Origin of the sequence: Agrobacterium sp. NPDC090283, assembly GCF_044769685.1 — a bacterium.
In the GTDB taxonomy this organism is placed as follows: Bacteria; Pseudomonadota; Alphaproteobacteria; order Rhizobiales; family Rhizobiaceae; genus Agrobacterium.
Genome location: NZ_JBIVYG010000020.1, coordinates 1 through 54927, shown reverse-complemented (window position 1 = coordinate 54927; position 54927 = coordinate 1). Strand labels below are relative to the sequence as shown.

Genomic DNA, 54927 nt, shown 5'->3' with positions numbered 1-54927 from the left:
CCGTACTGTTCGCAAAGACGCAGCAGCAGGTAACGGGCGATCCAGATCTGGTCGGCGGCGCGCTTGGAGCCCTTGCCGAATACCTGGAATTCCCACTGGCCCTTGGCCACTTCGGCATTGATGCCTTCGTGGTTGATGCCGGCTTCGAGGCAGAGGTCGAGGTGCTCTTCAACGATTTCGCGGGCAACCGAACCGACATTCTTGAAGCCGACGCCGGTGTAATAAGGACCCTGCGGAGCCGGGTAACCCTGTTCCGGGAAGCCGAGCGGGCGGCCGTCCTGGTAGAAGAAATATTCCTGTTCGAAGCCGAACCATGCATCTTCGTCGTCGAGGATGGTCGCGCGGCTGTTCGAAGCATGCGGGGTGACGCCATCGGGCATCATGACTTCGCACATGACCAGTGCACCGTTGGAGCGGGCCGGATCAGGATAGATCGCGACGGGCTTCAGCACGCAATCCGACGAGTGGCCTTCGGCCTGCTGCGTGGAGGAGCCATCAAAGCCCCAGAGGGGCAGCTGCTCGAGTGTCGGGAATTCGTCGAATTCCTTGATCTGGGTCTTGCCGCGCAGGTTGGGGACCGGCTTGTATCCGTCCAGCCAGATGTACTCGAGTTTGAACTTAGTCATTACGAACCTCTCATAGGTAACAATGCGAAGCCTTGAGGCCTCCCGTGGCTTTGGCCACCGAAGCGCATTCGCGTTCAAGGGCTGACCCCTTAGATGCATGCCGCGTGCCAGATTGGCGATATCCGACGATTTTTTCGAAAAATCTTTCAGGCCCCCTGTCGCGCAGGAGCCTGGATATCGCTTGCGGCTGGTTCTGCTGCGCTGCGGCAGGCAAATTCACCCCTCATGTTTCATCATTGAATCCTGATAGATAGCCGGCGTCTTCCGGGGAAATGCCCTGCTGCGGTGCAATGATTTCGATTGCGCGCGAGGGATCGGCATTTGCCCCAAAAACCGGCGCTTTCGGAATGGTTTTTCTTGTAGATGAGACGATTAATGCCTATATTTTTCGCAACGTGATTTTTTTTTAATCAAACGGAGCGAATCCGGCCTTTGCTGGTTTGTTCCAGAGACAAGTGCTTCGATGCAAACAGAGTGAGATGACCGATATGGCAACTGGCTTTCATCGCGAGACGGCAACGATCTATCAATTCCCGGTCGGCGGGCGCGCGGGCGTTTCCAAGTTCCGCGACAGCGGGCTGAGCAAGCTTGAACGTGAGGCGCGGGAGCCGCATGTGGATTTCGGCTCCTGGTATCATGACGATGCGATCCGCGACGAAGATCGGGACGGCAAGCCGCATTCGTGACCTCTCTTCGCCGCGTTTTCGGGGAGCGTGAGTCCACCGGCCCGTCCGGTTCCAACGCCGTCACTCGCTCCAACGCTCCCTCTCGCTCCACGTCATCCTCGGGCTTGACCCGAGGATCCAACACTCCGGGCGGCCATGGATCCTCGCCTCAAGGGCGAGGATGACGTCGAATGTGTAGGCGGTTCCGCTCCAAATCGTGGCCTCGCGCAGCTTCGCACTGCCAGACACCCGATTGCAGCTTTCGCCACCCCGCCTACGTCAATTGACGTATACGGTTTCGTCTCCGCGAGATCGATAGTCCCTCCCAGCAGCGGCCGCTGATGCCGCTGAGCCTCGACGAGAGGCCAACAAGGAGAGGGGTTCTTCCGATGATGTTCCGCAAGACGCTTAGTGCCGCGCTGCTTGGCGCGATCCTGTCCACCACCGCCTTCCACGGCGCCTTTGCCGCAGACGACACGATCAAGGTCGGTGTGCTGCATTCGCTGTCCGGCACCATGGCGATTTCAGAAACGACACTGAAGGACGCCATGCTGATGCTCATCGACGAGCAGAACAAAAAGGGCGGCGTTCTCGGCAAGAAACTCGAAGCCGTGGTGGTCGATCCGGCCTCCGACTGGCCGCTATTTGCTGAAAAGGCCCGCCAGCTGATTTCGCAGGACAAGGTCGCCGCCGTGTTCGGCTGCTGGACGTCTTCCTCGCGCAAGTCGGTGCTGCCGGTCTTCGAAGAGCTGAATTCGATCCTGTTCTACCCGGTTCAGTACGAGGGCGAAGAATCCTCGCGCAACATCTTCTATACCGGCGCGGCTCCGAACCAGCAGGCCATTCCGGCCGTCGATTATCTCGCCAGCACCGAAGGTGTGGAGCGCTGGGTTCTGGCCGGCACGGACTATGTCTATCCGCAGACCACCAACAAGATCCTGAAGGCCTACCTGATGTCGAAGGGCGTCAAGGAAGAGGACATCATGATCAACTATACGCCGTTCGGCCATTCCGACTGGCAGACGATCGTGTCCGACATCAAGAAATTCGGCTCGGCCGGCAAGAAGACCGCCGTGGTCTCCACCATCAACGGCGACGCGAACGTGCCTTTCTACAAGGAACTGGCGAACCAGGGCATCAAGGCCGAGGATATCCCGGTCGTCGCCTTCTCGGTGGGTGAAGAGGAACTGGCCGGTCTCGATACCGCACCGCTGGTCGGCCACCTTGCCGCCTGGAACTACTTCCAGTCCGTCGATGCGCCGGTCAATGCCGAGTTCATCAAGACCTGGCACGCCTTTACCAAGAACGACAAGCGCGTGACCAACGACCCGATGGAAGCCGCCTATATCGGCTTCAATGCCTGGGTGAAGGCCGTGGAATCCGCCGGCACTACAGATACGGATAAGGTTCTCGACTCGATCATCGGCGTTTCGGTGCCGAACCTTTCGGGCGGTTATTCCACCGTCATGCCGAACCACCACATCACCAAGCCGGTGCTGATCGGGGAAATCCAGGCCGATGGGCAGTTTGAGATCGTACAGCAGACACCGCAGGTGGTGGGGGATGAATGGTCGGATTATCTGCCGGATTCGAAGGACCTGATTTCGGACTGGCGGAAGCCGATGTCTTGCGGCAACTTCAATGTGGCCAGTGGCAAGTGCGGCGGCAAGGGTAGCTGATTGGCTTAGCACCGCCCCTCGCGGGAGGGGCGGACTTATTTGGGTTTCTCTCATTAGAAACTGAACAAGCATGCCCCCCTCTGCCCTGCCGGGCATCTCCCCCACAGGTGGGGAGATCGGCAAGATGCGCCGACGCCGTGCAATCTCGACCGACGAGAAGGGCGAGACCTAGCAACGGATCGATCTCCCCCCTTGTGGGGGAGATGCCCGGCAGGGCAGAGGGGGGTGAGCGGCATACTCAAGTGGCATTACCCACAAACGCCCCGCCGTAAAACGCCCAAGGACCCCGACATGACGATCCGATCTTTTCTCGGAGCCATCTTCCTCTGGCTCACCATGGGGATCGCCGCCCAATCCTTCGCGCAAAGCGATCCGAAGGCGCTGATCGACCAGCTCGGCACGGCTGACTTCAAACAAGCCGAAACGCTGATCGGCCAGATCGCCGCGACCGGCGATGCGCGCGTCGTTCCGGCGCTAGAGGCTTTTGCGTCAGGCGATCTTTACGTGCGCAAGGCCGACAATCTGGTGTTCATGACGAAGCCGGCAGGCTCCAACTTTACCTTGATAGATCCGCTGACCGGCGAAAGCGCCGGCGAAGCGCCGAAGGCGGCCGTTACCAAGATCAAGGTCAACAATAATCTGCGCCGCATCATCCGCGCAGCCCTCGGCGGGCTGACCCTGCTCAGCCCGGAAAAATCCGTGCGGCTTTCCGCCGCCGATGCCGTTCTGAAAGCGCCGAGCGCTGAAAATCTCGAATTGCTGGAAGCGGCCATATCAAGGGAAACCGATCAAGAGGTGAGGACCCGGATGGAGGAGGCGCGGGCTGTCTCGCTGCTCTCCTCCGACCGTCCGCTGGAGGCCAAGAGGCAAGCGATCGCCACCATCAAGAACCTGGGCGGCCGCGATGCCATCGGCATTCTCATGGCGGCGTCGCCTTCCGTGGATCAGAGCCTGAAACCGGATATCGACAGCGCCATATCGAGTATCGAAAGCTCCCTTGCCTTCTGGGATTACGCGCAGAATGTCTGGTACGGCCTGTCGCTCGGTTCCGTGCTTTTGCTCGCCGCCATCGGCCTTGCCATCACCTTTGGCGTGATGGGCATCATCAACATGGCGCATGGCGAGATGGTGATGATCGGCGCTTACTCCACCTTCATGGTGCAGGAGGTGATCCGCTCCAATTTCCCCGGCCTGTTCGGCTGGTCGCTCGCCATCGCCTTGCCCGCCGCCTTTCTGGTCACGGCCTGCGTCGGACTGGTCATGGAGCGCGGTATCATCCGTTTCCTCTACGGGCGGCCTTTGGAAACGCTGCTTGCCACCTGGGGCATCTCGCTCATCCTGCAACAGGGCGTGCGCTCCATCTTCGGCCCCACCAACCGGGAAGTCGGCAGCCCGAGCTGGATGTCCGGCTCCTTCAGCGTCGGTTATCTCAATTTCACCTGGAACCGGGTGTGGATCGTCTGCTTTTCGCTTTCGGTGTTTTTCGCGCTGCTGGTTCTCCTGAAGCGCTCCGCTTTCGGCCTGCAGATGCGCGCCGTCACCCAGAACCGCCGCATGGCCTCTTCCATGGGCATCCGCACCCCCTGGGTGGATGCCTTCACCTTCGCGCTCGGTTCCGGCGTTGCCGGTCTTGCCGGTGTGGCGCTCTCGCAGATCGACAATGTCTCGCCCAATCTCGGCCAGAGCTACATCATCGACAGTTTCATGGTGGTGGTGTTCGGCGGTGTCGGCAATCTCTGGGGAACGCTGGTCGGCGCGCTGTCGCTCGGCGTGCTCAACAAGTTTCTCGAGCCGACGGTGGGCGCCGTGCTCGGCAAGATCCTCGTGCTCGTTCTCATCATCCTGTTCATCCAGAAGCGGCCGCGCGGTCTCTTCGCACTCAAGGGAAGGGCGATCGAAGCATGATTACCGGCTTCCTCCTGCGCGCGCTCGATCGCCGCATTTCCATCGCCATCGGCATCATTCTGGCCATCGCCGTGCTGGTGCCCGCCTCCAATCTGCTATTGCCTGAGGGTAGCGCGTTTCGCATCCCGACCTACATCATGTCGATGCTCGGCAAATATCTGGCCTATGCGCTCTTGGCGCTGGCGCTCGATCTCGTCTGGGGGTATTGCGGCATTCTCTCGCTCGGCCACGCGGCTTTCTTCGCACTCGGCGGTTATGCCATGGGCATGTATCTGATGCGGCAGATCGGCACGCGCGGGGTCTATGGCCATCCGGTGCTGCCTGATTTCATGGTGTTCCTCAACTGGAAGGAACTGCCGTGGTTCTGGCAGGGCTTCGACATGTTCTGGTTTGCGGCACTTATGGTGCTTGTCGTTCCGGGGCTGCTCGCCTTCGTGTTCGGCTGGTTCGCCTTTCGCTCGCGCGTCAACGGCGTTTATCTGTCGATCATCACCCAGGCTATGACCTACGCCCTGCTGCTTGCCTTCTTCCGCAACGATATGGGTTTCGGTGGCAATAATGGCCTCACCGATTTCAAGGATATCCTTGGCTTTTCCGTGCAGGCGGATGGCACGCGCGCCGTGCTGTTTGCCGTGACGGCCGTGATCCTGGCGCTTTCGTTGCTGATTGCGTCGCGCATCGTCAATTCCAAATTCGGCAAGGTGCTGGTGGGCGTGCGCGATGCCGAAAGCCGGGTGCGTTTCCTCGGTTTCCGGGTGGAAAACATCAAGCTCTTCACCTTCGTCGTGTCTGCCATGATGGCGGGTATTGCCGGTGCGCTGTTCGTGCCGCAGGTGGGCATTATCAATCCCGGCGAATTTTCGCCCGCCAACTCCATTGAAGTGGTGGTGTGGACGGCGGTGGGAGGGCGCGGCACGCTGATCGGGCCGATTATCGGCGCGCTGCTGGTCAATGGCGGCAAGAGCTACTTCACCGGCGCTTTTCCGGAATTCTGGCTGTTTGCGCTCGGTGGGCTCTTCATTGCGGTGACGCTGTTCTTCCCCAAGGGCATCGTCGGCACCCTGCAGCATTATCTGGCAGGGCGGCGTGAAAAGCGGGTCGCGCTTGCGGCAGGTGGGGCACAGCCGGGCAATGACAGCGGCTCGACAGTGGCGCAACAGGCGGCGGAGTGAGGCGGATATGAACACGGTTTCCGAAAACAGAACAAAGAGCCTGCTTTATCTCGATGGCGTCTCGGTGTCTTTCGATGGCTTCAAGGCGCTGAATTCCCTCTCCTTCGTGGTGGAGCCGGGCGAACTGCGCGCCATCATCGGCCCGAATGGGGCGGGCAAGACGACGATGATGGACATCATCACCGGCAAGACAAGGCCGGATGCGGGCACGGTGCTGTTTGAAGACAGCATCGACCTCACGAAAAAGGACGAGGCGGATATTGCCCAGCTCGGCATAGGGCGGAAATTCCAGAAGCCGACGGTGTTCGAGAGCCATACCGTCTGGGACAATCTGGAACTGGCGCTGAACCGCAAGCGCGGCGTTTTCGCGACGCTGTTTTACCGGCTGAGCGAGGAAGACAAGGCGCGCATCGAGGAAATCCTCGCCACCGTGCGCCTTGGCCACCGTCGCGGCGATCTTGCCGCCAACCTCTCACACGGCCAGAAACAGTGGCTGGAGATCGGCATGCTCTTGGCGCAGGAGCCGAAGCTCTTGCTGGTGGACGAGCCGGTGGCGGGCATGACGGATGCGGAAACGGCCGAAACCGCCGTGCTTTTGAAGGAAATCGCCAAGACCCGTTCGGTGGTGGTGGTGGAGCATGACATGGGTTTCATCCGCGAACTGGGGGTGAAGGTGACGTGTCTTGCCGAAGGCTCGGTGCTGGCGGAAGGGTCGATCGATTTCGTGTCCAGCGATCCGAAGGTGATCGAGAATTATCTGGGGCGGTGATGGTGCGGCGTATCACAACGACATTTGGGCGTTTGTCGCGGTGGATCCTCGGGTCAAGCCCGAGGATGACGGTGGAGGACTGGTCGATAGGGGTACCACACTGTCCTTCACCGCTCTGGGAAACATGGAGTGGTGGTCAACCCCCAACATTGAGAAACCCGCTGCCGTCATCCTCGGGCTTGACCCGAGGATCCATCGCCACCCACTCAGCCAAATTCCTCGTAAAGATCACGCCACTCCGGATTAAAATCCTCAATCAGCTTGATCTTCCAGTCGCGATACCAGCGTTTCAAGGATTTTTCCCGCTGGATCGCGGTGCCGATGCTCATATGCTCTTCGTACCAGACGAGCTTCGTGCACCCATAAAGGCTGGTAAAACCTTTGGTCAGTCCTTCGCGGTGCTCGTAAACTCGCTGCTCAAGGTTCGACGTCACGCCGATATAAAGCGTTCCGTGTCTGCCGCTCGCGACGATATAGACGAAGCCGGCCACGGTGTGTTCCTGGGAGTGGATCCTCGGGTCAAGCCTGAGGATGACGGCTGGGTGGGGGTAATGCCTGGAGGTTACTCCGGGAATATTACAAAAAATTTTCGCTCTGTCGTGACCCGTCAGCACGGCGAAATTGCGCGCCGAAATCGGTATTTGACAGCGCTGCTGTGCGTTCCGCTTGCCCCTACGTCATCCTCGGGCTTGACCCGAGGATCCATGCCCCGCTCTCCCACTACGCTTTTTTCAGACAAGGTAGCACCATGCTGACAGTCGAAAACATCAACCTCCACTACGGCGCGGCGCAAGCCCTGCGCGGTGTGTCGCTCAAGGCGGAGATGGGCAAGATCACCTGTGTCCTCGGCCGCAACGGCGTCGGCAAAAGCTCTCTTCTGCGGGCCGTCACCGGCCAGCAGGCCACCAGTGCCGGCACCATCCGTTTCGGCGATGCGACGTTAGACGGGCTGGCGCCCTATCAGCGGGCCAAGCGCGGTGTCGGCTATGTGCCGCAGGGGCGGGAAATCTTTCCGCTGCTCAGCGTTCAGGAGAATCTGGAGAGCGGTTATGCGCCGCTGCCGCGCAGGGAACGGTTCATCCCGGACGATATTTTCAGCCTGTTTCCGGTGCTGCAATCCATGCTGTCACGGCGCGGCGGCGATCTCTCCGGCGGACAGCAGCAGCAGCTTGCCATCGGCCGGGCGCTGGTAACGCGGCCGAAGATCCTCGTGCTCGATGAGCCGACCGAGGGCATCCAGCCGTCGATCATCAAGGATATCGGCCGGGCGATCAAATATCTGCGCGATTCCACCGGCATGGCGATCCTGCTGGTCGAGCAATATCTGGATTTCTGCCGCGAACTTGCCGATTACGTCTACATCATGGACCGCGGTGAAATCGTGCATGAGGGGCTGGCTGAGACGCTGGATACGCCCGAGGCGCGGCGGCATCTGACAGTATAAATCGAGACTAAAAGTACCGCACGCCGATCACGGCGTGCAAACGGCCGATTAATATTTTGAAAGCCTATGCGCCTCTGCATGGCTTTTATGCGCAATTTTAGCATTTCGTTGAATAAAAGCCTGTGATATTGGCAGCGCAAATGCTGCATGCGAGACACAGGAAAAGTCTATTCGCACGCCGCGACAGTTGATCCCTTACATTTCCTGCACGCTCGACGTATCGTCGGGACACTGTGCCAATAAAGGCGTGTCAATGATTCAAGACTTTGCAGTGGGCCGGGCTTCCCGGTTGGTTCGTTCCGCACGCAGCCTGTTCCTCGGGCTGGTGATCAGCGCAAGCGCAGGCGCCGCAGCGTCGGCATCGACCTGCGGTCAGGGCATCGGCCCGGGCATGGAGCCGGGCCGGCATGATTTTTCCATTCTCTCCAATGGCGAGAAACGCGACGGCGTCTATTTTGTTCCCTCCGCCTATGACGGGAAAAAGCCGCTGCCCGTCATATTCGACTTTCATGGCTCCAACAGCAATCCGCATGGCCAGCTGAACCGCAGCGGCTGGGACAAGCTGGCCGAGCGTGACGGCCTTGTGGTGGTGGCGCTGGCCGGCAGCCTGAACGGCGAATTGCCCGGCACCCATGCCTGGAACGTTCCCGGTGTCACCAAGCGCCCGGGCGGGCTGGATGAAGTCGGTTTTATCCGCGATGCCATCACCATGGTGAAGGGCAGGTTCTGCGTGGATGAGGAGCGCTTTTACGGTTCCGGTTATTCCGGCGGCGGGCGCATGCTGTCGCAATTCATCTGCAGCGGCAACGCGGATTTTAATGCTGCCGGTTTCGTCGCCTCGCTGCGCGCCGGTTATCCGCTGGAGACCGAAGGCAAATGGGGGCCGGATGCGGCAAGCTGCACGCCTGCGCGGCCGATGTCGATCATCGCCTTTGCCGGGCTGAAGGATCCTGCCAATCCCTATCAGGGCGGCGGCAAGTCCTATTGGCAATATGGCGGTGAGACTGCCTTGAAGCGCTGGGCCGAGATGGACGGCTGCAAGGGCGCGGCCAAAAGCAGGGTGGGCGAGAGCTTCACCGTCAATTCCTACGATGTCTGCAAGGCTGGCGCGCGTATTCAGTCCTATCTCATCGAGAACTGGGACCATGCCTGGCCGCGCGCCACCATGAAGGCGGAAGTGCTGGCCGCGAGCGCCGTCGTCACCCGCAAGCCGGGCGGCGCGCAGACGCCGAAGGCCGAACCCGCCGTGGAGCGCAAGATGCCCACAGGCGAAGTGACGCGCACGGTTGATGCGGCCGAAAGAATGTGGGATTTCTTCCGCAACACGGAAGGGCAGATGGTGGTGGACGCCGTCGTCAAGAAGGATTGTGGCGCCAAGGCCGGATCCGCTTCCGCAAGTGCTTCGGAGACCGCGTGCAGCAGCAACAGCAAGCCATCGGCCCTTCCGGTTGTGAAGACGCTCAACAGCCTGTCCGGCAGCAGCGCGCCCGTGGCAGAGGACGCATTGTAACCAAGGCGGTTGAAGGGCGCAGCCGGCTGGACGAGTTGTTCCAGGAAGGCTGTGCGAAAATCCGCCTGCCGGACACTTTTTCGAACGAAGCCGAAGCCATTCTCATCAATTCCTCCGGCGGGTTGACCGGCGGAGATGAGATCGAATGGCAGGCCACGGCCGGTGCCGGCACTTCGCTTGTCGTGACCACCCAAGCCTGCGAAAAGGTCTACAAGGCATCATCAGGTACGGCCACTGTCACCGCCCGCGTTTCCGCCGGGCCGGGCGCGAAACTGCATTGGCTGCCGCAGGAAACCATCCTCTTCGAGCGGGCATCGCTCACCCGCCGGCTGGAAGCCGATCTCGACCAATCCTCCGAATTCATTGCCGTCGAAGCCGTGCTGCTCGGCCGTCAGGCCATGGGCGAGGCGATGACGCATGGCCTTTTTCGCGACCGCTGGCGCATTCGCCATGGCGGCAGGCTGGTGCATGCCGAAGAGCTTCTGCTTGAGGGCGAGGTGGCGGAGCTGACCGCGAAGGCGGCGGTTCTGGCCGGGCAGGTCGCCTTTGCGACGCTTCTCTATATCGGGCCTCTTTCCGAGGCGCTTCTGCCTAAAATCCGGGCGATTGCCGGGGAAAGCGGCGGTGCCAGCGAATGGCGGGGCAAGCTTGTCGTGCGCGTGGCCGCCGCCGATGGTTTCTCCTTGAGAAAATTGCTTTTTCCGATCATTTCGCTCTTGCGAAACGGCGCGCCAGTGCCGAAAGTCTGGAATCTGTAATCCCTTCGGATCGCCGCGTGACGGGCATCCTTCGGGGTCTGTCAAATGTCGGATCTGATCTCCCGCAAACCTGCTTTGCGGGGCAGGTGCCAAGCTGCGGGACGACGATGAACCTTAGCCCAAGAGAAAAAGACAAGCTTTTGATTTCCATGGCCGCCATGGTGGCGCGTCGTCGGCTGGAGCGCGGCGTGAAGCTGAATTATCCCGAAGCGATTGCGCTGATTACCGATTTCGTGGTCGAGGGCGCCCGTGACGGCCGCGCCGTTTCCGATCTGATGGAAGCCGGCGCCCATGTCATTTCCCGCGATCAGGTGATGGATGGCATTGCCGAGATGATCCATGATGTGCAGGTGGAAGCGACCTTTCCCGATGGCACCAAGCTGGTGACCGTTCACGAACCGATCCGGTGAGGAGGGTGGTATGGCGTTGGAACTGAGGCCCAATTGCGAATGTTGCGACCGTGATCTTGCGCCCGACAGCCGCGACGCGATGATCTGCTCGTTCGAATGCACCTTCTGCGCCGACTGTGTGACGAATGTGCTCAAAGGCGCCTGCCCGAATTGCGGCGGCGAACTGGTGCGAAGACCCGTCCGCTCGGCGGAAAAACTCGTCAACAATCCCGCGTCGACACGGCGCGTCCTGAAGGCCGAAGGCTGCGTGGCCGCAACCGCCGCCTGAGACAGAAACAAGGGGAGCACCATGAAGCCAGGCGAAATCATTGCCGCAGAAGGCACAATCGAACTGAATGCCGGCCAGCCGACGGTGACGATCGAGGTGGCCAATTCGGGCGACCGGCCGGTGCAGGTGGGCAGCCATTATCATTTCTTCGAGACCAATGCGGGTCTCCTCTTCGATCGCGACAAGGCGCGCGGCATGCGTCTCGATATTCCGGCCGGCACGGCGGTGCGTTTCGAACCCGGCCAGAAGCGGGAAGTGACGCTGGTGCCGCTTTCCGGCAAGCGTGAGGTTTATGGTTTCCGTCAACAGGTCATGGGGAGGTTATGAAATGGCGACGGCGCATTATCATGGAAGCTGCCAGTGCGGCAGCGTCAGCTTCGAGGTCGATGCCGATCTCGACCATACCGTCATCTGCAATTGTTCGCGCTGCAAGCGGCTCGGCTCCACGCTCGCCTTTGCGCCGCGGGAGAAATTCACCCTGCTTTCCGGCGAGGACAAGCTGAGCGAGTATCTGTTCAACAAACACAAGATCCACCATTTTTTCTGCTCCAACTGCGGCATTGAAAGCTTTGCCTATGCCGATGGGCCTGACGGTACGCCGATGGTGGCGGTCAATGCCAATTGTCTCGACGGTGTCGATCCAAGGGCGCTGAAGTCGCAGGCTTTTGATGGCGCGGCGGCCTGAGCGATGGTGATGAACCCGCAAAATTTCCGTTTGGCCGTCGCGGCGCTGCTGTTTCTGACGGGCAGCGCGGCAGGCCCGGCGCTTGCCGATGACGCGCCCGATTGCAAGGCGCCGCAGACGCAGGCGGATATGACCATCTGCGCCGGCAAGGACCATGAAAAGGCCGACAAGGATCTGAACGCCGCCTATCAGAAGCTTCGCAAGCAGCTTGCCGAGCGCGACAAGACCGCTGACGCAAGCAGCAAGGGTGCGACCGACGCTCTGGTGACGGCCCAGCGCGCATGGGTGGCGTTTCGCGACGCCAATTGCGCGCTATCAGGTTTTCAGGCGCGTGGCGGCACGATGGAGCCGATGCTGATCGCTTCCTGCCTCGCCGATATGAGCAGCAAGCGCGCCGATGAATTGCGCCAGTTGTCGGAAGGCTTCTGAACGGCATGGGGCGTCGGATCATGATTGTCGGAAACGGGGAGCTGCCGCCGGGTGTGGCTGGTTTCATCGATCTTTCCGATATCGTCATCCGCTTTAATGATTGCCGGTCGCTCGGCGCCGGCGGCAGCCGCACGGATGTGGTGGCCGTCTGCAACACCGGGCGGCCGGGCCAGGAGATGACGGAAGGCAGCGGCTGGCGCGAAAGCGACGGCGTGCGGCAGGCCTCCGCCCTATGGTCGGTGCGCGATCCCGCGAAGTTTTCAGAGATGGAGCCGGGCATTCGCGCGCGCTGGCCGGAGCTGACCGATTTCTGCGCCGATTATACCCCCGGTTTTGCGGCAATCGCCGCGGAAACCGGCAAGAGCCATATCGTCATTCCACGCGACGTGCATGAGCGGCTCGATGCGGCGCTCGCGGCCTATGCGCCGGCACCCTATGTCTGCCCCAGCACCGGCCTTTTTGCCATTGCCCATGTTCTAGAGAGCGTGAGCGGCGATGGTGACGAGGTGGCGATTGCCGGTTTCGGCCATCAGGGCTGGAGCGGTCATCCCTTTGCCGCCGAACAACAACTGGTCGAAGCCCTCTCAAATGAGGGCCGGCTGACACGAATTTCTCCCACATCGATTTTCTCCGCGTCCCAAGGAGCCTGAGCCCATGCCCTACAAGATTTCCCGCGCCGCCTATGCCGGCATGTTCGGCCCGACCGTTGGCGACAAGGTGCGTCTTGCCGATACCGAACTCTTCATCGAGATCGAAAAGGATCACACGACCTATGGCGAGGAAGTGAAATTCGGCGGTGGCAAGGTCATTCGCGACGGCATGGGCCAGAGCCAGGCGACACGGGCCGAAGGGGCTGTCGATACCGTCATCACCAATGCCGTCATCGTCGACCATAGCGGCATCTACAAGGCTGATGTGGGCCTGAAGAACGGCCGCATCCACGCTATCGGCAAGGCGGGCAATCCGGATACGCAGCCGGGTGTGACGATCATCGTCGGCCCGTCGACGGAAGCGATTGCCGGAGAAGGCAAGATCCTCACTGCCGGCGGCATGGATGCACATATTCATTACATCTGCCCGCAGCAGATCGAGGAAGCGCTGATGAGCGGCGTGACCTGCATGCTGGGCGGCGGTTCCGGCCCCGCCCATGGCACGCTCGCCACCACCTGCACCGGCGCGTGGCACATCGAGCGCATGATCGAAAGTTTCGATGCCTTTCCGATGAACCTCGCACTGGCCGGCAAGGGCAATGCCTCGCTGCCGGCGCCGCTCGAAGAAATGATCCTTGCCGGCGCCTCCTCGCTGAAGCTGCATGAGGACTGGGGCACCACACCCGCCGCCATCGACAATTGCCTGACGGTCGCCGACGAATATGACGTGCAGGTGATGATCCACACCGATACGCTGAATGAAAGCGGTTTCGTGGAAGACACGGTCGCCGCCATCAGGGGCCGCACCATCCATGCTTTCCACACCGAAGGGGCGGGCGGCGGGCATGCGCCTGATATCATCAAGGTCTGCGGCAACCCGAATGTCATTCCGTCTTCCACCAATCCGACGCGGCCCTATACCGTTAATACGCTCGCCGAACATCTTGATATGCTGATGGTGTGCCACCACCTGTCGCCGTCCATTCCTGAGGATATCGCCTTCGCCGAAAGCCGTATCCGCAAGGAAACCATTGCGGCGGAGGATATCCTCCACGATATCGGCGCGTTTTCGATCATTTCTTCCGACAGCCAGGCCATGGGCCGTGTCGGCGAAGTGGCGATCCGTACCTGGCAGACCGCCGACAAGATGAAACGCCAGCGCGGCCGCCTGAAGGAAGAGACCGGCGAAAACGACAATTTCCGGGTGCGCCGTTATATCGCCAAATATACCATCAACCCGGCCATCGCCCAGGGTGTCAGCCACGAGATCGGCTCCGTGGAAGTCGGCAAGCGTGCCGATCTGGTGTTGTGGAACCCGGCCTTTTTCGGCGTGAAGCCGGAAATGGTGCTGTTAGGCGGTTCGATCGCCGCAGCCCCGATGGGTGATCCGAACGCCTCCATTCCCACCCCGCAGCCGATGCATTACCGGCCGATGTTTGCCGCTTACGGCAAGCTGCGCACCAATTCTTCGGTCACGTTTGTGTCGCAGGCGTCGCTGGATGCCGGCCTTGCCCAGCGCCTCGGCGTCGCCAAGAAGCTGCTGCCGGTGAAGAATGTGCGCGGCGGCATTTCCAAGGCGTCGATGATCCACAATTCGCTCACCCCGCATATCGAGGTCGATCCCGAGACTTACGAGGTGCGGGCGGATGGCGAGTTGCTGACCTGCGAACCGGCAACCGTGCTGCCGATGACGCAGCGTTATTTCCTGTTTTAACGGGGCGTAGTGTTGAGAACTGTCCTCAGATGGATTAGCGGCGGCGTGCTGCTGATCGCAGCACTTCTTGTGCTCGGCACCGTCGTGCCGCGCCCCTTTTTTGCCGATGATGCAAACGGTGCGAAAGATCGCGAAATCCTGCTGTTGTCTAATCCAATCCATACGGACATCGCCCTGCCGGTCGATGACGATCTGCGGCGGGTCTTTGCCGAATTGCAGGAGGACGGGATAGCGGTCAATCATCCGGCGGCTGCCTATCTGGTGTTCGGCTGGGGCGGCCGGTCGTTTTATATTCAGACGCCCACCTGGGCCGATCTGAAGCCGATGCCGGTGCTGCGCTCGTTTACGCTGGACAGTTCCGTCATGCATGTGGATGTGACCGGGGATTTTCCGGCCGATCTGGCCGGCGTAAAACGTCTTCGCATTTCCGAAGCGGGGTATCAGCGCCTTGTCGCGGGTATCACGGCAAGTTTTGCCAGGAAAGACGGCAAGGTCCAACTGGTCCCCGGGGTCGCCTATGGTCTGACGGATGCGTTTTTCGAGGCGAGTGGCTGGTTTAATGCGCTGGCCGGTTGCAACACATGGTCGGCCGCCATGTTGCATGAAGCCGGCATTCGAACGGGTTGGTGGACGCCCTTGCCGCCGCTGTTGCGCTGGTCGGTAGACCTGCACAATTGATCTCTCGCTGCTGCGGCATTTCGTGCATTTGACGGTCGATAATCCGATTTTTATGCTGCACCGCAGCGCATCTTGGGCTATGGAAACGGCAAAAGAATTCCGCGTGGATCGATCCCAAGCGATCCGCGTAAAACGCCAGAACAGGAGACAAGACATGCTCGGCAAAAAAGTGCCCGCCGTTACCTTCCGCACGCGCGTTCGTGACGAGGCCGTTGGTGGCCCCAACCCGTTCCGTTGGCAGGACATGACCTCCGACGATTATTTCAAGGGCAAAAAGGTCGTGCTGTTTTCGCTGCCCGGCGCTTTCACGCCGACCTGCTCGACCTATCAGCTGCCTGATTTCGAAAAGCTGGCGGGCGAATTTCGCGCGCTCGGCGTCGATGAGATCTATTGCCTGTCGGTCAACGATGCCTTCGTCATGAATGCCTGGGCCAAGGGCCAGAACCTCGAAAACGTCAAGGTCATTCCTGACGGTTCGGGTGAGTTCACCCGCAAGATGGGCATGCTGGTCGCCAAGGACAATCTCGGTTTCGGCATGCGCTCCTGGCGTTACGCCGCCGTCATCAATGACGGTCTGGTGGAGCAGTGGTTCGAGGAAGAGGGTTATTCCGACAATTGCGAGTCCGACCCCTACGGCGTTTCCTCGCCGCAGAACATTCTCGAAAACCTCAAGGCACGCGCTGCGGCGTAAGTGTTGCCCACCAGAATCCCGGCGCAAGCCCGGTACCTGATGGGACGGGGATATTTCCCTCCGTCATCCTCGCCCTTGAGGCGAGGATCCATAGGCGCCTGTGGCTTGGATCCTCGGGTCGAGCCCGAGGATGACGTTGAGAGTTAGGATGGTTTGTTATTATGGTCAGCCCGGCAGTGATGCCGGGCTTTGTCGTTTAGGCACGCACATGCCTAGAAATCGCGCCTTGAAATCATCCCCGCTATCCGTCAAAAATCACCTTCCCAAGACTGTTTCTGAAACGGATCATCCCATGCTGCGCGTCACCTCCTATCACCCGGCCGGAACCCCCGGCGACGAGCCCTCCGGTTACGTCACGCTGGCGCATGACCAGCGGCATCTGCGCCGCAAGCTGTTGCATCTGCAGAATGACGAGATGGTGATGCTGGACCTGAAGGAAGCCGTGCTGTTTGCCCATGGCGATCTGCTGGTGGTGGAAAACGGCGATCTGATCGAGGTGCGTGCGGCGGATGAAAAGCTGTTCGAAATCAAGGCCAAGGATCGGCTTCACCTGATCGAGCTTGCCTGGCATCTGGGCAATCGGCATCTTTCGGCGCAGATCGAGGAAGAGCGCATTCTCATCCTGCGCGACCACGTCATTCGCGCCATGCTGGAAGGCCTTGGCGCCACGGTGCGGGATGTGGAAGAACCTTTCCAGCCGGCACGCGGCGCCTATCACGCCCATGGCGGCCATTCCCATGGTCACGATCACGGGCATGGCCACCACCATCATGACCATGGCTGAGGCGTGAGCGCGGAAAGCGGCGTTGCCGCGCTGCTGCGGCTGATGGCCTGGCTGTCGCCTGCCTTTCCGGTCGGCGGCTTTTCCTATTCCGGCGGGCTGGAAAAGGCGGTGGAGGACAGGCGCGTGCGCGATGCCGCGGGGCTTCACGGCTGGGTGGAAACGCTTCTGCGCCATGGCAGCCTGTGGAACGATGCGGTGTTTCTGGCGCATGCCTGGCGAAACGCGAAAGATGCCGTTGCGCTGAGCGAAACGGCCGATCTCGGCCGCGCGCTGGCCGGTTCGGCGGAACGTTATCGCGAGACCGTGCTTCTGGGAGATGCCTTCGTTTCCGCCGCCGGGGTATGGCCGCATACGGTTCTCGAGCTATTGCCGAAGGAGGCTCCCTATCCCGTCGCCATAGGCGCTGTGGCTGCCGGACATGGAGTGCCGCTGCGCGAGACGCTTGCGGCCTTTCTGCATGCCGGTGTTTCGCAGATCGTTTCGGCCGGCATCCGTCTTGGCGTCGCCGGGCAAAAGGATGGTGTTGCCATTCTGGCCGCAAGCGAGGCGGTGGTCGCGGAGATTGCTGCACGGGCGGCATTATCCACGCTCGATGACCTCGGCAGCGCCACGATCATCGCCGATACGGCGGCGATGCGTCACGAAACACAGGGCACGCGGCTTTTCCGCTCCTGACGGCGGCCCAATAAAGATCGATGAAGCGAGCGGGCGCTCCGTGTTTCTTCTCCCCGCCGGGGAGAAGTCCGCGGCAGCGGGATGAAGGGGGCGAGGGTGCGGTCTATCGCTGGCGTTGCCCCCTCATCCGACCCTTCGGGCCACCTTCTCCCCCGGCGGGGAGAAGAAACTGGCGGCACGGTTCTTGCTTCTTCTTGAAGCGTTGGTCCAAGGCTTTACGGTAGGAAATACCAAAGCATGATGAAGGGAACAGAGTGATGAAATCGGGTAATGGTCCGCTGCGCGTCGGCATTGGCGGGCCGGTGGGTTCCGGCAAGACGGCGCTGACGGAAAAGCTCTGCAAGGCGATGAGCGCCGATTATTCCGTCGCGGTCGTCACCAATGATATCTATACCAAGGAAGATGCCGAGGCGCTGGTGCGCATGCAGGCGCTGCCATCAGAGCGCATCGTCGGTGTCGAGACGGGCGGTTGCCCGCATACCGCCATCCGCGAGGATGCGACGATCAATCTGCAGGCGATTGCCGGGCTTAATGCGCGGTTTCCCGATCTCGACGTGGTCTTCATCGAATCCGGTGGCGATAATCTCGCCGCGACCTTTTCGCCCGATCTTGCCGATATCACCATCTATGTGATTTCCGTCTGCCAGGGCGAGGAAATTCCGCGCAAGGGCGGGCCGGGCATCACCCGCTCCGACCTGCTGGTCATCAACAAGAAGGACCTCGCCCCGTATGTCGGCGCGGATCTGACCGTGATGGACAGCGATGCGACGCGGATGCGCAATGCCATGCCGTTCGTTTTCACCGATATGAAACGCGGCGATGGCGTGGATCGTATCGTCGGTTTCCTGAAAGAGCAGGGCGGTCTCTGAGCCATGAATGCACCGCTGCGTTTTGGCCGTTATGCCGTGTCCCGGTTCATCGATGGTGTCTACAAGGCGCCGGTCGGCCATCTCATTCACCGGCAGGGCGCGGATGTGCTGGCTACGGTTCTTGCCGGGCTCGAGGGCGAGACGGTCGACATGGATGTCAATTGTTTTGCGCTTTCCGGGCCCGATGGCGTGTGGCTGATCGATGCCGGTTGCGGCACGGCCTGGGGTGCTGCCTATGGCCATGCCCGCCCGGCGATGATTGCCGCCGGTATTCAGCCTGAGGGTGTCAGCCGTGTCATCCTCACCCATATTCACGGCGACCATGCGCTGGGTCTCATCGATGGCGACCGGCCTTATTTTCCCAATGCGGAGATATGGGTGCCCGAGGCCGATCTTGCCTTCTTCTCCAGCGCGGAGGCGCGAAAGACATTGCCGCCCGCCCGGCAGGGCGGTTTCGATCTTGCGGCGCGGCTGCTCGATATTTGCGGTGCCATGTTGCGGCCGATCCCCATGGGAACGGTTGCCGAGGATATCGAGGCGATCGCCATGCCCGGCCATACGCCGGGGCATGCCGGTTATCTCATCGGCAACGGCGATAAGCGGCTGTTATTGTGGGGTGATGTGCTGCATGTGAGTGCATTGCAGGCGGCCGATCCCGACATCGCTTTCGTTTACGATATCGATTCCGAACTTGCTTATGCCACCCGTCTTGCGGCGCTGGCAGAGGCGGCCGATCATGGCTGGCTGGTGTCCGGCGGCCATCTTGGCGGATTTTTCCATATCGAGCGGCAGGGCGATAGCTTCCGTTTCGTGCCGCAGCCGGGCTGATTTTCCGTTTTCGGGCATGCAGAAGGGCGGGCTGCCGGCTGGCATCCCGCCCTTCGTCCTCTCCCGGTGTTTTCAGATCTGCTTCAATGCCGCGACGTCATTGACCTGCACGATACGGCCGCGCACCGTCACACCCGACTTCTTCAGTGCCGAGAAGGCGCGTGATAAAGCTTCCGGCGCAAGGCCGAGCTTGCCGGCCAGCAGGCTTTTCTGGAACGGCAGCCGCAACGAAAAGGATGTCGCATCCCGCGGGCCCTGATTGATGAGGTAATGGGCGACGCGCTGCGGTGCCGTCTGCAGCCGGTCGTTGGCGATGCAGTCCATGGTCGCCAGCAGGCTGTTGGAAAGGCAGCGCATGACGGCCTTGGCGATTGCCGGCTCCTGATCGATCAGGGTTCGGATTCTTGCGAGTTCGAAACGCGCCACGGTGCAGCTTTCCGCCGCCTGTGCGCTGTAACGATAGGTATCGCTGCCGAAGATCAGGCATTCGTTGAAGGTATCGCCGGGGCCGCTGACGCGTACATCCGCCTCGCGCCCATGCCTGTCCAGCCGGTAAAGGCGGACATAACCCGACAGAACGCAATAAAAATGCTGCGCCGCTTCGCCTTCCTTGAAGAGCACATGGCGGGCGTTGACAGTGGTGATGGTCGCCGCCTCCATCAGCTTCAGCGCTGCCGCGTCGTCGGCAACCCCGATCAGGGGTGCGCGCAGCAGAATGTTCCTGTCCCTGTTGCTCAGCTTCACGGTCTTGTTCACGTCCATTCGGCTCCCGCTCAAACCTTTTGCCGGGCTGTCCGAAGCGACACGAAACCGGGGAAGTTCCTTCTCCCTCACGCCTATCTGCAAAGAACTCATCGCATTTTTCCTCGACCGGCAATTCCCGATGCGAGGGAGACTAGCAGTTCACCTGAAAAGCGAATTGATTTCGATCAAACAGGATTTGACGTTGTCATTTGGGGAAGCGAGCGAGTGCGGCGAGGCTATGCATGCTCCAGAGCGCGAGCATGAGGGGATGTGGAGCGAGCGAGGGCGGCATTGTTCTTCTCCCCGCCGGGGAGAAGGTCGCGGCAGCGGGATGAGGGGGCGAGGGTAGAAATATGCGGAGAGGGCGCCCCCTCATCCGACCCTTCGGGCCACCTTCTCCCCGGCGGGGAGAAGAAATCAGCCGCGACGCTTTGCTCTAAAGCATCCGCGCAAAAGAAACGCCGGGTACAAGTCCCGGCGTTTCAATCTTAATATCTGGAATTCTCACTCCGCAGCGAGCGGCGGCAGTCGTAATATATTGCTGCCCTTGTCGCTGGCCTTGTCGCCGGTGCCCTTTTCCATGCTGGCGACGCGCGCCTCCAGCGAGGAGAGCGCCAGGCTGTTTTCGCGGGCGATTTCCGAGAGCTTCTCGTTGGAGAGAGCCTCTTCCTCCTCTTCCTTCTTGCCGACGAAGCGGCCGAAGAGGTGGGCGAGCAGGCGCGACAGGTCGTCCATGATCAGGAAGAAGGCCGGCACCACGATGAGCGACAGCACCGTCGAGACGATGATACCGCCGATCACCGCAATCGCCATCGGCGCGCGGAACGAACCGCCTTCGCCGACGCCGAGTGCGGAGGGCAACATGCCCGCCGACATGGCAATCGAGGTCATGATGATCGGGCGGGCGCGCTTGCGGCCGGCCTCCACCATGGCATGCACCCGTTCCATGCCGTGACGGCGCATTTCGATGGCGAAATCCACCAAGAGGATGGCGTTCTTCGTCACGATGCCCATCAACATCAGGATGCCGATGAGAACGGGCATGGAGAGCGCGTTCTGCGTGATGATGAGCGCGACCGCCACGCCGCCGATGGCGAGCGGCAGCGAGAACAGGATGGTGAAGGGCTGGATGACATCCTTGAACAGCAGGATGAGCACGACCAGCACCAGCATCAGGCCGAGCAGCATGGCGTTGACGAAGCCCTGCTGCATTTCGCCCTGCACCTTGGCGTCACCGCTTTCGGCAAGGCGGACGCTTGCCGGCAGTTCGGTTTCCGACACGATGCGCTTGAACTCGGCCGTCGAGGTATCGAGCGCCGTGCCGAAGGGCACGTCGGAGCCGATGGAGACGACGCGGTTGCGGTCGTTGCGCTTGATCGAGCTTGGACCTTCCGAATAGTCGATATCGGCGACGCTGTAGAGCGGCACCAGCGACCCGGAGGCGGTCTTGATCTTCAGCGCGCGGATGGTGGCGAGATCGCGGCGGGTATCGAGCGATGCCTGCACGCGGATCGGGATCTGCCGGTCGTCCAGCGAGATCTTCGTCAGCTGCGCGTCGATATCGCCGATGGTGGCGACACGCACGGTCTGCGAAATCTGCTGCGGCGTGATGCCGAGGCGGGCGATTTCATCCTTGCGCGGGCGGATTTGCAGTTCGGGACGCGGCAGAGCGCCTTCCGAGCTGACATTGGCGAGGATGGGCGAGGCGCGCAGGCGGCTTTCGAGAATGCCGACGGCGTCGTTCAGATCCTTCTCGTTGGTCGAGAGGAAGTTGAAGGAGAGCTCGCGTTCCGCGCGGTCGTTGAGCTTGATGATGCGGACATCGGGGATGCCGCGCACCTGCGCGAAAATATCCCGTTCCACATCCCATTGCGGACGTATGCGGCCCTTCTCCTCCACCTTCGGCAGATATTGGCCGATGAGCGGAATGGAACCGAGACCCTTGTTGACCACCAGCTTGAGCAGCGAATGGTCGATGTGCTGCAGGATGACGTTGACGGTGGCGCGGCGAAGCTCCAGGTCGCCCTTCGGCGAAGCGCCGCCGAGGATGAAGACGCTTTCCACGCCGTTGATGTCACGCAGCGCATGATAAATCTGGGTCGTCGTGCGGTCGGTTTCGTCGAGCGTCGCATTGGGCGGCAGTTCCACCGAAAGCGTGACGCGCGAGGCATCATCCGGCGGCAGGAAGCTGCCCGGAACGCCGGCGAGCAGAATGACGGAAGCGACGAGAAAGCCGATGGCGCCGAGCAGCGTCAGATACCGCGCCCACCACTTGCGGGTGGTGGCGGTGACCATGCGCGTATAGGCCTTCATCAACCGGCTGTCATTGTCGTGGTGATCGTCCATCGCATCTTCGGCGCGCATCAGATAGGCCGCCATCAACGGCGTGATGAGGCGGGCCACCGCCAGCGAGAAGAACACCGAGAAGGCGACGGTGAGGCCGAACTGGATGAAGTACTGGCCGGGAATGCCGGGCATGAACGAGACGGGCACGAAGACCGCGATGATGGTGAAGCTGGTGGCGATGACCGCGAGGCCGATTTCATCCGCCGCTTCGAGTGCCGCGCGATAAGGCGTCTTGCCCATCTTGATGTGGCGGGCAATGTTCTCGATTTCCACGATGGCGTCGTCGACGAGAATACCCGTGGCGAGCGTCAAGGCGAGAAAGCTGACGAGGTTGAGCGAGAAGCCCATGATATCCATGATCCAGAAGGTCGGGATCGCGGAAAGCGGCAGGGCAACTGCGGCAATCAGGGTTGCGCGCCAGTTGCGCAGGAAGAGCAGGACCACGATGACGGCGAGGATTGCGCCTTCGATCAGCGTGTCGAGCGCCGCCTTGTAGTTGCCATAGGTGAAGTAGACGGCGTCATCGACCATTTCGATCGAGACGTCAGGATGATTCTTGCGCACCTCATCGAGGCTTGCCGCCACGGTTTCGGCGACGGAGACCTCGCTGGCGCCCTTGGAGCGGAACACCGCGAAGGTGACGGCGGGGTTGCCGTTGAAACGCGAGAAGGACTTCTGTTCCTGATAGGTGTCGGTGACGGTGCCGAGCTCGGAAAGCTTGACGAAACGGCCGTTGGAAAGCGCGATCGTGGTGTTGGCAAGCTGGCTCACATCGCGCGTGTCGCCGAGCGTGCGGATCGTCTGCTCGTTGCCGCCCACCTGGCCGCGGCCGGAACCGAGATCGATGTTGGTGCCGCGCAGCTGGCTGTTCACTTCGGTGGCGGTGATGCCATAGGCGTCGAGCTTTTCGGGGCTCAGCGACACGCGGACCTCGCGGTCGGCGCCGCCGTAACGGTCGACCTTGCCGATGCCGGACTGGCCCTGCAGCGAACGCTTGATTGTGTCATCCACGAACCAGGACAGTTCTTCCAGCGTCATGTTGGGCGAGGAGACGGCAAAGGTCTGGATCGCCTGTCCCTCGACGTCGATCTTGCTGACGACGGGCACTTCGATATCGGCGGGCAGATCGCTGCGGATCTTGTCGATGGCGTCCTTGGTGTCCTGAACCGCCTCTTCCGTCGGCTTTTCGATGCGGAAGACGACCGTCGTCGTCGACTGGCCGTCGACCACGGTGGACTGGATTTCGTCGACGCCGCTGATGGCGGCAACGGCGTCCTCGATCTCCTTCGTCACCTGCATTTCCAGCTCGGAGGGCGAAGCGCCGCTCTGGGTCACCGTGACGGCTACGACGGGAACGTCGATATTCGGAAAACGGGTGATCGGCAGGGTGTTAAACGCCTGCATGCCGAGGATCATCAAAAGCGCGAAGCCGAGCAGCGGCGCAATCGGATTACGGATTGACCATGCGGAAAAGTTCATTTCAATCCCTCAGTCAGTTGGACGCAGCCGTCTGGGCTTCCACCGGTTTAATCCGGTCACCATCACGCACGAATGCCCCAGCCTTCTCGACAACCTTGTCTCCAGCGGCAAGACCGCTGACAATCTCGATGAAACCACTGTCTTCTATGCCGGTCTCGATCTTCACCTGCTTGACGACGTCGCCTTCCACCCTGCGGGTGGTCGAGCCTTCACGCCCGGAGGTAACGGCCGACAGCGGCAAAGCGAGCGCATTCGTCTCCTCGACGATGATCGCCGCGCTGGCATACATGCCCGAGCGCGCCGGGCTGTTTTCCGGCAGCACCACATGCACGGAGCCGAGGCGCGTCGTCGGATCGACGGTGGGCGAAACGAGGCGCACCTTGCCCTCTATTTTCTCAGCTCCGCCGGCAACCGTCAAATAGGCTTTCTGGCCGGCCTTGACCTTCTGGATATCGGTCTCGGACAGATCGGCGACAAGTTCGATCGCGCCGTCCTTGATGACGGTGAAAAGCGGGTTGCCGGAGCCGCTGGCGATTGCGCCGACCTTGGCGTTCTTGGCGGAAACGATGCCGGCGACCGGGGTTTTCACGCCGGTGCGCGTCAGCTTCAGGTCGATGTCGTCAATCTGCGCGTCAACCACCTTGATATCGGCCTCGCCGGCGGAAACGGCCTGACGGGCGGCGTTGAGCTTGGCGGCGGCCACTTCGGCCTGCGCCTGGGTCTGCTCCACCTGCGAGACGGAGCCGGAGCCGCTCTGGCCGAGCTTTGCGGCACGGTCGCGCTGGCGGTTCGCGTCATTGGCGCTTGCCTCCGCTTCCAGGACCTGTGCCTTGGCCTGTGCGACGGCAGCCTGCGCCTTGGCCTTGTTGGCCTCAAGCTGGCTTTTCTGGAGGATCAGACTGTCCGAGGAGAGGACGGCAAGGATCGCGTTTGCTTCGACCCTGTCGCCGATATCGACGTTCAGCGTATCGATCGACAGGCCGTCGACCAGCGGCTGGACGTAGATTTCGTCCACGGGGCGGATGGTGCCCGTCGCGATGATGCGGTCCACGAGATCGCGTTTTGCGGCATGGGCAACGATGATGGAAGGCAGGTTCTGCTGTTTGACCGGTGCCTGCGCCTCTCCCTCGGCTGCTGCGGAAAGAGGGAGCACCGTTGCGGAAAGAAGAAGGACTACAAAGCGGTTAAACGTGACTTTATGCTGCATGTGTCTTGGCTCGCGCAATATCCGCTCACATGTCCTGAAGGCCCGGGGCCGTATCTTAAAAGGTCATGCGATGGCGAATGTGAAACAAGGGATCACAATACTTCCTTTTCGATCCTCCCGATTCAAACGCCCCTCAACGCGAATCTCAAGCACCTTTGCCTTGTGCTTTTTTTACAAGATCAAATTTGGCAGTCTTGTGGGCGGGACTGTAATTCTTGTTGCCGTGCAAATCAATCCGCATAGCTGCGATGGTTGATATACATTTTTGTATAGGTCGGGATATTGTAATTCGTCAAATGGGTTACCACCACGTGAGGCGGTCTGGAATTCTGAGAACGCCCAATACGCCGTCATCCTCGGGCTTGTCCTGAGGGTCCAGGCACATCACCACAATCAAAACGCCGGTGGATCCTCGGGTCAAGCCCGAGGATGACGGAGGAGAGGTTGCCGTTCACCAAGATCGCGCGGTCATCGCCGCGCGATCTTATCTTCCCGCCCCAGATTATTTCAGCGCCGCGTCGGTAATCTCCGTAGTATAGGCGCCTGTCGGTTCCTTGGTGATCACAGGATCGGAGCCGCCGCCGAGCAGGGTCTTCACCGTGCGTTCGTAATCCGCCTTGTCGAGCGCGCCCTTCGAGCCGGCGGTGAGCTTGGCCACTTCGCCCATCATGCGCTTCTGGTGCTTTTCGGTCTGGGCGCCGGAGGCGTCGTTTTCGAGAACGATACCGGCGGCATCGTCCGGGTTTTCTTCCGCCCACTTCCAGCCCTTCATGGAAGCGCGGACGAATTTGACCATGTCCTCCTTGAACTTGGCATCCTTGAGCTTGTCTTCGAGAACGTAAAGCCCGTCCTCCAGCGTCGCCACGCCTTCGGCCTCGTATTTGAAGGTGACGAGTTCCTCCGGCTTGATGCCGGCATCGATGACCTGCCAATATTCATTATAGGTCATGGTGGAAATGCAGGCGGCCTGTTTCTGCAAAAGCGGGTCGACGTTGAAGCCCTGTTTCAGAACGGTCACGCCATCCGCGCCGCCGGTGGTCGGGATTTTCAGGTGCGCCATCCACGACAGAAACGGATATTCATTGCCGAAGAACCAGACGCCGAGCGTCTTGCCCTTGAAATCTTCCGGCTTGGTGATGCCGGTTTCTTTCAGGCAGGTCAGCATCATGCCTGACGATTTGAACGGCTGGGCGATGTTGACAAGCGGCACGCCCTTTTCGCGCGTCGCAAGGGCGGACGGCATCCAGTCGACAATGACGTCAGCACCGCCGCCGGCCAGAACCTGCGCGGGGGCGATATCCGGGCCGCCGGGCTTGATATCGACATCGAGGCCTTCGGCTTCGTAGAAACCCTTGTCCTTGGCGACGTAATAACCGGCGAATTGCGCCTGGGTGACCCATTTCAGCTGGAGGGTGATCTTATCGGCGGCCTGGGCTCCGAATGCGGTCAGGACTGACGCGCCGGCAAGAAGCATGGATGCAAGTTTCATTTTCATCGCTGTTCCCTTTTTCGTTATTTACGTTCGTCCCCCACGGACGGACGGATGCCAGAAGGTGACGGCACGCTCCGCGAGCGCCACAAGACCGTAAAAGCCCGAACCTGCGAGCGCCGCCACGGCGATCTCGGCCCAGACCATATCGACATTGCTGCGGCCCATTTCCGCCGAAATGCGGAAACCCATGCCGACGATGGGCGTGCCGAAAAACTCCGCGACGATGGCGCCGATCAGGGCGAGCGTGGAATTGATCTTCAGCGCATTGAAGATGAAGGGCCAGGCGGCCGGCAGGCGCAGCTTCACCAATGTCTGCCACCAGCCGGCGGCATAGGTGCGCATCAGGTCGCGCTCCATGTGGCTGGAAGCGGCAAGCCCCTGCACCGTATTCACCAGCATGGGGAAGAAGGTCATGATGACGACGACGGCGACTTTCGATTGCCAGTCGAAACCGAACCACATGACCATGATCGGTGCGATGCCGACGACCGGAAGGGCGGAGACGAAATTGCCGATGGGCAAGAGCCCGCGCTGCAGGAAGGGCGAACGGTCGATGAGGATGGCGACGAGGAAACCGAGGCCGCAGCCGAGCACATAACCGGTCAGCACCGATTTGAGGAAGGTCTGGCGGAAATCCGCCCAGAGGATCGGCAGCGAGCCGAGAAGGCGCGCGAGAATGGCGCTGGGGGCCGGCAGCAGGATGGGCGGCACGGAAAAGCCGCGCACGACGCCTTCCCAGAGGACCAGAAGGGCGAGGCCGAAGAGGAGAGGCACGGCGATGCGGCTGATGCGCTTTCCCGAGGAGGAGGTGAAGTTGCGCCGCACCAGCCATTCATTGAAAGCCCAGGCGGCAAGCCAGAACAGGATCGCGCCGATAAACCAGAAGGGGTTCGTCATGGCCGTGTTCCCATTCTTTTCAGCACGGCGGCGTGCGCAATGCCGATGATCGACACCAGCAGGGCCGCGACACCGGCGGCCATGAACAGCGCTGCCCATATCTGCACCGTCTGGCCATAATAGGAGCCGGAGAGAAGCCGCGCGCCGAGCCCGGCGACCGCGCCTGTCGGCAATTCCCCGACGATGGCGCCGACCAGCGCGATGGCAATGGCGATCTTCAGCGAGGTGAAGAGATAGGGCAGTGCCGAAGGCCAGCGCAGCTTCCAGAATATCTGCGCCGATGAGGCATTATAGGTGTGCATCAGGTCGAGCTGGAGGGTTTCCGGGCTTCTGAGGCCCTTCACCATTCCGACGACGATGGGGAAAAAGGAGAGGTAGGTGGAAATCAGCGCCTTGGGCAGAAGCCCGGAAATGCCGATGGAGTTCAAAACGACGATGATCATCGGCGCGATGGCGAGGATGGGGATCGTCTGGCTGGCGATGATCCACGGCATGACGGAGCGATCCATGGCGCGGTTATGGATGATGGCGACGGCAAGCAGGATGCCGAGGACGGCGCCGATGGCGAAACCGAGCAGGGTGGCCGAAAGCGTGATGCCGGCGTGGTAGATCAGGCTGCGCTTGGAGGTGATGGCCTTGTTGACGGTGGTGTCCCAGAGTTCCGCGGCGATCTGGTGAGGGGCGGGGAGGACCGGGCGTTCCTGGGCGAAGGTTTGCGGCAGGAGTTCGAGGAAACCCGGCGTCTCGCCCGCGCGGGTGGCCTGGTCGCGGGCGAAGGGCATGTTGAGATAGACGACGGCGAGGTGCCAGAGGATGAGGATGGCGAGAAGGACGGTGAGGATGGGGAGGATGCGGTGGCGGAGGAGGGTCATTGCGGTGTCCTCCGAGGGTGGGGGTTACGCGTGCTCTGAGAGTGACGCTTACCCCCCTCTGTCCTGCCGGACATCTCCCCCTCAAGGGGGGAGATCGACTCGTGGTTGGGTCTCGCCCATCTCATTGTTTGCGAATGAAGCGGTGGTTGTGCCGCTTGCCGATCTCCCCCCTTGAGGGGGAGATGCCCGGCAGGGCAGAGGGGGGTATTCCTGGCGCTGACCTCACCCTTCATAGCCATGCCCCGCCTTCAACCCCTCACGCACGCGGTGCGCAATCGCCAGAAATTCCGGCGTCTCGCGAATCTCCAGTGGCCTTTCCCGCGGCAGGGTGGATGTGATCACATCCGTCACCCGCCCCGGCCGCGGCGACATGACGACGATCTTGGTCGAGAGATAGACCGCTTCGGGAATGGAATGGGTGACGAAACAGATGGTCTTGCCGGTCGCATCCCAGAGCTTCAGCAGCTGTTCGTTCAGATGATCGCGCACGATCTCGTCCAGCGCGCCGAAGGGCTCGTCCATCAGCAGCAGGTCGGCATCGAAGGCGAGTGCGCGGGCGATGGAGGCGCGCTGCTGCATGCCGCCGGAAAGCTGCCAGGGATATTTCTTGCCGAAACCGGTGAGGTTGACGAGATCGAGCGTGCGCTCGATGCGTTCGCGCTGTTCGGCCTTGCCATAGCCCATGATTTCAAGCGGCAGGGCGATGTTCTTTTCGATGCTGCGCCAGGGATAAAGTGCGGCGGCCTGGAAGACGTAACCGTAGGAGCGGTCCTTGCGGGCGTTTTCCGGCGTCGTGCCGTTCACGGTGATCTCGCCTGACGTGTGTTTTTCAAGATCGGCGATGACCCGCAGGAAGGTGGTCTTGCCGCAGCCGGAAGGGCCGATGAAGGAGACGAAGTCACCTTTTCCCACATCCAGATCGACATTCGACAGGGCGTGGACCGGGCCATCCCCCGTTTCGAAGGTGAGGCCCAGTTTTCTGGCGGAAACGACGGAATAGGGAGAGGCCTGGTTCATCTTGGCTGATTGTCGCTTTCCGTGAGCGCTGCGCGCGCCAGCGGCAGCATCTGGGTTTCCGTAAGCTTGGCGATCATCACGTCCGGGTCGCGGTCGAGATCGAGCCAGCGCACTTCCTCTATCTCCGCCTGCGGGGCGACATCCGTATAAAGCCTCGCGATAAATGCATGGGCGACGACGTCGGCGCCGGTTTCATTGGCGGCTTCCTCGCGGAAGACGCCCTCATAACGGGCCGCATTCTTCGGCAGCGTCAGGCCGATTTCCTCGGCCAGTTCGCGGTGAAGCGCCTGTTCCGGCGTTTCGCCCGGATCGATCTTGCCACCCGGTTGCATGAATTGCGTGGTGCCGCGCTTGCGCACGACCAGCATCTGCCGTCGCTCATTGAGGAGAACGGCTGCGGCGATGACGATTTCGCGTTTCGGCCCGGCGCTCACGGTCATACACCCGATGCCGGAATGCCGCTGCGCTCCACCTTGCGCGGCGCGACGAGTTCCTTCCAGGTGGAGAGCGCCCGGCTGACGGCGGGATAGGCATCGCGGGCGATGAACTGACCGTGGCCCGGCTGCGTTTCGATGGTGGCCTCCTCGATGCTGACGAGGCCGCGCGACAGGGTGTAGCGCGGCAGGCCCTTCACCTTCTGCCCTTCGAACACGTTGTAATCGATGGCCGATTGCTGGTTTGCCGCGCGGATGGTCTTTTCCAGCGCCGGATCCCAGACGACGATATCGGCATCGCTGCCGACGAGGATCGCGCCTTTTCTCGGATAGATATTGAGGATCTTGGCGATGTTTGTGGAGGTGACGGCGACGAATTCGTTCATCGTCAGCCGGCCAGTCGCCACGCCATGGGTCCAGAGCAGCGGCATGCGATCTTCCAGCCCGCCGGTGCCGTTCGGAATCTTGCGGAAATCGCCGAGGCCGAAGCGTTTCTGCTCGGTGGTGAAGGCGCAATGGTCGGTCGCCACGCATTGCAGCGAGCCGGAGGCGAGACCCGCCCAGAGGCTGTCCTGATGCTGCCGGTTGCGGAAGGGCGGCGACATCACGCGGCGGGCGGCGTGATCCCAGTCGACATTGGCATATTCGCTCTCGTCGAGGATCAGGTGCTGGATCAGCGGTTCGCCATAGACCCGCATGCCGTTTTGCCGGGCGCGGCGGATCGCTTCATGCGCCTGCTCGCAGGAGGTGTGGACGACATAGAGCGGGGCGCCCGCCATATCGGCGATGATGATGGCGCGGTTGGTGGCCTCGCCTTCCACGGAGGGCGGTCGGGAATAGGCATGCGCCTCCGGCCCGACATTGCCTTCCGCCATCAGTTTTTCCTGCATCTGCGCGACGATATCGCCGTTTTCCGCATGCACGAAGGGAATGGCGCCCAGTTCGGCGCAGCGCGAGAAGGAGGCGAACATCTCGTCGTCATTCACCATCAGCGCGCCCTTATAGGCCATGAAGTGCTTGAAGGAATTGATGCCCTTTTCCCGCACCACCGTCTTCATCTCGTCGAAGACCTGCTCGCCCCACCAGGTGACGGCCATGTGGAAGGAATAATCGCAATTGGCGCGCGTCGCTTTGTTGTCCCAGCGTTGCAGGGCGTCCAGAAGCGACTGGCCGGGTTCCGGCAGGCAGAAATCCACCACCATAGTGGTGCCGCCGGCAAGGGCCGCCCGCGTGCCGCTCTCGAAATCATCGGCGGAATAGGTGCCCATGAAGGGCATTTCCAGATGCACGTGCGGATCGATGCCGCCGGGCACGACGTAACATCCCGTCGCGTCCAGCACCGTGCCGCCGGTCAGGTCGGGTCCGATCTCGGTGATCTTGCCGCCTTCGATTTTCACATCGGCCTTGTAGGTGAGGTCGGCGGTGACGATGGTGCCGTTTTTGATGATGGTGGCGGTCATTGGTGCATGTTCCCGGTAACGAGGACTGGCGAATAACGGTCGGGATGATCGGGCAGGAAAGTCTCGTCGCGGCGGAGTTTTCGGGCTTGCGTGGTTTTGCCCGAATGGCGTTTTGATGCTTTTTTATCCGTGTGATCGACCATGACCGTTGCCCCCTCATCCGGCCCTTCGGGCCACCTTCTCCCCGGCGGGGAGAAGAAATGGGAGGCACCGTCGCAGATTTTTATGACGCCGGTGGTAGGGGTGAGGGCGTTGCCGCGTGCTTCTTCTCCCCGCCGGGGAGAAGGTGGCCCGAAGGGCCGGATGAGGGGGCCTGGCATCGTGGGCGCGATCATTCCACGATCTCCGCAGTCTCCAGCACCGCATGCAGCAGCACATCGCAGCCGGCGGCCGCCCATTCCGGCGAAATCTCTTCCGCTTCGTTGTGGGAAAGCCCGTCCACGCAGGGGCAGAAGATCATTGTGGAGGGGGCGACCCTTGCGGTCCAGCAGGCGTCATGGCCGGCGCCGGAAATGATGTCCATGTGGCTGTAGCCCAGTCTTTCGGCAGCGGAGCGCACGCGGCCGACCAGCACGGGATCGAAGCTGACGGGATCGAAATGGCCGATGGCTTCGATCGAGCAGCCGACGCCGAGTTCTGCGGCGATCTGTGGCACCTCGCGTTCGAAGATGGTGCGCATGCTGTCGAGTTTCGCCTGCGAGGGGGTTCTAAGGTCGATGGTGAAGACCACCTTGCCGGGCAGCACGTTACGGGAATTGGGCGTGAAGATCATCTGGCCGACGCCGGCGACAGCGCCCGGCTGGTGGGCCATCGCCACTTCCTGCACCTTTTCGAGAATACGGGCGGCGGCAAGGCCGGCATTGACGCGCATGGCCATCGGCGTGGAGCCGGTATGGGCTTCCTTGCCGGTCAGCGTCACCTCCAGCCAACACAGGCCCTGGCAATGGGTGACGACGCCGATCTGTTTGCCTTCCGCCTCCAGAATCGGCCCCTGTTCGATGTGATATTCGAAATAGGCGTGCATTTTGCGCGCGCCCACCTCTTCCTCGCCCAGCCAGCCGATGCGTTTCAGTTCTTCGCCATAAGTCTTGCCGTCGGTATCGGTGCGGCCATAGGCATAATCGAGATCGTGAATGCCGGCGAAGACGCCGGAGGCCAGCATGGCCGGCGCAAAGCGCGCGCCTTCTTCATTCGACCAGTTGGTGACGGTGATCGGGTGTTTGGTTTTGATGTTCAAGTCATTCAGGCTGCGCACCACCTCCAGCCCGGCCAATACGCCGAGCACGCCATCGAACTTGCCGCCGGTCGGCTGGGTGTCGAGATGGCTGCCAATATAGACGGGAAGCGCATCCGGGTCCTCGCCGGGGCGGGTGGCGAACATGGTGCCCATGCGGTCGACGCCCATCGTCAGGCCTGCCGCCTCGCACCAGCGCTGGAACAGGCTTCGGCCTTCCGCATCCTCATCCGTCAGCGTGCGGCGATTATTGCCGCCGGCAATGCCGGGGCCGATCTTCGCCATATCCATCAGACTGTCCCACAGACGGTCGCCATTGACCGTCAAGTTCTTACCCGCCGTCATGCAGTGTCGTCCTCACCTGTTTTGTTTTTATCAATGCAAAGCTTGTGCCGTTCCCTTTTTTGCCGGTTAAGATAACAGCCATTGCCTAAAGATGGCGATGGGGGATAAATTGACCGGCTGGTAAACATTGCAAATTCGCAGCGATGTCAGCAAGGGAATTTCGTGACGAATCGCACTAATTTTGCCTAAACTGTACGCGTCGATTATTTTTTAAGCATACTGTAGCGGCAATTGCATTGAAAAGAAACAGAGAGCTGAGAATGGCCATACCGCGAGCAGCGAAAACACAGAAGCGGACCCGCATTCAGGAAGAAAAGCAGGAAGCGATTCTTGAAGCTGCGCTCAGTGTTTTTTCCACAAACGGGTTTCGCGGTTCCACCATCGACCAGATTGCCGAGGCTGCCGGCATGTCGAAACCGAACGTGCTTTATTATTTCCGCACCAAGGAGGCGATGCATCGCGCGCTCATCGAGCGGGTGCTGGACACATGGCTCGACCCGTTGCGCGCTTTCGACGCGGAGGGCAATCCCGAAAGCGAAATCCGCTCCTATATTCGCCGCAAGCTGGAGATGTCGCGCGATTTCCCGCGTGAGAGCCGCCTGTTCGCCAATGAAATCCTGCAGGGCGCGCCGCATATCGAGGACGAGCTGAAAGGGCCGCTGAAACAACTGGTGGATGAAAAGGCCGAGGTGATCCGTGCCTGGGTGAAGGCCGGGCGGATGGCAAAATGCGATCCCTATCACCTTATTTTTTCGATCTGGTCGACCACGCAGCATTATGCGGATTTCGATGTGCAGGTGCGGGCGGTGCTGGGTGAGAAGAATGGCGGTGAGGGCCGTTTTGAGGATGCAGCCCGGCATCTGGAGCAGCTTTTTATGGGCGGATTGCGGATAAACGGCTGAACGGGACCGTTCTCGCGAATATGTGATCGATTCTTTATGTCAAAACATGAGGAAAATTATCATCTTTATACTTTACTCCAAAACTCATCTTTATTATGGTGCCGGCATCCTGATCAAAGGAGCCGCTCATGGCGCCGGATATCGGGGCATGAAAAATCAACCGGCAGGTGAGGGAATGGCGCGCAAGGAAAAGAAGAAGGCCGAACGTGGCGGCAAGCAGGGCAAGGGCGCTCCCCAGACCGAGCGGGATGTGGCCGAACAGCAGCTTTCCGGTCCGAAAAGCTTTCTTTATGTCGGCGGCCGTGACTGTCAGGTTGCGCATCTTCGCCAGATCGCCAGCAATTTCGGTGCCGAGCTCATTCATCACGATGGCGGCCTGCGTGAGGCCGTTTCCCGCATCGATACCGTGCTTCCTTCCGTCGACTGCGTTTTCTGCCCGATCGACTGTATCAGCCACGATGCGTGTCTGCGGGTGAAGTCGGGTTGCAAGAAATTCGGCAAGACGTTCATTCCGCTGCGCAATGGCAGCAAATCCAGTCTGGAGCGGGCGCTGCAGACGATGAATGAACGGACCTCCAGCGATGAGCGACGAGCGCAATAATTTCCATGATGAAAATCCAGCGGTGGCAGAGGCCTGCCGTGTGGAACTGCACAAGATGGCCGAGCAGGCTGCCGATCCGGCGCTGACGGACATCTATGAAATCATCGGTGAACGCGAAAGGCGCAACCGCCTTGCCATAAGCGGCGGGAATGTCGTGACCTTTCCCTATTTGCGGACCCGCCAACCCGGTGAAACGCCGTCCTTCGAGATTGGCGCGGCGGCCGAAGAGGGCCGCAATATCCTGTCGTTTCGCTGGACGCGGCGCAGGGGCTGAAGCCTCTCCTCCGTCATCATCGGGCTTATCCCGAAGATCCACAATTTCCGTGGTCCATGGATTCTCGCCTCAGGGGGCGAGGATGACGCCGAGTGCGAGGTAAGCGCCGCACGCAATATGCGTCAAAACGCGGGTTATCTAAAAAATCAAACTTTCGGCTTCAGAAACGCTCCCGCGCACAGCACCAGCCACCCGACGATCATGCCGAGGCCGCCGGTGGGCGCAGCATAGGGAAACAGGCTGTGGCCGGAAAAATGCCTGGTGACGAGATCGCCGACAAAGACTGCGGTGCCGAGGCCGAGGATCAGGCCCGCCGGAATGGCAGTTCTGATGCGATCCGCGCCGATATGCAGCGCCACCAGCACCGGCGCATGCGCCAGCGCCATGGCCGAGGCATTGCCGAGCATATAGGTTTCGCCGGTATGGGTGGCGGCGGCGGCAAGCATGACGCCGGCAGCGCCCAAAAGGCCGCCCAGCAACAGAATGAAGGCCCGCAATCTTGCGCGGGGCAGGCTTGCGATGGTCGCGCTCTGCATGGTCATTGGCTGTCTGCCTCCTGGTTCTGCATGTGAAAGGCCAACCGCTCGACCGGCGCCCAGATGATGTCGCGCAGCTTCACGTTCTCGATCGTCTCGTCCATGGCGCGGCGGAAGCAGAGCAGCCATTCATCCCGCTCGGCGGGGCCGATGGGGGCGACGAAATGGCGTCGCCGCAACATCGGATGGCCGTGTTTCTCGACATAAACGGGCGGTCCGCCAAGATATCCCGTCAGATAATCGTAAAACTTCGCCTCGCTGCCGGAAAGATCGGCGGGATGGATGGCGCGGCAGCGCGCGGCCTCCGGCAGGGTATCCATCAATTCGTAGAAGCGCCGGGTCAGCGCCCTGACGGTCGCATCGCCACCGATCGCTTCATAAAGGGTAATGGTCTCGCCGCTCATCGTCCGCCTCCTTCGACCCTGCGGTCCTTATCGCTCTGCGAAGCGGGAAGAGCAACAGGGCAATGGCGGGGTGCGACATTTGCGACACGAGATTTTCCGTCATTCCGGCCTTGTGCCGGAATCCAGCCAGCCCAAGTCTTTGGGCTGAAAAGACTCTCTCGCCGCACAGACGTGCGTCGGCTGGATTCCGGCGCAAGGCCGGAATGACGGAAGAGGCGATGTTGAGGTACTCAATGCGAAATCATTGGCGACATTATAGACTCACAACCAGATAAAGTCGGAACCCGCCCGACCCTGCGTCTGGTCATCAAAATATCCGTACTGCGGATTGCTCGATGTCATTCCGGAGCGACGGGTGCAGGCTGTTGCGTGTCGTCACGTCGACTTCCACGGCCAATTCTTCTTCCAGAAACTGCTTGATACCGACGAGATCGAGCAACGAGAAACGGCGGCTCGGATCATAGTCGATGAAGATGTCCAGATCGCTTGAGGCAAGGGCTTCATCGCGGGCCGTCGAACCAAAAAGATAAAGCGACGTCACGCCCATGCTTTTCACTGCATGGGCGTGTCGCTTGAGTTTCATGATTGCGTCCATTCTTCTCATGCGCGCAGCTTACACCATCGCGTATGCGGCATCCACTCTCACCCGAAATTACGGATGAGATCGAGCCCCTTGTTCAAAAGCGTTTCGGCCTCATCCTGATTGACCGCTTCGACGTAGCAGCGCATTTCGGGAGCATTGCCGGAAGGGCGGAAATGGATGGTGCTGCCGTCGGTCAGCGCCACGCGCAGGCCGTCGATGTCGCTCAGCGCCTTCACGGTGCCGACCGGTGCGAGGAAGGCGTCGAGATTGTTCCGCGAGGCGCGCAGATGTGTCATCAGGGCGGCGCTTTTTTCCTGCGCGAAATTTTCCAGACGGTCGGCGGCGGCGACCGGCAGGTTATAGGCGGCGGCGATCTGCGACAGCGGTTTTTTCTGTTCTGCCGAGAGAAGCAGCACGGCGAGGATGGGCAGGAAGCTGTCACGCGTCGGCAGGGGCGAAAGCGCCCTGCCGTTCAAGGTGAAGGCAGACGCCGTCAGCAGGCCGCCATTGGCCTCGAAGCCCATGACGCCGTTCTTGCCGGCGGCGAGCGCCTCAGCCATGCCCGCGATGACGAAGGGTGAGCCGACTTTGGTACGGATGACGTCGAAGGAGCCGCTCCCCTCGATGCCGGAATTGGAGGTGACGGGGGTGACGACCACGCCGGCGCCGAGGAAATTGGCGGTGATGAGGCCGATGAGGTCGCCGCGCAGCGGCACGCCGTTTTCATCGGTCAGCAGGGGACGGTCGCCGTCGCCATCGGCGGAAACGATGGCGTCGAGACCGTGCTCCGGCGACCATTTCTTGAGAAGGGCCAGCGTTTCCGGCGAGACCGCCTCGGTATCGACGGGGATGAAGGTTTCGGAGCGGCCGAGCGGAACGACTTCCGCACCATAATGGGCGAGAACATCGACAAAGAGATCGCGCGCCACGGTGCTGTGCTGGTAAACGCCGATCTTGAGGCCGGAGAGCGCCTTTTCCGGCAGCAGCGCGATGTTGCGCTCGTAGAAAAGTTCGGCTGCGGTGGCGGAATGGTCTTCGGCGGTCGCGGTCGCGGCCTCGTCGCTGATGCCTTCCGCCTCGATTTCGGCCGCGAGGGCTGCGATCGCCGTCTCGTCCTGCTTGTCGATTTCGCCATCCGGGCGGTAGAACTTGATGCCGTTGCGGTCGGCCGGGATATGCGAGCCGGTGATCATCAGCGCGCCCGCCTTCAGCGACAGGCCGTAAAGCGCCAGCGCCGGTGTCGGCACCGTGCCGCAATCGAACGGGGTCAGGCCGGCTTTTTTCAGCGCGGCGATGCAGGTGGCGGAAACATCCGGGCTCGAATCGCGAAAATCGCGGCCGACGAGAATGGGATCGCCCGCCTTTGCCTGGCCCGATGTGAGAAGGTGCCTTGCAAATGCCGTGGCATAGACGGCGGAGGCTTTTCCTTTCAGATCGACGGAGAGGCCGCGAAGACCGCTCGTTCCGAATTTCAGGCTCATCGCAAACTCCGTTTCGATAAAATCTTTGAGGGGCAAATGGATAATGTAAAAATATAACGGTTGAAAGAACCGTGTCGATCCATTCAAGTCAATCATCCCTTTCAACGTGGCCGCGAATAGGCGATGATGGCGGGAACGAATGCGGGTAACCTAAAATTCACCCGTCATATTTAAACTTGTCCGTCGATAGCGGCTCTGGCGACGATGGGAATCCTCTGTTGCCGGCCTTTTTGTGGTTCGTTCGAGTTGGATTGGCTGATGTACAGGCTTCAAAAGGCGGGACATAAGCAGGCACGTCCGCTCGATGAAAAAACGGCGCCTGCCGCGAGAACTCATGGTTCCCTGCTGGACGATCTGGTGGATGAGGACGAGGTTTTCGAGCGCACGGTGCTGAAGGAGCATCTTGAGCCCAAACCGGCGGCGACCGCCGCCGAGCCTGCTGCGGCCGAGACACCGATGAAGGCGGTTTCGCCAAGCGGTAGTCTGGCTGCCGCGCTGCCGGGCCTGAAATATATCGACAGGATCGGTGTGGATGACGTCATCCTCTGGCTTCGCCGGGGCATCGTCTGGATCGTGCTGGCGATTATTCTCTGCGTCGCCGGCGCACTCACCTACGCCTATATGACGCCGCCGCGCTACAAGGCCTATACGGATATCGTCGTTAATCCCTCCAACCTGAATGTCGTCAATGACGGGGTGTTTTCGCCCAATCAGCAGCGGGACACGCAGATCCTCGAGGTGGAAAGCAAGCTGCGCACCATCACCTCGCGCAACGTGCTGGCGCGGGTGGTGGACGAGTTGAAGCTCGATCAGGACCCCGAATTCATCAGCCCGCCGCCGCTTGCCCGGCTGAAGGCGATGTTCTCATCGAAACCTGATGATGATGACAACCGCGTCGGCGCGCTTCGCTCGCTCGGCGACCGGGTGGCGGCGGAACGCGATCCGCGCTCCTTCGTGGTCACGCTTTCGGTCTGGACCAATGACGCGGAGAAATCCGTGACCGTGTCAAAGGCCATCGTGAAGGCATTCGAAAGCGAGCTGTTCCAGACAAACTCCGACAGCAGCCAGCGTGTCGTCGACGATCTCAAGAAGCGGCTCGAGGAAATGCGCGAGAATGTCACCGCCGCCGAAAAGCGCGTGGCCGATTTCCGCCGCGAGAACGGACTGCAGGAAAATAATGGCCAGCTCGTCAGCAATCTCGCCTCCGGCGAATTGAACGCGCAGGTGCTTGCGACGCAGCAGCGGCTCATTCAGGAGGAATCCCGCCTGAAGCAGATGGAGGCGGCGATTGCCCAGAACCGCACACAAAGCGACGCCATTTTCGACAGCCAGACGATGAACACCATCCGCGCCCAATACAGCACGCTGCAACAGCAGATCGGCGCGATGACGCTGACCTATGGCGCCCGTCATCCGCGTCTCGCAACCGCAGGGGCGGAGCGGGCGATGCTGGAACGCGGCATGGCGGACGAGGCGCGGCGCATCCTGCAGGCGGCCAAGATCAATGTCGCCGAAGCGCGTTCCTCGCTCGATGCGCTCAGATTGAAGGCCGTGGCGGAGCGGGCCAATGTCTTTACCGACAATGAGGCGCAGGTGCGGCTGCGCGATCTCGATCGCGACGCCCGCTCGGCGGCGGCGATCTATGAGACTTACCTCACCCGCTCGCGCCAGCTTGCCGAACAGCAATCGATCGATTCCACCAATGTGCGGGTGATTTCGCAGCCGGTCGCGCCCAATTCCCGAAGCTGGCCGCCGGGCAAGCTGACCTTCCTGATCGCCGGCGGCATGGGCGGCCTGTTCCTCGGTCTGGCGATCGCCGTGGCGCTCGGCCTCTGGGGGTATCTGCGGCGGGACGATCACGCGCAAGCAGCGGCGCGTTATGCCTGATCGGGGAGCGCCTGCCTGCCGGGCTTATTCTTCCGAGATAAGGCCATCATAAACTTCGAGCAGGGCGGCGGCGATGGCGGCGCCCAGCGCATTGCCCGCATCGCGAATGCCCGCCTCGTCGCCGTCGCGCACCGAAATGGCCAGATCGGAGGCTTCGTTGGCGACGATTTCCTTTGCCCGTTCTATCGCCCAGAGGCCGAAATCGCCGCGATTGTCGATCGAGATTGTTTCCATGGCGAAGACCTTTCCGTGGTTTGATGTCGTGGTCCCTTACCCCACCGGCGGGAAAACCGGAATAGGCGACAGGAGTGGCGCACAACCTTCAGGCGTGTAAAATGCCCGCGACATACCGGGATTTATAAAAATATTAATGATAGTTCTTCGTAGTGTCTGAAGCCTTATACCCTATGCATAAGCGTGAACATAACAATGAAACGATGCCTATCTTGGACACCGGACAGATCATGACAGGGAGAGAGATGCCGGATGTGGGAACGCCAGGCCAGGTCTGGCCGGTCATTCCCCTTGCGGCGTTGCCCATCACTGACGCGACCATCGATGAAACGGCGCAGGATTTCATTCTGCGCGCGACGAGCGAGCGCGTGGCCGGTGCAAGACCGTTTTATTCGACCTCGGCGAACGGCCAGGTCATTGCGCTCTGCCATCACGACCGGGAATTCGACGCCATGCTGCGGCAGGCGGACCAGATTCACGCCGATGGCATGTCGCTGGTGATCTTCTCCCGCAAGTTCTGCCGGCAGGCGCTGAGGGAACGGGTCGCGACGACCGACCTGGTGCACGCGGTCGCCAGGCGCGCCGAAGAAACGGGCAGCCGGTTTTATTTCCTCGGCGGTTCGGAAGAGGTGAACCGCGCGGCTGTGGAAGAAATGCAGACGCTATATCCGCGTCTCGTATTTTCGGGACGGCGCAACGGTTATTTCAGCCGGGCCGAGGAAGAAGCGATCCTCGCCGATATCGCCGCGTCGAAAACGGATATTCTCTGGGTCGGCTTCGGCATACCGCTGGAGCAGCGTTTCGTCTCGCGCAATCTGGACAGGCTTTCCGGCGTTGCCGTGATCAAGACCTGCGGCGGCCTTTTCGATTTCCTCGCCGGCAAGAACAGCCGGGCGCCGCAGTGGATGCAGGATATGGGGCTGGAATGGCTCTACCGGGCGATGCTCGAGCCGAAGCGGCTTGGAAAACGGTATCTGCTGACCAATCCTATCGCCATATATGCGCTTCTGAAACATCGCTTCGGGACGCCGGGTCAGGGCGGTTAAAGCTGCGGCGAGCCTCTTCCGCAGCAGGCATATCGCATTGCATCAGTTACATCAGCTTTCCCTAACTTATTGAGGAAACGGGCTTTGCTGTGGAAATTCGTTGCAACTGCGAAGGAGCGCGCTACACTGTCCCAATATTAGAAATTTATTCGAATCAGAGATATTTTGGGGACACCCATGGTGATTACGTCCATTTCTCTTTTCATATATGGAATTGGCACCGCCGCCTCTCTCGCCATGACCTATATTGAAGGTGCACGCCGCGACAAGAGCTGGGATTTTTACCGGGTGACCGGCATTGTCCTTTGTTTCTTCTGGCCGGTGCTGGTGCCGCTCCTCGTTCTTGCGACGGCCTTTTCATCGCTCGGTTTGCAGAAACGGCGCATGAACCCGCTGTCGTTTGGCCGGGAAAAGACCCTCAGCTAACCCCGTGGCGGGAACGATTGCGGCTCAGCCCTTCTTCGCCGGTGCCTTATAGGGCGTGAGCGTTATTCCAAGGCTTGCCATCACGCGGCCGATGGACATCAGCGGCGGATGCGTTGCGGGCAGGAATGTGCCGGTTTTCAGCCCAGCGGAAACGGCGCGCACCAGAGACAGGCACAGGCTGACGGCATTTTTGGCGGCGAGAAGCAGCCCGCCTTTCAGGCCGGGGCGGCGGGCGCGGTCGATGCTGTAATTGATGATGCCGGTGCGGAGCGAGCGCTCCATGATCCAGCGCGGCGCCATGCGGCTTTCCGGCACATATTCGATGATGACGGCGCGGGCATTCCAGGCAAACTTAAAGCCGGCCTTGCGGCAGCGGGTAAAGAAATCCATGTCGCCGCCGCCGAGGAAGTTGAACTGCACGTCGAATTCCGGTTTCGGCAGGGTTTCGAACACCTGCCGCGCGATCAGGCAATTGCCCGATCCGTGGATTTGCTCGACCGGGCCGGTCGGTGCTTCGATGGAGCCGAACAGCGGATGCGAGAGAACCGCCTTGGAAGCCGGTGCGTCGAATTCGCGGTTGACCGGTCCGCCAACGATATCGACGCCGAAGGTTTTTGCCGCCGAGACCATTTCCGCAAGCCAGGCCGGGGAGGCGGCCTCGTCGTCATCGATCATCAGGAACCATTGCGCTGATGGATAACTCTGCCGTGCGGTGCGGAAGGCCGTGTTGATGGCGTAACAATTGCCCTGGGTCGGCTCCACCAGTGCCTGACCCGCCATGCCGTTTTCGGCAAAAAAGGCGCGCGCGACGGCAAGGCCCTGCTGGCCCGCGCCATCATTATCGACCACGACGACAGCGAAGGGAAAATCGACCTTCTGGGCTGCAAGCGATGCAAGCGTCTTTTGCAGGCCTTCCGGCCGGCGGAAACTTGGAATGCACACCACTGCTTCCGGCATGATCTCGGGCATGGAAACTCCTAAATTCCGGCCAGTGCGGCGGCGGAAAAGACCACGGCCCTGAGGCTCTGGCGCGGGCGGTTGAGGATGGTATCGGCAAGCGCCGAGAATGCTTCGCGGTAACGGCGGGCGCGGAAGGCCTGGGCCACGGTATAGGCATTCATGTGGTTTTCGGACCGGTGGCGAAGCCGCCGCAGTTCCTGCGGGGAAATGGCGGCGACGATGGCGGGATCGGAAAACACGGCTTCGATGGCCGGCTCGCAGTCGCGAAAGGTCAAGAGCCTGTTCATCATCACGCTCGTTCTGTGCACGCGGTAATCGAGCACATGGCAGCCGGGAAGATAAACGAAGCGGCCGGCGGCGGCCAGCCGGCACCAGCCATACCAGTCTTCCGCATAACGCAAGGTCTCGTCGAAACCGCCGAAATCCTGAAAGATGCGGGTTCTGACCAGCATGATGCCGCCATTGACGATGAAGTTGCCGCCGAGCAGCGGCTGGAGAATGAAACCGTCTGGCTTTTCCCGGCGGCGGATGAGGTTGCGCCGGCCGATCTTTGTGCCGTTTTCGTCGATGCGCTCATAATCGCCGTAGACGGCGACGACATCAGGGCCGGAGATGCCCGCGCACAAAGCCGCGATGGCGCCCGGTTTCAGGCGGTCATCGGCATCGAGAAACATCGTCCATTCGCCGCGGGCCTGTGAGAGGCCGAAATTGCGCACGGCGGAAACGCCCTGCCTTCCCTGTGGCCGGGCCAGCAATTTGACGCGCGGATCGCAAAAGCCTTCCACCCTTTGCGCGGTGGCGTCGGTGGAGCCGTCATCGACGACAAGCACTTCGCGGATGGTCTCACCCTGCAGCAACACGCTTTCGATCGCTTCCACGATGTAACGCTCGCCATTGCGAACGGGAATGACAATCGAAACGGAGACCAAGCTTTTCAACTCCATGAGGGGCGGGCCAAGCATTCTCACAGTGAAGTTACTACCGCATTAAGCGGGGCTCACCAATTATGACGTGGTATAGCGTCGGTTAACCTTGCAAATCTTTAATATCCTTTTGGCATGATTGGAATGTTATGTTTTGAGAATGAGCGCGTGGTGTGTCCCTTCGGATGCCGGCGCGCCGGGGTTGCGGAGGCGGGTTGATGCGGATCGGGCGGCGGAATTTTCTGGGCGGTGCGGCAAGCGCTGGCCTGTTGCATGCCGTGGCCGGCCCGGCCTTTGCCGCGCAGAAAAAAGCGGCGATCAAAACCGCCCCTTATGGCGCCGCCGTCTACCTGCCTGATCTTACCGCCGACAGCCGCATCGGCGAGGCGGTGGTGAAATATTGCTCGCGCATCACCCCCGTTACTGAAATGAAATGGGAGGTGATGCGGCCTTCGGCAGAGGTGTTCGATTTCGCCGCCGCCGATGCACTCGCCAACTTCGCGCGCCAGCACAAGCTTTCCATGCATGGCCATCCGCTGATCTGGTATGCCTCCAACGCGCCGTGGCTTGCCAGTGTTGGCGGCGCGAAGGTCGAGAAGCTGATGGAGACCCATATCGTCACGGTGATGGAACGTTATAAGGACGTGATCCACAGCTGGGATGTGGTCAACGAACCGATCCCCGACGTGCCTGCCAATGTACGTGCGCGGCGCGATGCCTGGTATTACGGCGCCGGGCCTGATGCCATCAAGAAGGCTTTCGACATCGCCCATGCGGTCGATCCGAAGGCGCAGCTCGTGCTCAACGAATATGATGTGGAATTCGCCGCGGAGAAATCGCCGGCCAAGCGTGCGGCCTTCCGCAATCTCATCCTCGAACTGCTCGAAAAGGGTGCGCCGATCAACGCCGTCGGGCTGCAGGGGCATCTGCGCGGCGGCTGGCCCATCGCCAAGGACGAACTTGCCGCCTTCACGACGGAAATGCGCGGTTACGGCCTTGCCGTTCTGGTGACGGAACTCGATGTGATGGACCAGACGCTGCCCGCACCGGAGGCCGAACGCGATATGCTGATCAATGGCCAGGTCCGCGAGTTTCTGGAAGCGGCTTCGGCGGGCGGCTCGCTTTCCTCCATCACCACATGGGGCATTTCGGATCAATATAGCTGGATCCGCTGGGCCTATCCGCGCCGCGACGGCACGGCCAACCGGCCGTTGCCGCTCGACTGGAGTTTCAACGAAAAACCCATGATGGCCGTCATCAATGAATTCCGGAACCGTGGTGCATGACTATGAATGCTGAAATGCCGCTTCCTCCCGTGCAGAAGGCGCTGCAAATCAACCTGCACCCCTTCGATGCCCCGCATGCGGCCCTTACCCTGCCGCATCAGCTCAGGGTCTGGGGCGGGCAGGTGGACCGTATTCTCCTGACTGTCGATACGGGCCAAGTCGGTGCCGGTCGATACAAGGGCAATGGTTTTGATGCGGCGCGCCAGCGTCTCTTCGACATGCTGGAGGAAATGCAAACCAATTATCCGCATCTGCATGTGGATATCGTCGATTACAGCGATGCGGCGCGCGCCGCGGTGACGCAGACCTTCTTTCCCCGCTCGCCGACATCCTATCCGGCCAAGGCTTTCGATGGCGGGCCTTTCCATGTCTATTTCTACGGGCTGAAACGCGCCAACGCCCGTTATGTACTGCACATGGACAGCGACATGATGTTCGGTGGCGGCAGCCAGAGCTGGTTCGGTGAAGCGATTGCGCTGCAGAAGGCCAATCCGGATGCGCTGTGCATCACGCCCTTTTCGGGACCGCCGACGGTGCGTGGCGATCTCGATATTTCCCGCCATGTCGGCATGCCCGGCGTGAAGAATATTCCTGCGCCGCGCAAGCTGCCGTCGCGTATTCCCACCTGGCGTTTCGCCACCGTGTCCACCCGGCTTTTCATGATCGACATGGACCGTTTTGCGAAACGCATCGGCTCGCTGGAATTGCTGAGGCCGGATGTCAAACGGCGCATCCGCTCCTACGCCTATAACCAGCAGCCGGTGTCGATGCCCGCCGAGGAGGTGCTGAGCACGAACATGATGCGCACCGGTGTCTATCGCCTCGATTTTCTCGGCACGGGCAAGGGCATGTATTCTCTGCATCCGCCCTATCGCTCACCGGAATTTTATGCGGCGCTCGCCTCCATCGTCGAGCGCATCGAAAAGGGCGATATTCCCGAAGGCCAGCTCGGTGACTTCGATATCAACGGATCGATGGTGGACTGGACCAGCGCATTGGCGGCCAAGACGCGCTCCAAACGCTATGCGAAAGCGTTGCGCCATCTCATCTCGGCCAATGTCGGGCGGTTCAGCAAGGCTTGAGGGTTTTCGTCCGTCTTCCGTCGTGAGGCCGGGCGGGGGCTCAATAGTCGGTGATGAGCTTGCTCCAGCTTTCCGAGCACAGCCCGCCAATATAGATGTCGCCGGCCAGCGCTTTTTCCCGCAGGGCGTCATCCCGTGTCGCCATGCAGAAGTAACCGTCATGGCGGAAGCTCATGTGGTTCTGGCGGTAAAGCGCGTTGATGAGAAAGGGCTGCGCCATGCCGGTGACATGGGCATAGTTCTCGTCATCGAAATGGCGGAACAGGGTGTTGAGGACATCGTTTTCACATCCGGCATCGCAGACGAGATTGAGCACATAGGCCGTTTTTCCCCGCTGGCCGAAAAACAGCGCGGCACCCATGACATGGCCTTCGGCATTCTCAATCGTCAGGCCTTTCAAGTCGCCGAGGCTTTCATTGGCCCGGCTCATCTCTGTCAGCCAGTGGAACTCCTCATGGGACCATTCCGGGCGGATGGAAAAACGCTCGATCATCGCGAGCGCCCTGCGGCGGAAGGTTTCGTAATCCACCGGTCTTACCACGGCGCCGACGACCTCCTGCGGTCTCAGCCCCTTTTTCCACCGCCGCAGGAGCCCATCCACAAATCCGAGCGTGGTCAGGGCAAGCGTGGTTTTGGCCAGTTTCGAACGGCGCGGCATGCGCAAAGCGATGGTGCAGAAGGGCTTGAGCGCCTTGTGCCATTGCAGGCTTTCAATCGGCAACATGTTGCCGCCGGTCGCCACCCAGTGATCGGCGCTGACGGGTGACGCCGTATCCGAGAACAACATGTCGTGTTTCGAGGCCCGCATGCCCCGGGACAGCCGCGCGGCCCCGAGCGCGCCACGTTTTCCGTCCGATGCGAAGGCGCAGAGCAGCCTTGCGGTAATGGTTTTTCCATTCGCGACGAAACGCATGGGCACGGCGAGGATGACGCTGGTGACCCCGTTTTCCCCGGCATCGTAGACAACGCTGCCGTTTTCCGGACTGAAAGCGGGGCTGCCGAAAAACAGTTTTTCGATATAGGCGCGGAAATCGAAGTTCCGTTCCTGCCCGGTCTTCTTGAAAGCGCTGTTGAGCACGGCTTCGACCGCCGGGACGTCTTCCCTGCGCATGGGGCGGATGCCGGACACACCGATTTGAACCGGGCGTTGTGTCAACTGACCGCTGTCGCCATCGTCCATATGGGTGTGTATCGGAACGTCCACCGTCGGCCCCCACCTTTTTGCGTATTGACGAAATCAACCATAGGCAGCGTATATTTGAATGTCTTAATATAGATATAAAACCCGCAATCCGGCGAGATTGAAAATATCAAATTTTGAATAAATCATATTAATATCAGTATATTAGTCTGCATAAATCGCATCAGTTGAGGTTAACAAAATATACTCAACCAAGCAACCTTTGGATGAAATTAGGATAAATTTTTGTAGATGTTTTTTTGGGATCGGAGGTTAATTTCTGGAGGCTTCTGTCTTGTCCCCTGTCTCCAGCTTTCGATCTCCTGAGGAAAAGGGCACAATCGTGGTGCTATTTCCCCGTGCATCGCGAATAACTAAAAAATAGGATTTGCGCGGGATATTCGTATTATCGAATATGCGAAGCACGAGTTTCAATGTGGGTGGCTTCAGGAAAGAGGGAGAGAAAAACCCCTTATGGATGCAGCGCATGGCGAACAGGGCCGGGGCTACTGGCGGGACGCGTTGTTTTACGTGACGTTCCTGTTTTTCACTGTCGGCTTTTCACCCTATATCTCGCTCTCGTCGACCTATCAGGGCTCCGCCATGGCGGCCGGGTCCAACCTGCTCAACCAGTTGACCGCGATCATCCTGTTTTTCAGTTTCCTCGCCTTCATGGCGAAGGAGCGGTCGTTTTCCATCCTCTTCATGCCGCGCCTGCTGATGGCGGCGATTTTCGGCTGGTTTGTGCTGACGTCGCTGGCGGGCGAAGCGCCGCTGTTTTCGCTGAGGCGGTTGGTCATGTGCGCGATTATCTGCGTGCTTGCCGGCGGTTTCCTGCAATTGCCGCGCACCGAGCGGCATTTCACGACGCTGCTCGCCACATGCGCCCTGATCATATTGTTCCTGTGCTATTTCGGAATCACCGTGCTGCCCTCGCGCTCGATTCATCAGGCCAGCGATGCGCTGGAGCCGCTGCTGGCGGGGGACTGGCGCGGGGTTTTCCGCCATAAGAACGAGGCCGCCTCGGTCATGGCGGTGTTGATCATCGTCGGTATTTATCTCTGCAAGCGCTGGTCCTTCATCGGCGGGCTGTCGGTGCTGTTGCTGTCGCTGGTCTTTCTGGTCAAGTCGGGCGGCAAGACCGCGCTCGGGCTGATGCCGATCATCATTGCGACAGGCTGGTTCATCCTGCGCTGGCCGCGCTGGCGTTATACGGTCGTGACCCTGTTTCTGGCGGTTTTCGCGCTGGTGACCGTCGGCACCACGGTCGATCCCGTCTTTTCGCAGATGCTGACGAAGCTCGGGCTCGACGCCAGCTTTACCGGCAGAAGGGATATCTGGACCGTCGCCATCGATTACATCCGCCAAAGCCCGCTTCTGGGATACGGCTATCAGGCCTTCTGGCGCAGCGACGCCCTGATGTCGAGTTTCACCGAGAACAATACCTGGGCTACGACCGCGCCGGATTCGCACAATGGTTATTTCGACCTTCTGCTGGCCGGTGGCGTGCCGGGTCTGGTGTTGGTGATGGTGTGGATTTATCTCCTGCCGCTGCACTATCTCGGCAAAATGAACGAGGCCACGCGCAACAGTCCGCTGACGCGGCTTTATGTCGGCGTATGGCTTTATGTGCTGCTCTACGGCTTTCTGGAAACGCTGTTTTTCCTCAGTACGGGCTTCGTCTGGTTCTTCCTCATCGTCGCCGTGATGGGCCTGCATCTGCAGGCCAATGCCAGCCTCGTGGAAGACGAGGCGGAGGGGGAACCGGCGAGAGCCGGCGGTGGAGCGGGCATCGCCCCGACACCGCTGCCGGGGCAGGCCTCCCCTGTCGTTCGCTCCAGATGATATTTTGAAATGATTTTTCGTTGCAAATATGTAAAAGAGCCGATTGTTGCGCGCGTCTGCAGCTATTTTCGCTAAACATGCGCGGCTCAAGTCTTTGTTATTGTGCACGCTCCATCGCAAAACCCCTGGCATTGGCGTGGCGGCACTCAAAAAACGGATCGGCAAGGTCAATCGATGGCAGATACAGGCGCCTGCGCGCTCGAGGCGGATGACATCCACAAGAGCTTCGGCACGCATGAAGTTTTGAAGGGCGTTTCACTGCAGGCCCACAAGGGCGATGTCATCTCGATCATCGGGTCTTCCGGCTCCGGCAAAAGCACCTTTCTGCGCTGCATGAATTTTCTCGAAACGCCGGATCGCGGCCGCGTCATCGTCAATGGCGAGGAAATCGCCACGAAAACCGGTCGCGACGGCAAGGCGGTGCCGAAAAGCTGGCGGCAGGTGGAAAAACTGCGCACCGGCCTCGGCATGGTGTTCCAGAATTTCAATCTCTGGGCCCATCGCACGGTTCTCGAAAACGTCATCGAGGCGCCCGTTCACGTTCTCGGCGTCAGACGGCAGGAGGCGGTCGAGAAGGCCGAAGCCCTGCTGAACAAGGTTGGGCTTTATGACAAGAAAAACGCCTATCCGGCATTCCTTTCCGGCGGGCAGCAGCAGCGCGCCGCGATCGCACGCGCGCTCTGCATGGAGCCGGCTGTGATGCTGTTCGACGAACCCACTTCGGCGCTCGATCCGGAACTGGTGGGCGAGGTTCTGAAGGTCATCCGCGATCTGGCCGAGGAAGGCCGCACCATGCTGCTTGTCACCCACGAAATGCGCTTTGCGCGCGATGTGTCCTCTCAGGTCGTGTTTCTGCATCAGGGCCGGGTGGAGGAGGCGGGGCCGCCGGCGCAGGTGTTCGGCAACCCCTTGAGCGCGCGGTGCCGTGAATTCACCGGCGCGCTCGCCCATTGACCCATTTGCCTGACAGTTTGTTTTAACAGGAGAGACTTGAATGAAATTCTTCGCCACGCTGCTTGCCGGAACGGCATTTGCGTTTTCCGCCTTCACGGCCAGCGCCGACGTGCGCTTCGGCATCATGAACGAGGCCTATCCGCCCTTCTTCGCCAAGGATGCCAGCGGCAAGTGGCAGGGCTGGGAAATCGATCTCATGGACGCCGTCTGCGCGGAAATGAAGGAAAAATGCTCGATCGTCGAACTATCCTGGGATGGCCTCATCCCGGCGCTGCAGACGAAGAAATTCGACGTCATCTGGTCCTCCATGTCGAACACGGAAGAGCGCCAGAAGATCATCGATTTCACCGATAAATATTACAACACGCCGAGCAAGCTGATCGGCGCCAAGGGCGAAAAGCCGGGTGCGACGGCCGAGGACGTCAAGGGCAAGACCATCGGCATTCAGGTGGCGACCATCCAGTCCGAATATTACAAGAAATATTTCGCCGGTGTCGCCGATGAGAAGACCTACCAGACGCTGGACGAGGCGTTTCAGGATCTCGCCGCCGGCCGCATCGATTATGTCTTCGGCGATTCCATCGTTCTCGACGCTTTCGTGAAGAGCGATGCGGGCAAGGATTGCTGCGCCGACATGGGCGATGTCGCCGACGACAAGGAAATCCTCGGTCTCGGCGTTTCGGGCGGCCTGCGCAAGGAAGACACCGAACTCAAGACCAAGCTGAATGCGGCAATTGCCGCCGTGCGCGCCAGCGGCAAATATGACGAGATCACCAGGAAGTACTTCAGCTTCAATATTTACGGGCAGTAATTCCATCTGATCGGTCACGCATATGGCAAGCCTTGAAACCACGTTGCAACTTCTGTCTCCCTATCCTCCGGGATGGGGCGGCACCCTGTTGAAGGGTGCGGCGTCGACGCTTGCCATTTCCGCCGGCGCCTATCTGATCGGCCTTGCCATCGGCATGGCCGGGGCGCTTGGCAAACTTTCGGGCAACAGGCCGCTTGGCCTGCTGCTCAACCTCTATACCACCGCGATCCGCGCCGTTCCCGAACTGATCCTCATCGTCGGGCTTTATTATGCCGGGACGGATGGCCTCAACCGGCTGCTGCTGCTCGCGGGCATGCCGCCGCTGGAGGTCAACGGTTTCGTTGCCGCCGTTGCGGTTCTGGGTTTCGTGCAGGGGGCCTATATGACCGAGGTTCTGCGCGGCGCGATCCTCGCCATTCCAAACGGGCAGATCGAGGCGGCACGCGCCTTCGGCATGTCGCCCGCCTTACGGTTCCGCCGGGTGGTTTTGCCCGCGCTGTTGCCGAATGCCTTGCCGGGGCTCGGCAATCTCTGGCTTGCCGTGACCAAGGACAGCGCCCTGGTGGCGGTCGTCGGTTATCAGGAACTGGCGCTGGCGACACGTCTTGCCGGGGCCAGCACCAAGCAATATTTCCTGTTCTTCCTTGCGGCAGCGTTTCTTTATCTCGCGATCACGCTCGTCTCCAACCTCGTCTTTTCGATGCTGGAACGCCGGGTGCGGCGCGGCCAGCCGGCCCTGGCCTGAGGAGGGGACGGCATGGATTTTTCCTGGGTCGCGAAATATTGGCCGCTGCTTCTTTCGGGTGCATGGCAGACGGTGGCGCTGCTCGTCATCTCCGTCAGCATCGGGTTTCTTCTGGCCATCGGGCTTGCCTTTTCGCAGGTGAGCGGCGGGCGGGTGACGAAAACCCTGGCGCGGGCCTATTGCACCTTCTTCCGCGGCACGCCGCTGCTCATCCAGCTCTGGCTGCTTTATTATGGCGTCGGCTCGCTTCTGCCGATGATCCCCGGCCTGCGCCAGAGCTTCATGTGGCCGGTGCTGCGCGAGGGGTTCTTCTTCGCAGCCGTCAGCTTCACGCTGAATTATGCGGCCTACGAGGCAGAGGTCCTGCGCGGTGCGCTTTTGGCCGTGCCGAAAGGCGAGCTGGAGGCCGGCAGGGCTTTCGGCATGGGCCGTTTCACCCTCATTCGCCGCATCTGGCTGCCGCGCGCCATCCGCATCGCGCTGCCGACCATTGCCGGCGAGGTGGTGATGCAGCTGAAAGCGACGCCGCTTGCTTTTACCGTGACTGTCATGGACCTCTACGCCGTGGCCTACAAGGTGCGGCAGGATACGCTGCTGGTCTATGAACCGCTGATCGTCGTCACCGTCTTTTATCTCATTCTCACCGCCATCATCGCCCGCTGTTTCGGCCTTGTCGAACGGCAGGTGCCGGTCCGGCGGTAAATCATTCAAGGAGTATCAACATGGGCACTATCCGTATTCTCGACGGCGGCATGAGCCGCGAATTGCAGCGGCTCGGCGCCGAGCTGAAACAGCCGGAATGGTCGGCGCTGGCGCTTATCGACGCGCCCGAGATCGTGCGGCAGGTACATCAGGAATTTATTGAGGCCGGCGCCGATGTCGTCACCACCAATTCCTATGCGCTGGTGCCGTTTCACATTGGCGAGGAGCGTTTTCAGAAGGATGGCGCATCGCTGATCGCCCTCTCGGGCAAGCTGGCGCGCGAAGCGGCGGATGCTTCCGGCCGCAGGGTGCTGGTGGCGGGTTCGCTGCCGCCGATCTTCGGTTCCTATGAGCCGCAGAATTTCGATGCGGGTCGGGTGCAGGCCTATCTCAAGGTGCTGGTCGACAATCTCGCCCCTTCCGTCGATGTCTGGCTCGGCGAGACGCTGAGCCTGATCGCCGAAGGCGAAGCGGTACGTCAGGCCGTTGCGGCAACCGGCAAACCGTTCTGGATTTCCTTCACGCTTAACGACGATGCAACCGCAACCGGCGGCGCAGAGCCGATGCTGCGCTCGGGTGAAACGGTGAAGGCCGCCGCCGAATGGGCGGCGCAATCGGGTGCCGCTGCGCTTCTGTTCAATTGCAGCAAACCGGAAGTGATGAAGGCTGCCGTCGAGACGGCCGCCGCCGTCTTTGCGGAAAAGGCTGTGTCGCTCGAAATCGGCGTTTATGCCAATGCCTTTGAAGGCGAGCAGGGCGATTCCGCCGCCAATGAGGGCCTGCACGGCACCCGTGCCGACCTGACCGACGATGTCTATTCCCGTTTTGCCTGCTCCTGGGCGGATGCGGGCGCAACCATGATCGGCGGCTGCTGCGGCATTGGTGCAGCGCACATCCACAAGGTTGCGACAGCGCTGCGGCGCGCGGCCGCCTGAAGCGGCCCGCCCAGTGCCACTGGCAGAGATGGATGCGGCAGGTTTTGAACCTGCCGCTTTTTTTATGCATGGCTCTTGACCTCAACTATAGTTGAGGAATTATCAGGACATGGAACATACTGTTGAAGGACGTTCCATGAGCGATAATACACTTTCCATCCGGATCATATTTGGCAGCGCCCGCAACCCGCGCTTCTGCGATGTCATCGGCAAATGGCTGCTGGAGCGGCTCGAGGCGCTGCCGGGACTGGAGCTTGTGGTCATCGACCCGCGCGAACTCGATCTGCCGCAGGACCACGCGCCCGAGCGCGCCTCGGTGCGGCAGCTCCGGCAAAGCCTCGATGGCGCCGATGCCTTCATCGTCGTCACGCCGGAATATAACCGCAGTTACCCCGGCGCGCTGAAGGTGCTGATCGATTCCGCCTATGACGAATGGGGCGCCAAACCGGTGGCCTTCGTGTCCTATGGCGGCATTTCCGGCGGCCTGCGCGCCGCCGAGCAGCTTCGCCCCGTCTTTGCGGAACTGCATGCGGTGACGATCCGCGATGTCGTCAGCTTCGCCAATCCCTGGGATCGCGTGGATGCCGCAGGCCAGTTCGACGCCGGCGCGCCGGCGGCAGGCGCGCTGGAGACAATGATGAGCAAGCTCGGCTGGTGGGCACGTGCGCTGAAACAGGCGCGGTCCGCAACGCCTTACAAGGAGGCGTGAAATGGCCGAAAAATCCCTCGCGTTGAAAATGACGCTGCTGTTCGTCGCCACACTCACCATCATGGCCGGAACCACGGTCGCGCCGTCGTTGCCCGCCATCGAGCAGACTTTCCTGTCGACGCCGCATGTGGATATCATGAGCCGAATGGTGCTGACGCTGCCCTCGGTTTTCGTGGCTTTCTGCGCGCCCGTTGCCGGTGTGCTGGCGGATCGCTTCGGCCGCAAGCGGCTGCTGCTGGGCGCGATCCTGCTCTATAGCCTTTCCGGCATGTCCGGCCTTTTTGCCGACAGTCTTGCCGGCCTGCTCGTCGGGCGGGCTTTTCTCGGTCTGGCGATCGGCGCCATCATGACGATCGGTACGGCATTGGTAGGCGATTATTTCGAGGGTCCGGCGCGGGAGCGCTATCTCGGCCTGCAGCAGGCCTTCACCCAGATCGGCGGCGTCGTTTTTGTGGTGGCGGGTGGTTTGCTGGCGGATCTGCACTGGCGCGCGCCCTTCGCGGTCTATGCCGTCGCCTTGCTCATTCTGCCGGCGGCCTTGCTCTTTCTGACGGAGCCGGCGAGGGCCGATGGTCCCATCAAAGCCGGCGGCGAACAGGATCTTGCGGTCAACTGGCTGCTGGTGGGCGTGCTGGCGCTGGCGGTATTCCTCGTCAACGCCCTCTTCTACACCATTCCCTCGCAACTGCCGTTTTTCCTGCGGGAGCTTGGAGTGTTTTCCGGCAGCATTGCGGGATACGCCATCGGCATTTTCAATCTGGCCGGGGCGCTGGCGGCGCTCAATTTCGGGCGGTTGCGGGCAAGGGCCAGCGTGACCGCCATCATTGCCGCCGGGCTGGTGTCGATGGCGACGGGTTTTGCGCTGCTTGCCATGGCCGGGGGGCTGCTCGCCATGCTGTCGTCGCTTGCGGTGGTGGGGTTTGGTCTCGGCGTGGTGATGCCGGGTATCATGTCCACCACCATCATGCTCGCACCCCCGCGCCTGCGCGGGCGCATCGCCGGCATCGTCACGGCTTCGATGTTTCTCGGGCACTTCATGTCGCCGCTGGCAAGCCAGCCATGGATCGCCCGGTTCGGTTTTGCCGCCACCTATCGTGACATAGCCGTGATATTCGCCGCCATGGCCGGACTTGCCGTCCTGGCCGCCATTTTGCAGCGGTGGACGGCCATGCGAAGAGCGCGGGTTTTTACGCCAGGCGGTTGAGGACGGGTTCCGGGGGCAAAAAAGCATCCATGCTTTGCCGGCCGTAATGTGAAGGAATTGTAAAGTTTTTAACTATAACAATTTTATGAGAAAATAAATTAAGGGGAGAGGCTGACAGCTAGCTTGCCTTCGCCTTTCCCCCCGGAATTTAGTCTGGCGTTTCCGCCTGCTGGCGGGTCGCTGTGCCAAATCCGTGGGTAGCGGCCGGTCCGTATTTGAAGGGACCGGCGGCTTTCTTCGGCGCATGCATGATGCAGAGCGGCCACAGCCGATGATGCGGCTAACCGAGCCTCGATGATCGGGGCGCTCGACGTGCAATGTCAGTCTTGCCGAACACCTCCGGCACGGGGAAGGAGCGGTTTTTCAATGACGTGAGGTTTTCCGTGTGAATAGCCCCGAGTTTCGTAGACACCCTCGGGTTAGATTTTCTGCTGCTTCTCGAACTCGACGGGCGACAGCATCCCGTTCCTGACGTGTTTGC

The 54927-nt window shown here is 60.8% G+C and carries 57 protein-coding genes and 1 pseudogene (1 of these 58 only partly in view); 37 read left to right on the top strand and 21 right to left on the bottom strand.

The window, feature by feature from the left end; translation table 11 throughout:
* A protein-coding gene (locus tag ACIQUH_RS23415; protein ID WP_003520621.1) for a glutamine synthetase beta-grasp domain-containing protein crosses the window boundary here: on the bottom strand, positions 1-626 show its 5' portion. Its footprint begins 409 nt before the window's first position; only the first 626 of its 1035 coding nucleotides appear in the window; the start codon lies at positions 624-626; its stop codon lies beyond the left edge, outside the window.
* A 479-nt stretch (positions 627-1105) separates the two neighbouring features.
* Between ACIQUH_RS23415 and ACIQUH_RS23410 the strand changes: the two genes are divergently transcribed.
* The 5 genes from ACIQUH_RS23410 to urtD all read left to right on the top strand — a co-directional run bounded on the left by ACIQUH_RS23410 (position 1106) and on the right by urtD (position 6816).
* Positions 1106-1312, top strand: coding sequence for a DUF2735 domain-containing protein (locus tag ACIQUH_RS23410; protein WP_400819560.1), 207 nt, complete (start codon positions 1106-1108; stop codon positions 1310-1312).
* A gap of 368 nt (positions 1313-1680) precedes the next feature.
* A complete protein-coding gene (urtA, locus tag ACIQUH_RS23405) occupies positions 1681-2970 on the top strand; it encodes an urea ABC transporter substrate-binding protein (protein ID WP_003510158.1) in 1290 nt (429 codons plus the stop codon).
* A gap of 291 nt (positions 2971-3261) precedes the next feature.
* Positions 3262-4875, top strand: coding sequence for an urea ABC transporter permease subunit UrtB (gene urtB / locus ACIQUH_RS23400; protein ID WP_400819557.1), 1614 nt, complete (start codon positions 3262-3264; stop codon positions 4873-4875).
* The gene (gene urtC, locus ACIQUH_RS23395) at positions 4872-6047 is read left to right on the top strand and encodes an urea ABC transporter permease subunit UrtC (protein ID WP_400819555.1); all 1176 of its coding nucleotides are present in this window, start codon (positions 4872-4874) and stop codon (positions 6045-6047) included. The genes urtB and urtC overlap by 4 nt, the downstream gene beginning before the upstream one ends.
* A gap of 7 nt (positions 6048-6054) precedes the next feature.
* A complete protein-coding gene (urtD, locus tag ACIQUH_RS23390) occupies positions 6055-6816 on the top strand; it encodes an urea ABC transporter ATP-binding protein UrtD (RefSeq protein ID WP_400819553.1) in 762 nt (253 codons plus the stop codon).
* Positions 6817-7022: 206 nt separating this feature from the next.
* Here urtD and ACIQUH_RS23385 read toward each other — a convergent pair whose 3' ends face one another.
* On the bottom strand, positions 7023-7307 hold the full coding sequence (locus ACIQUH_RS23385) for a GIY-YIG nuclease family protein (RefSeq protein ID WP_400819550.1): 285 nt from the start codon (positions 7305-7307) through the stop codon (positions 7023-7025).
* Between the two features lie 257 nt (positions 7308-7564).
* Here ACIQUH_RS23385 and urtE point away from each other — a divergent pair, with 257 nt between their 5' ends.
* The 16 genes from urtE (at position 7565) to ACIQUH_RS23305 (ending at position 19209) form a co-directional block, all read left to right on the top strand.
* Entirely contained in the window at positions 7565-8260 is a 696-nt protein-coding gene (gene urtE, locus ACIQUH_RS23380) for an urea ABC transporter ATP-binding subunit UrtE (protein ID WP_400819547.1), read from the top strand.
* Between the two features lie 253 nt (positions 8261-8513).
* Complete coding sequence (locus ACIQUH_RS23375) at positions 8514-9770, top strand: alpha/beta hydrolase family esterase (protein ID WP_400819544.1); 1257 nt, start codon at positions 8514-8516, stop codon at positions 9768-9770.
* Positions 9674-10528 (top strand): urease accessory protein UreD, encoded by an 855-nt coding sequence (locus tag ACIQUH_RS23370; protein ID WP_400819542.1) that lies wholly within the window; start codon positions 9674-9676, stop codon positions 10526-10528. Before ACIQUH_RS23375 ends, ACIQUH_RS23370 begins: the two co-directional genes overlap by 97 nt.
* 107 nt (positions 10529-10635) lie before the next feature.
* On the top strand, positions 10636-10938 hold the full coding sequence (locus ACIQUH_RS23365) for an urease subunit gamma (RefSeq protein WP_063948239.1): 303 nt from the start codon (positions 10636-10638) through the stop codon (positions 10936-10938).
* A gap of 10 nt (positions 10939-10948) precedes the next feature.
* A complete protein-coding gene (locus ACIQUH_RS23360; RefSeq protein ID WP_269340315.1) occupies positions 10949-11206 on the top strand; it encodes a DUF1272 domain-containing protein in 258 nt (85 codons plus the stop codon).
* A gap of 21 nt (positions 11207-11227) precedes the next feature.
* Positions 11228-11533, top strand: coding sequence for an urease subunit beta (locus ACIQUH_RS23355; protein ID WP_063948241.1), 306 nt, complete (start codon positions 11228-11230; stop codon positions 11531-11533).
* A gap of 1 nt (position 11534) precedes the next feature.
* Positions 11535-11891, top strand: a complete 357-nt coding sequence (locus tag ACIQUH_RS23350; protein WP_269340317.1) for a GFA family protein — start codon at positions 11535-11537, stop codon at positions 11889-11891.
* Positions 11892-11900: 9 nt separating this feature from the next.
* Complete coding sequence (locus ACIQUH_RS23345) at positions 11901-12320, top strand: lysozyme inhibitor LprI family protein (protein WP_400819538.1); 420 nt, start codon at positions 11901-11903, stop codon at positions 12318-12320.
* A gap of 5 nt (positions 12321-12325) precedes the next feature.
* Positions 12326-12970: a Urease operon accessory protein gene (locus ACIQUH_RS23340; RefSeq protein WP_269340320.1), complete on the top strand. Its 645-nt coding sequence runs from the start codon at positions 12326-12328 to the stop codon at positions 12968-12970.
* 4 nt (positions 12971-12974) lie between these two features.
* Positions 12975-14684 (top strand): urease subunit alpha, encoded by a 1710-nt coding sequence (gene ureC / locus ACIQUH_RS23335; protein ID WP_400819535.1) that lies wholly within the window; start codon positions 12975-12977, stop codon positions 14682-14684.
* Positions 14685-14693: 9 nt separating this feature from the next.
* The gene (locus ACIQUH_RS23330; RefSeq protein ID WP_400819533.1) at positions 14694-15362 is read left to right on the top strand and encodes a TIGR02117 family protein; all 669 of its coding nucleotides are present in this window, start codon (positions 14694-14696) and stop codon (positions 15360-15362) included.
* Positions 15363-15516: 154 nt separating this feature from the next.
* Positions 15517-16053 (top strand): peroxiredoxin, encoded by a 537-nt coding sequence (locus ACIQUH_RS23325; RefSeq protein WP_080824455.1) that lies wholly within the window; start codon positions 15517-15519, stop codon positions 16051-16053.
* A gap of 292 nt (positions 16054-16345) precedes the next feature.
* Positions 16346-16837 (top strand): urease accessory protein UreE, encoded by a 492-nt coding sequence (gene ureE / locus ACIQUH_RS23320; RefSeq protein ID WP_173987519.1) that lies wholly within the window; start codon positions 16346-16348, stop codon positions 16835-16837.
* A 3-nt stretch (positions 16838-16840) separates the two neighbouring features.
* A complete protein-coding gene (locus ACIQUH_RS23315) occupies positions 16841-17512 on the top strand; it encodes an urease accessory protein UreF (protein ID WP_400819530.1) in 672 nt (223 codons plus the stop codon).
* Between the two features lie 257 nt (positions 17513-17769).
* Entirely contained in the window at positions 17770-18381 is a 612-nt protein-coding gene (ureG, locus tag ACIQUH_RS23310) for an urease accessory protein UreG (RefSeq protein WP_003520595.1), read from the top strand.
* A gap of 3 nt (positions 18382-18384) precedes the next feature.
* Positions 18385-19209: an MBL fold metallo-hydrolase gene (locus ACIQUH_RS23305; RefSeq protein WP_400819527.1), complete on the top strand. Its 825-nt coding sequence runs from the start codon at positions 18385-18387 to the stop codon at positions 19207-19209.
* A 72-nt stretch (positions 19210-19281) separates the two neighbouring features.
* Here the strand turns inward: ACIQUH_RS23305 and ACIQUH_RS23300 are convergent, their stop codons facing one another.
* From ACIQUH_RS23300 to ACIQUH_RS23250, 11 genes are all read right to left on the bottom strand, one after another.
* The gene (locus ACIQUH_RS23300) at positions 19282-19971 is read right to left on the bottom strand and encodes a Crp/Fnr family transcriptional regulator (RefSeq protein WP_400819525.1); all 690 of its coding nucleotides are present in this window, start codon (positions 19969-19971) and stop codon (positions 19282-19284) included.
* Between the two features lie 486 nt (positions 19972-20457).
* Positions 20458-23778 carry an efflux RND transporter permease subunit gene (locus tag ACIQUH_RS23295; protein ID WP_400819523.1) on the bottom strand — a complete coding sequence of 1107 codons (3321 nt, stop codon included), beginning with the start codon at positions 23776-23778 and terminating at the stop codon, positions 20458-20460.
* Positions 23779-23791: 13 nt separating this feature from the next.
* Positions 23792-24985 carry an efflux RND transporter periplasmic adaptor subunit gene (locus ACIQUH_RS23290; protein ID WP_400819521.1) on the bottom strand — a complete coding sequence of 398 codons (1194 nt, stop codon included), beginning with the start codon at positions 24983-24985 and terminating at the stop codon, positions 23792-23794.
* 502 nt (positions 24986-25487) lie between these two features.
* Positions 25488-26480, bottom strand: coding sequence for an ABC transporter substrate-binding protein (locus ACIQUH_RS23285; protein ID WP_400819518.1), 993 nt, complete (start codon positions 26478-26480; stop codon positions 25488-25490).
* A 21-nt stretch (positions 26481-26501) separates the two neighbouring features.
* Positions 26502-27374 carry an ABC transporter permease gene (locus ACIQUH_RS23280; protein ID WP_400819516.1) on the bottom strand — a complete coding sequence of 291 codons (873 nt, stop codon included), beginning with the start codon at positions 27372-27374 and terminating at the stop codon, positions 26502-26504.
* Positions 27371-28246: an ABC transporter permease gene (locus ACIQUH_RS23275; RefSeq protein WP_400819513.1), complete on the bottom strand. Its 876-nt coding sequence runs from the start codon at positions 28244-28246 to the stop codon at positions 27371-27373. The genes ACIQUH_RS23280 and ACIQUH_RS23275 overlap by 4 nt, the downstream gene beginning before the upstream one ends.
* 222 nt (positions 28247-28468) lie before the next feature.
* On the bottom strand, positions 28469-29263 hold the full coding sequence (locus ACIQUH_RS23270; RefSeq protein WP_400819511.1) for an ABC transporter ATP-binding protein: 795 nt from the start codon (positions 29261-29263) through the stop codon (positions 28469-28471).
* Positions 29260-29703, bottom strand: a complete 444-nt coding sequence (locus tag ACIQUH_RS23265; protein WP_400819509.1) for an NUDIX domain-containing protein — start codon at positions 29701-29703, stop codon at positions 29260-29262. The genes ACIQUH_RS23270 and ACIQUH_RS23265 overlap by 4 nt, the downstream gene beginning before the upstream one ends.
* The gene (gene hydA, locus ACIQUH_RS23260) at positions 29700-31157 is read right to left on the bottom strand and encodes a dihydropyrimidinase (RefSeq protein ID WP_400819507.1); all 1458 of its coding nucleotides are present in this window, start codon (positions 31155-31157) and stop codon (positions 29700-29702) included. The genes ACIQUH_RS23265 and hydA overlap by 4 nt, the downstream gene beginning before the upstream one ends.
* Positions 31154-31492, bottom strand: coding sequence for a hypothetical protein (locus ACIQUH_RS23255; RefSeq protein WP_400819504.1), 339 nt, complete (start codon positions 31490-31492; stop codon positions 31154-31156). The genes hydA and ACIQUH_RS23255 overlap by 4 nt, the downstream gene beginning before the upstream one ends.
* Entirely contained in the window at positions 31489-32736 is a 1248-nt protein-coding gene (locus tag ACIQUH_RS23250) for a Zn-dependent hydrolase (protein ID WP_400819501.1), read from the bottom strand. Before ACIQUH_RS23250 ends, ACIQUH_RS23255 begins: the two co-directional genes overlap by 4 nt.
* 260 nt (positions 32737-32996) lie before the next feature.
* On the opposite strand from ACIQUH_RS23250, the gene rutR reads away from it, so the two are divergent.
* The 3 genes and pseudogenes from rutR (at position 32997) to ACIQUH_RS23235 (ending at position 34513) form a co-directional block, all read left to right on the top strand.
* Entirely contained in the window at positions 32997-33638 is a 642-nt protein-coding gene (rutR, locus tag ACIQUH_RS23245) for an HTH-type transcriptional regulator RutR (RefSeq protein WP_003520582.1), read from the top strand.
* 277 nt (positions 33639-33915) lie between these two features.
* Positions 33916-34239 (top strand): annotated as a pseudogene (locus tag ACIQUH_RS23240) (DUF2325 domain-containing protein); the annotation flags it as partial.
* The gene (locus tag ACIQUH_RS23235; protein WP_400819499.1) at positions 34220-34513 is read left to right on the top strand and encodes a hypothetical protein; all 294 of its coding nucleotides are present in this window, start codon (positions 34220-34222) and stop codon (positions 34511-34513) included. The pseudogene ACIQUH_RS23240 and the gene ACIQUH_RS23235, both read left to right, overlap by 20 nt.
* Positions 34514-34659: 146 nt before the next feature.
* Here ACIQUH_RS23235 and ACIQUH_RS23230 read toward each other — a convergent pair whose 3' ends face one another.
* The 4 genes from ACIQUH_RS23230 to uppO all read right to left on the bottom strand — a co-directional run bounded on the left by ACIQUH_RS23230 (position 34660) and on the right by uppO (position 37517).
* Entirely contained in the window at positions 34660-35055 is a 396-nt protein-coding gene (locus tag ACIQUH_RS23230; RefSeq protein ID WP_400819497.1) for a DUF423 domain-containing protein, read from the bottom strand.
* Positions 35052-35453: a globin gene (locus ACIQUH_RS23225; protein WP_400819495.1), complete on the bottom strand. Its 402-nt coding sequence runs from the start codon at positions 35451-35453 to the stop codon at positions 35052-35054. The genes ACIQUH_RS23230 and ACIQUH_RS23225 overlap by 4 nt, the downstream gene beginning before the upstream one ends.
* A 307-nt stretch (positions 35454-35760) precedes the next feature.
* A complete protein-coding gene (locus tag ACIQUH_RS23220; RefSeq protein ID WP_400819493.1) occupies positions 35761-36057 on the bottom strand; it encodes a nucleotidyltransferase family protein in 297 nt (98 codons plus the stop codon).
* A 38-nt stretch (positions 36058-36095) separates the two neighbouring features.
* A complete protein-coding gene (gene uppO, locus ACIQUH_RS23215) occupies positions 36096-37517 on the bottom strand; it encodes a polysaccharide biosynthesis phosphomannomutase UppO (protein WP_400819490.1) in 1422 nt (473 codons plus the stop codon).
* Between the two features lie 258 nt (positions 37518-37775).
* Between uppO and uppM the strand changes: the two genes are divergently transcribed.
* Positions 37776-39404: a polysaccharide biosynthesis protein UppM gene (uppM, locus tag ACIQUH_RS23210; RefSeq protein WP_400819488.1), complete on the top strand. Its 1629-nt coding sequence runs from the start codon at positions 37776-37778 to the stop codon at positions 39402-39404.
* A gap of 24 nt (positions 39405-39428) precedes the next feature.
* On the opposite strand, the gene ACIQUH_RS23205 is transcribed toward uppM, so the two are convergent.
* Positions 39429-39638: a hypothetical protein gene (locus ACIQUH_RS23205; RefSeq protein WP_003509414.1), complete on the bottom strand. Its 210-nt coding sequence runs from the start codon at positions 39636-39638 to the stop codon at positions 39429-39431.
* A gap of 245 nt (positions 39639-39883) precedes the next feature.
* On the opposite strand from ACIQUH_RS23205, the gene uppL reads away from it, so the two are divergent.
* Both uppL and ACIQUH_RS23195 read left to right on the top strand, forming a co-directional pair.
* On the top strand, positions 39884-40684 hold the full coding sequence (gene uppL / locus ACIQUH_RS23200; RefSeq protein ID WP_400819664.1) for a polysaccharide biosynthesis UDP-hexose transferase UppL: 801 nt from the start codon (positions 39884-39886) through the stop codon (positions 40682-40684).
* Positions 40685-40861: 177 nt separating this feature from the next.
* The gene (locus ACIQUH_RS23195; RefSeq protein WP_400819484.1) at positions 40862-41110 is read left to right on the top strand and encodes a hypothetical protein; all 249 of its coding nucleotides are present in this window, start codon (positions 40862-40864) and stop codon (positions 41108-41110) included.
* Positions 41111-41134: 24 nt separating this feature from the next.
* Here the strand turns inward: ACIQUH_RS23195 and uppJ are convergent, their stop codons facing one another.
* The gene (uppJ, locus tag ACIQUH_RS23190; RefSeq protein WP_400819481.1) at positions 41135-42079 is read right to left on the bottom strand and encodes a polysaccharide biosynthesis UDP-hexose transferase UppJ; all 945 of its coding nucleotides are present in this window, start codon (positions 42077-42079) and stop codon (positions 41135-41137) included.
* Between the two features lie 8 nt (positions 42080-42087).
* Positions 42088-42999 carry a polysaccharide biosynthesis endo-1,4-beta-xylanase UppH gene (gene uppH, locus ACIQUH_RS23185; RefSeq protein WP_400819479.1) on the bottom strand — a complete coding sequence of 304 codons (912 nt, stop codon included), beginning with the start codon at positions 42997-42999 and terminating at the stop codon, positions 42088-42090.
* Between the two features lie 212 nt (positions 43000-43211).
* On the opposite strand from uppH, the gene uppI reads away from it, so the two are divergent.
* A complete protein-coding gene (gene uppI / locus ACIQUH_RS23180) occupies positions 43212-44279 on the top strand; it encodes a polysaccharide biosynthesis UDP-hexose transferase UppI (protein ID WP_400819476.1) in 1068 nt (355 codons plus the stop codon).
* Between the two features lie 2 nt (positions 44280-44281).
* Positions 44282-45361, top strand: a complete 1080-nt coding sequence (gene uppG, locus ACIQUH_RS23175) for a polysaccharide biosynthesis glycosyltransferase UppG (protein WP_400819662.1) — start codon at positions 44282-44284, stop codon at positions 45359-45361.
* Positions 45362-45401: 40 nt separating this feature from the next.
* On the opposite strand, the gene ACIQUH_RS23170 is transcribed toward uppG, so the two are convergent.
* Complete coding sequence (locus tag ACIQUH_RS23170; protein ID WP_400819659.1) at positions 45402-46472, bottom strand: GNAT family N-acetyltransferase; 1071 nt, start codon at positions 46470-46472, stop codon at positions 45402-45404.
* 543 nt (positions 46473-47015) lie between these two features.
* Here ACIQUH_RS23170 and uppW point away from each other — a divergent pair.
* The 8 genes from uppW to ACIQUH_RS23130 all read left to right on the top strand — a co-directional run bounded on the left by uppW (position 47016) and on the right by ACIQUH_RS23130 (position 54446).
* The gene (gene uppW, locus ACIQUH_RS23165) at positions 47016-48386 is read left to right on the top strand and encodes a Wzy-type polysaccharide biosynthesis protein UppW (RefSeq protein WP_400819474.1); all 1371 of its coding nucleotides are present in this window, start codon (positions 47016-47018) and stop codon (positions 48384-48386) included.
* A gap of 174 nt (positions 48387-48560) precedes the next feature.
* Positions 48561-49340, top strand: a complete 780-nt coding sequence (locus ACIQUH_RS23160; protein ID WP_400819471.1) for an ABC transporter ATP-binding protein — start codon at positions 48561-48563, stop codon at positions 49338-49340.
* Between the two features lie 40 nt (positions 49341-49380).
* Complete coding sequence (locus ACIQUH_RS23155) at positions 49381-50151, top strand: transporter substrate-binding domain-containing protein (RefSeq protein WP_400819469.1); 771 nt, start codon at positions 49381-49383, stop codon at positions 50149-50151.
* Between the two features lie 22 nt (positions 50152-50173).
* Positions 50174-50896, top strand: a complete 723-nt coding sequence (locus ACIQUH_RS23150; RefSeq protein WP_400819467.1) for an ABC transporter permease — start codon at positions 50174-50176, stop codon at positions 50894-50896.
* A gap of 12 nt (positions 50897-50908) precedes the next feature.
* On the top strand, positions 50909-51598 hold the full coding sequence (locus ACIQUH_RS23145; RefSeq protein ID WP_400819465.1) for an ABC transporter permease: 690 nt from the start codon (positions 50909-50911) through the stop codon (positions 51596-51598).
* A 20-nt stretch (positions 51599-51618) separates the two neighbouring features.
* Complete coding sequence (locus ACIQUH_RS23140; RefSeq protein ID WP_400819463.1) at positions 51619-52533, top strand: homocysteine S-methyltransferase family protein; 915 nt, start codon at positions 51619-51621, stop codon at positions 52531-52533.
* Positions 52534-52669: 136 nt separating this feature from the next.
* Entirely contained in the window at positions 52670-53242 is a 573-nt protein-coding gene (locus ACIQUH_RS23135; protein WP_400819460.1) for an NADPH-dependent FMN reductase, read from the top strand.
* Position 53243: 1 nt separating this feature from the next.
* Positions 53244-54446 carry an MFS transporter gene (locus ACIQUH_RS23130; protein ID WP_400819458.1) on the top strand — a complete coding sequence of 401 codons (1203 nt, stop codon included), beginning with the start codon at positions 53244-53246 and terminating at the stop codon, positions 54444-54446.
* Positions 54447-54927 lie beyond the last annotated feature (481 nt).

Bases quoted from the DNA above. Each gene is read 5' to 3' on its own strand.
- ACIQUH_RS23305 (WP_400819527.1), top strand. From the start codon at position 18,385: ATGAATGCACCGCTGCGTTTTGGCCGTTATGCCGTGTCCCGGTTCATC.
- ACIQUH_RS23170 (WP_400819659.1), bottom strand. From the start codon at position 46,472: ATGCGCAGGGAAGACGTCCCGGCGGTCGAAGCCGTGCTCAACAGCGCT.
- ACIQUH_RS23205 (WP_003509414.1), bottom strand. From the start codon at position 39,638: ATGGAAACAATCTCGATCGACAATCGCGGCGATTTCGGCCTCTGGGCG.
- ACIQUH_RS23270 (WP_400819511.1), bottom strand. From the start codon at position 29,263: ATGAACCAGGCCTCTCCCTATTCCGTCGTTTCCGCCAGAAAACTGGGC.
- urtD (WP_400819553.1), top strand. From the start codon at position 6,055: ATGAACACGGTTTCCGAAAACAGAACAAAGAGCCTGCTTTATCTCGAT.
- ACIQUH_RS23220 (WP_400819493.1), bottom strand. From the start codon at position 36,057: ATGAGAAGAATGGACGCAATCATGAAACTCAAGCGACACGCCCATGCA.
- ACIQUH_RS23195 (WP_400819484.1), top strand. From the start codon at position 40,862: ATGGTGATTACGTCCATTTCTCTTTTCATATATGGAATTGGCACCGCC.
- uppW (WP_400819474.1), top strand. From the start codon at position 47,016: ATGGATGCAGCGCATGGCGAACAGGGCCGGGGCTACTGGCGGGACGCG.
- hydA (WP_400819507.1), bottom strand. From the start codon at position 31,157: ATGACCGCCACCATCATCAAAAACGGCACCATCGTCACCGCCGACCTC.
- ACIQUH_RS23375 (WP_400819544.1), top strand. From the start codon at position 8,514: ATGATTCAAGACTTTGCAGTGGGCCGGGCTTCCCGGTTGGTTCGTTCC.
- ACIQUH_RS23255 (WP_400819504.1), bottom strand. From the start codon at position 31,492: ATGATCGCGCCCACGATGCCAGGCCCCCTCATCCGGCCCTTCGGGCCA.
- rutR (WP_003520582.1), top strand. From the start codon at position 32,997: ATGGCCATACCGCGAGCAGCGAAAACACAGAAGCGGACCCGCATTCAG.
- ACIQUH_RS23235 (WP_400819499.1), top strand. From the start codon at position 34,220: ATGAGCGACGAGCGCAATAATTTCCATGATGAAAATCCAGCGGTGGCA.
- ACIQUH_RS23150 (WP_400819467.1), top strand. From the start codon at position 50,174: ATGGCAAGCCTTGAAACCACGTTGCAACTTCTGTCTCCCTATCCTCCG.
- ACIQUH_RS23345 (WP_400819538.1), top strand. From the start codon at position 11,901: ATGAACCCGCAAAATTTCCGTTTGGCCGTCGCGGCGCTGCTGTTTCTG.
- ACIQUH_RS23355 (WP_063948241.1), top strand. From the start codon at position 11,228: ATGAAGCCAGGCGAAATCATTGCCGCAGAAGGCACAATCGAACTGAAT.
- urtE (WP_400819547.1), top strand. From the start codon at position 7,565: ATGCTGACAGTCGAAAACATCAACCTCCACTACGGCGCGGCGCAAGCC.
- ACIQUH_RS23230 (WP_400819497.1), bottom strand. From the start codon at position 35,055: ATGACCATGCAGAGCGCGACCATCGCAAGCCTGCCCCGCGCAAGATTG.
- ureE (WP_173987519.1), top strand. From the start codon at position 16,346: ATGCTGCGCGTCACCTCCTATCACCCGGCCGGAACCCCCGGCGACGAG.
- uppL (WP_400819664.1), top strand. From the start codon at position 39,884: ATGCCGGATGTGGGAACGCCAGGCCAGGTCTGGCCGGTCATTCCCCTT.
- ACIQUH_RS23360 (WP_269340315.1), top strand. From the start codon at position 10,949: ATGGCGTTGGAACTGAGGCCCAATTGCGAATGTTGCGACCGTGATCTT.
- ACIQUH_RS23160 (WP_400819471.1), top strand. From the start codon at position 48,561: ATGGCAGATACAGGCGCCTGCGCGCTCGAGGCGGATGACATCCACAAG.
- urtB (WP_400819557.1), top strand. From the start codon at position 3,262: ATGACGATCCGATCTTTTCTCGGAGCCATCTTCCTCTGGCTCACCATG.
- ACIQUH_RS23275 (WP_400819513.1), bottom strand. From the start codon at position 28,246: ATGACCCTCCTCCGCCACCGCATCCTCCCCATCCTCACCGTCCTTCTC.
- ACIQUH_RS23325 (WP_080824455.1), top strand. From the start codon at position 15,517: ATGCTCGGCAAAAAAGTGCCCGCCGTTACCTTCCGCACGCGCGTTCGT.
- ACIQUH_RS23300 (WP_400819525.1), bottom strand. From the start codon at position 19,971: ATGGACGTGAACAAGACCGTGAAGCTGAGCAACAGGGACAGGAACATT.
- ACIQUH_RS23155 (WP_400819469.1), top strand. From the start codon at position 49,381: ATGAAATTCTTCGCCACGCTGCTTGCCGGAACGGCATTTGCGTTTTCC.
- ACIQUH_RS23130 (WP_400819458.1), top strand. From the start codon at position 53,244: ATGGCCGAAAAATCCCTCGCGTTGAAAATGACGCTGCTGTTCGTCGCC.
- ACIQUH_RS23365 (WP_063948239.1), top strand. From the start codon at position 10,636: ATGAACCTTAGCCCAAGAGAAAAAGACAAGCTTTTGATTTCCATGGCC.
- ACIQUH_RS23410 (WP_400819560.1), top strand. From the start codon at position 1,106: ATGACCGATATGGCAACTGGCTTTCATCGCGAGACGGCAACGATCTAT.
- uppI (WP_400819476.1), top strand. From the start codon at position 43,212: ATGCGGATCGGGCGGCGGAATTTTCTGGGCGGTGCGGCAAGCGCTGGC.
- ACIQUH_RS23285 (WP_400819518.1), bottom strand. From the start codon at position 26,480: ATGAAAATGAAACTTGCATCCATGCTTCTTGCCGGCGCGTCAGTCCTG.
- ACIQUH_RS23265 (WP_400819509.1), bottom strand. From the start codon at position 29,703: ATGACCGTGAGCGCCGGGCCGAAACGCGAAATCGTCATCGCCGCAGCC.
- ACIQUH_RS23250 (WP_400819501.1), bottom strand. From the start codon at position 32,736: ATGACGGCGGGTAAGAACTTGACGGTCAATGGCGACCGTCTGTGGGAC.
- uppJ (WP_400819481.1), bottom strand. From the start codon at position 42,079: ATGCCCGAGATCATGCCGGAAGCAGTGGTGTGCATTCCAAGTTTCCGC.
- ACIQUH_RS23135 (WP_400819460.1), top strand. From the start codon at position 52,670: ATGAGCGATAATACACTTTCCATCCGGATCATATTTGGCAGCGCCCGC.
- uppO (WP_400819490.1), bottom strand. From the start codon at position 37,517: ATGAGCCTGAAATTCGGAACGAGCGGTCTTCGCGGCCTCTCCGTCGAT.
- ureC (WP_400819535.1), top strand. From the start codon at position 12,975: ATGCCCTACAAGATTTCCCGCGCCGCCTATGCCGGCATGTTCGGCCCG.
- urtC (WP_400819555.1), top strand. From the start codon at position 4,872: ATGATTACCGGCTTCCTCCTGCGCGCGCTCGATCGCCGCATTTCCATC.
- ACIQUH_RS23350 (WP_269340317.1), top strand. From the start codon at position 11,535: ATGGCGACGGCGCATTATCATGGAAGCTGCCAGTGCGGCAGCGTCAGC.
- uppM (WP_400819488.1), top strand. From the start codon at position 37,776: ATGTACAGGCTTCAAAAGGCGGGACATAAGCAGGCACGTCCGCTCGAT.
- ACIQUH_RS23145 (WP_400819465.1), top strand. From the start codon at position 50,909: ATGGATTTTTCCTGGGTCGCGAAATATTGGCCGCTGCTTCTTTCGGGT.
- ACIQUH_RS23225 (WP_400819495.1), bottom strand. From the start codon at position 35,453: ATGAGCGGCGAGACCATTACCCTTTATGAAGCGATCGGTGGCGATGCG.
- ACIQUH_RS23140 (WP_400819463.1), top strand. From the start codon at position 51,619: ATGGGCACTATCCGTATTCTCGACGGCGGCATGAGCCGCGAATTGCAG.
- urtA (WP_003510158.1), top strand. From the start codon at position 1,681: ATGATGTTCCGCAAGACGCTTAGTGCCGCGCTGCTTGGCGCGATCCTG.
- ACIQUH_RS23295 (WP_400819523.1), bottom strand. From the start codon at position 23,778: ATGAACTTTTCCGCATGGTCAATCCGTAATCCGATTGCGCCGCTGCTC.
- ACIQUH_RS23290 (WP_400819521.1), bottom strand. From the start codon at position 24,985: ATGCAGCATAAAGTCACGTTTAACCGCTTTGTAGTCCTTCTTCTTTCC.
- uppG (WP_400819662.1), top strand. From the start codon at position 44,282: ATGAATGCTGAAATGCCGCTTCCTCCCGTGCAGAAGGCGCTGCAAATC.
- ureG (WP_003520595.1), top strand. From the start codon at position 17,770: ATGAAATCGGGTAATGGTCCGCTGCGCGTCGGCATTGGCGGGCCGGTG.
- ACIQUH_RS23280 (WP_400819516.1), bottom strand. From the start codon at position 27,374: ATGACGAACCCCTTCTGGTTTATCGGCGCGATCCTGTTCTGGCTTGCC.
- ACIQUH_RS23340 (WP_269340320.1), top strand. From the start codon at position 12,326: ATGGGGCGTCGGATCATGATTGTCGGAAACGGGGAGCTGCCGCCGGGT.